The 57386-nt window shown below is 65.9% G+C and carries 51 protein-coding genes (1 of these 51 only partly in view); 15 read left to right on the top strand and 36 right to left on the bottom strand.

The window, feature by feature from the left end:
* Window positions 1-155: 155 nt before the first annotated feature.
* The 6 genes from NDK18_RS09700 to mnmG form a co-directional block, all read right to left on the bottom strand.
* Window positions 156-1973 carry an autotransporter outer membrane beta-barrel domain-containing protein gene (locus tag NDK18_RS09700; RefSeq protein ID WP_250624479.1) on the bottom strand — a complete coding sequence of 606 codons (1818 nt, stop codon included), beginning with the start codon at window positions 1971-1973 and terminating at the stop codon, window positions 156-158.
* 123 nt (window positions 1974-2096) lie between these two features.
* Complete coding sequence (locus tag NDK18_RS09695) at window positions 2097-2417, bottom strand: helix-turn-helix domain-containing protein (protein ID WP_250627624.1); 321 nt, start codon at window positions 2415-2417, stop codon at window positions 2097-2099.
* The gene (locus NDK18_RS09690; RefSeq protein WP_250627623.1) at window positions 2386-2781 is read right to left on the bottom strand and encodes a type II toxin-antitoxin system RelE/ParE family toxin; all 396 of its coding nucleotides are present in this window, start codon (window positions 2779-2781) and stop codon (window positions 2386-2388) included. Before NDK18_RS09690 ends, NDK18_RS09695 begins: the two co-directional genes overlap by 32 nt.
* Before the next feature lie 130 nt (window positions 2782-2911).
* Window positions 2912-5260, bottom strand: coding sequence for a Tex family protein (locus tag NDK18_RS09685; RefSeq protein ID WP_250627622.1), 2349 nt, complete (start codon window positions 5258-5260; stop codon window positions 2912-2914).
* A 49-nt stretch (window positions 5261-5309) separates the two neighbouring features.
* Window positions 5310-6077, bottom strand: a complete 768-nt coding sequence (locus tag NDK18_RS09680) for an RDD family protein (RefSeq protein ID WP_250627621.1) — start codon at window positions 6075-6077, stop codon at window positions 5310-5312.
* A gap of 66 nt (window positions 6078-6143) precedes the next feature.
* Window positions 6144-8027, bottom strand: a complete 1884-nt coding sequence (gene mnmG / locus NDK18_RS09675) for a tRNA uridine-5-carboxymethylaminomethyl(34) synthesis enzyme MnmG (protein ID WP_250627620.1) — start codon at window positions 8025-8027, stop codon at window positions 6144-6146.
* A gap of 556 nt (window positions 8028-8583) precedes the next feature.
* On the opposite strand from mnmG, the gene NDK18_RS09670 reads away from it, so the two are divergent.
* Window positions 8584-8766 carry a hypothetical protein gene (locus NDK18_RS09670; RefSeq protein WP_250624483.1) on the top strand — a complete coding sequence of 61 codons (183 nt, stop codon included), beginning with the start codon at window positions 8584-8586 and terminating at the stop codon, window positions 8764-8766.
* A gap of 51 nt (window positions 8767-8817) precedes the next feature.
* Here the strand turns inward: NDK18_RS09670 and pepN are convergent, their stop codons facing one another.
* Window positions 8818-11475 (bottom strand): aminopeptidase N, encoded by a 2658-nt coding sequence (gene pepN, locus NDK18_RS09665; RefSeq protein ID WP_250627619.1) that lies wholly within the window; start codon window positions 11473-11475, stop codon window positions 8818-8820.
* A 68-nt stretch (window positions 11476-11543) separates the two neighbouring features.
* Between pepN and NDK18_RS09660 the strand changes: the two genes are divergently transcribed.
* The gene (locus tag NDK18_RS09660; RefSeq protein WP_250627618.1) at window positions 11544-12545 is read left to right on the top strand and encodes an aldose 1-epimerase; all 1002 of its coding nucleotides are present in this window, start codon (window positions 11544-11546) and stop codon (window positions 12543-12545) included.
* Window positions 12539-13486 carry a pyridoxal-phosphate dependent enzyme gene (locus NDK18_RS09655; RefSeq protein ID WP_250627617.1) on the top strand — a complete coding sequence of 316 codons (948 nt, stop codon included), beginning with the start codon at window positions 12539-12541 and terminating at the stop codon, window positions 13484-13486. Before NDK18_RS09660 ends, NDK18_RS09655 begins: the two co-directional genes overlap by 7 nt.
* Here the strand turns inward: NDK18_RS09655 and NDK18_RS09650 are convergent.
* The 7 genes from NDK18_RS09650 to bioB form a co-directional block, all read right to left on the bottom strand.
* Entirely contained in the window at window positions 13472-14347 is an 876-nt protein-coding gene (locus NDK18_RS09650) for a DMT family transporter (protein ID WP_250627616.1), read from the bottom strand. The two genes, NDK18_RS09655 and NDK18_RS09650, sit on opposite strands and share 15 nt — an antisense overlap.
* Window positions 14348-14530: 183 nt before the next feature.
* A complete protein-coding gene (locus NDK18_RS09645) occupies window positions 14531-15307 on the bottom strand; it encodes an SEL1-like repeat protein (RefSeq protein ID WP_250624488.1) in 777 nt (258 codons plus the stop codon).
* Window positions 15308-15391: 84 nt separating this feature from the next.
* Window positions 15392-16276 (bottom strand): malonyl-ACP O-methyltransferase BioC, encoded by an 885-nt coding sequence (bioC, locus tag NDK18_RS09640; RefSeq protein ID WP_250624489.1) that lies wholly within the window; start codon window positions 16274-16276, stop codon window positions 15392-15394.
* A complete protein-coding gene (gene bioH, locus NDK18_RS09635; protein WP_250627673.1) occupies window positions 16273-16995 on the bottom strand; it encodes a pimeloyl-ACP methyl ester esterase BioH in 723 nt (240 codons plus the stop codon). The genes bioC and bioH overlap by 4 nt, the downstream gene beginning before the upstream one ends.
* 47 nt (window positions 16996-17042) lie before the next feature.
* Complete coding sequence (locus NDK18_RS09630) at window positions 17043-17780, bottom strand: sulfurtransferase (RefSeq protein WP_250627615.1); 738 nt, start codon at window positions 17778-17780, stop codon at window positions 17043-17045.
* A gap of 6 nt (window positions 17781-17786) precedes the next feature.
* The gene (locus tag NDK18_RS09625; protein ID WP_425502742.1) at window positions 17787-18977 is read right to left on the bottom strand and encodes an aminotransferase class I/II-fold pyridoxal phosphate-dependent enzyme; all 1191 of its coding nucleotides are present in this window, start codon (window positions 18975-18977) and stop codon (window positions 17787-17789) included.
* Window positions 18974-19978, bottom strand: coding sequence for a biotin synthase BioB (gene bioB / locus NDK18_RS09620; protein WP_250627613.1), 1005 nt, complete (start codon window positions 19976-19978; stop codon window positions 18974-18976). Before bioB ends, NDK18_RS09625 begins: the two co-directional genes overlap by 4 nt.
* A gap of 88 nt (window positions 19979-20066) precedes the next feature.
* On the opposite strand from bioB, the gene NDK18_RS09615 reads away from it, so the two are divergent.
* Window positions 20067-20720, top strand: a complete 654-nt coding sequence (locus NDK18_RS09615) for a ComF family protein (RefSeq protein WP_250627612.1) — start codon at window positions 20067-20069, stop codon at window positions 20718-20720.
* Between the two features lie 4 nt (window positions 20721-20724).
* On the opposite strand, the gene ubiA is transcribed toward NDK18_RS09615, so the two are convergent.
* From ubiA to NDK18_RS09550, 13 genes are all read right to left on the bottom strand, one after another.
* Entirely contained in the window at window positions 20725-21756 is a 1032-nt protein-coding gene (ubiA, locus tag NDK18_RS09610; RefSeq protein ID WP_425502741.1) for a 4-hydroxybenzoate octaprenyltransferase, read from the bottom strand.
* A 33-nt stretch (window positions 21757-21789) separates the two neighbouring features.
* Entirely contained in the window at window positions 21790-21942 is a 153-nt protein-coding gene (locus NDK18_RS09605; RefSeq protein ID WP_250624495.1) for a hypothetical protein, read from the bottom strand.
* Window positions 21924-23165 (bottom strand): hypothetical protein, encoded by a 1242-nt coding sequence (locus tag NDK18_RS09600; protein WP_250627610.1) that lies wholly within the window; start codon window positions 23163-23165, stop codon window positions 21924-21926. The genes NDK18_RS09605 and NDK18_RS09600 overlap by 19 nt, the downstream gene beginning before the upstream one ends.
* 108 nt (window positions 23166-23273) lie before the next feature.
* Complete coding sequence (gene ilvN / locus NDK18_RS09595) at window positions 23274-23726, bottom strand: acetolactate synthase small subunit (protein ID WP_250624497.1); 453 nt, start codon at window positions 23724-23726, stop codon at window positions 23274-23276.
* A 2-nt stretch (window positions 23727-23728) separates the two neighbouring features.
* Window positions 23729-25600: a biosynthetic-type acetolactate synthase large subunit gene (gene ilvB, locus NDK18_RS09590; RefSeq protein WP_250627609.1), complete on the bottom strand. Its 1872-nt coding sequence runs from the start codon at window positions 25598-25600 to the stop codon at window positions 23729-23731.
* Between the two features lie 94 nt (window positions 25601-25694).
* The gene (gene ilvC, locus NDK18_RS09585; RefSeq protein WP_250624499.1) at window positions 25695-26714 is read right to left on the bottom strand and encodes a ketol-acid reductoisomerase; all 1020 of its coding nucleotides are present in this window, start codon (window positions 26712-26714) and stop codon (window positions 25695-25697) included.
* 50 nt (window positions 26715-26764) lie between these two features.
* On the bottom strand, window positions 26765-28495 hold the full coding sequence (ilvD, locus tag NDK18_RS09580) for a dihydroxy-acid dehydratase (protein ID WP_250627672.1): 1731 nt from the start codon (window positions 28493-28495) through the stop codon (window positions 26765-26767).
* Window positions 28496-28518: 23 nt separating this feature from the next.
* Complete coding sequence (gene leuB, locus NDK18_RS09575; RefSeq protein ID WP_250624500.1) at window positions 28519-29583, bottom strand: 3-isopropylmalate dehydrogenase; 1065 nt, start codon at window positions 29581-29583, stop codon at window positions 28519-28521.
* Complete coding sequence (gene leuD / locus NDK18_RS09570; protein ID WP_250627608.1) at window positions 29580-30173, bottom strand: 3-isopropylmalate dehydratase small subunit; 594 nt, start codon at window positions 30171-30173, stop codon at window positions 29580-29582. Before leuD ends, leuB begins: the two co-directional genes overlap by 4 nt.
* Window positions 30170-31585, bottom strand: a complete 1416-nt coding sequence (leuC, locus tag NDK18_RS09565; protein ID WP_250624502.1) for a 3-isopropylmalate dehydratase large subunit — start codon at window positions 31583-31585, stop codon at window positions 30170-30172. Before leuC ends, leuD begins: the two co-directional genes overlap by 4 nt.
* Window positions 31582-32529, bottom strand: a complete 948-nt coding sequence (locus NDK18_RS09560) for a branched-chain amino acid transaminase (protein ID WP_250627607.1) — start codon at window positions 32527-32529, stop codon at window positions 31582-31584. The genes leuC and NDK18_RS09560 overlap by 4 nt, the downstream gene beginning before the upstream one ends.
* 16 nt (window positions 32530-32545) lie before the next feature.
* Complete coding sequence (locus tag NDK18_RS09555; RefSeq protein WP_250624504.1) at window positions 32546-34129, bottom strand: 2-isopropylmalate synthase; 1584 nt, start codon at window positions 34127-34129, stop codon at window positions 32546-32548.
* A 116-nt stretch (window positions 34130-34245) separates the two neighbouring features.
* Window positions 34246-34383, bottom strand: a complete 138-nt coding sequence (locus NDK18_RS09550; protein ID WP_250624505.1) for a hypothetical protein — start codon at window positions 34381-34383, stop codon at window positions 34246-34248.
* Between the two features lie 245 nt (window positions 34384-34628).
* Between NDK18_RS09550 and NDK18_RS09545 the strand changes: the two genes are divergently transcribed.
* Window positions 34629-37058 carry a glucan 1,4-alpha-glucosidase gene (locus NDK18_RS09545; protein WP_250627606.1) on the top strand — a complete coding sequence of 810 codons (2430 nt, stop codon included), beginning with the start codon at window positions 34629-34631 and terminating at the stop codon, window positions 37056-37058.
* Window positions 37055-37828 carry an ROK family protein gene (locus tag NDK18_RS09540; protein WP_250624507.1) on the top strand — a complete coding sequence of 258 codons (774 nt, stop codon included), beginning with the start codon at window positions 37055-37057 and terminating at the stop codon, window positions 37826-37828. Before NDK18_RS09545 ends, NDK18_RS09540 begins: the two co-directional genes overlap by 4 nt.
* Before the next feature lie 66 nt (window positions 37829-37894).
* Here the strand turns inward: NDK18_RS09540 and NDK18_RS09535 are convergent, their stop codons facing one another.
* The gene (locus tag NDK18_RS09535; protein ID WP_250624508.1) at window positions 37895-38506 is read right to left on the bottom strand and encodes a TetR/AcrR family transcriptional regulator; all 612 of its coding nucleotides are present in this window, start codon (window positions 38504-38506) and stop codon (window positions 37895-37897) included.
* Window positions 38507-38558: 52 nt separating this feature from the next.
* On the opposite strand from NDK18_RS09535, the gene NDK18_RS09530 reads away from it, so the two are divergent.
* Window positions 38559-39134, top strand: a complete 576-nt coding sequence (locus tag NDK18_RS09530; RefSeq protein ID WP_250627605.1) for a hydrolase — start codon at window positions 38559-38561, stop codon at window positions 39132-39134.
* Here the strand turns inward: NDK18_RS09530 and thrC are convergent.
* The 6 genes from thrC to NDK18_RS09505 form a co-directional block, all read right to left on the bottom strand.
* Window positions 39056-40414 carry a threonine synthase gene (thrC, locus tag NDK18_RS09525; protein ID WP_250627671.1) on the bottom strand — a complete coding sequence of 453 codons (1359 nt, stop codon included), beginning with the start codon at window positions 40412-40414 and terminating at the stop codon, window positions 39056-39058. The two genes, NDK18_RS09530 and thrC, sit on opposite strands and share 79 nt — an antisense overlap.
* Before the next feature lie 5 nt (window positions 40415-40419).
* On the bottom strand, window positions 40420-41370 hold the full coding sequence (locus NDK18_RS09520; protein WP_250624510.1) for a homoserine kinase: 951 nt from the start codon (window positions 41368-41370) through the stop codon (window positions 40420-40422).
* Window positions 41367-42494 (bottom strand): homoserine dehydrogenase family protein, encoded by a 1128-nt coding sequence (locus NDK18_RS09515; protein ID WP_250624511.1) that lies wholly within the window; start codon window positions 42492-42494, stop codon window positions 41367-41369. The genes NDK18_RS09520 and NDK18_RS09515 overlap by 4 nt, the downstream gene beginning before the upstream one ends.
* 106 nt (window positions 42495-42600) lie before the next feature.
* Window positions 42601-42732, bottom strand: coding sequence for a hypothetical protein (locus NDK18_RS19325; RefSeq protein ID WP_284691483.1), 132 nt, complete (start codon window positions 42730-42732; stop codon window positions 42601-42603).
* A gap of 72 nt (window positions 42733-42804) precedes the next feature.
* Window positions 42805-43797 carry an inositol 2-dehydrogenase gene (gene iolG / locus NDK18_RS09510; RefSeq protein WP_250627604.1) on the bottom strand — a complete coding sequence of 331 codons (993 nt, stop codon included), beginning with the start codon at window positions 43795-43797 and terminating at the stop codon, window positions 42805-42807.
* Window positions 43790-44653 carry a MurR/RpiR family transcriptional regulator gene (locus NDK18_RS09505; RefSeq protein WP_250624513.1) on the bottom strand — a complete coding sequence of 288 codons (864 nt, stop codon included), beginning with the start codon at window positions 44651-44653 and terminating at the stop codon, window positions 43790-43792. The genes iolG and NDK18_RS09505 overlap by 8 nt, the downstream gene beginning before the upstream one ends.
* Window positions 44654-44827: 174 nt before the next feature.
* Here NDK18_RS09505 and NDK18_RS09500 point away from each other — a divergent pair, with 174 nt between their 5' ends.
* From NDK18_RS09500 to NDK18_RS09465, 8 genes are read left to right on the top strand one after another with little or no spacing between them, the layout of a single operon-like run.
* On the top strand, window positions 44828-45862 hold the full coding sequence (locus NDK18_RS09500; RefSeq protein WP_250624514.1) for a substrate-binding domain-containing protein: 1035 nt from the start codon (window positions 44828-44830) through the stop codon (window positions 45860-45862).
* Between the two features lie 10 nt (window positions 45863-45872).
* Window positions 45873-47009 (top strand): ABC transporter permease, encoded by a 1137-nt coding sequence (locus tag NDK18_RS09495; protein WP_250624515.1) that lies wholly within the window; start codon window positions 45873-45875, stop codon window positions 47007-47009.
* 9 nt (window positions 47010-47018) lie between these two features.
* The gene (locus tag NDK18_RS09490; RefSeq protein ID WP_250624516.1) at window positions 47019-47807 is read left to right on the top strand and encodes an ATP-binding cassette domain-containing protein; all 789 of its coding nucleotides are present in this window, start codon (window positions 47019-47021) and stop codon (window positions 47805-47807) included.
* A 31-nt stretch (window positions 47808-47838) separates the two neighbouring features.
* Window positions 47839-49773, top strand: coding sequence for a bifunctional 5-dehydro-2-deoxygluconokinase/5-dehydro-2-deoxyphosphogluconate aldolase (locus NDK18_RS09485; RefSeq protein ID WP_250627603.1), 1935 nt, complete (start codon window positions 47839-47841; stop codon window positions 49771-49773).
* Window positions 49770-51647 carry a 3D-(3,5/4)-trihydroxycyclohexane-1,2-dione acylhydrolase (decyclizing) gene (iolD, locus tag NDK18_RS09480; protein WP_250627602.1) on the top strand — a complete coding sequence of 626 codons (1878 nt, stop codon included), beginning with the start codon at window positions 49770-49772 and terminating at the stop codon, window positions 51645-51647. The genes NDK18_RS09485 and iolD overlap by 4 nt, the downstream gene beginning before the upstream one ends.
* Window positions 51644-52546, top strand: a complete 903-nt coding sequence (gene iolE, locus NDK18_RS09475; protein WP_250627601.1) for a myo-inosose-2 dehydratase — start codon at window positions 51644-51646, stop codon at window positions 52544-52546. Before iolD ends, iolE begins: the two co-directional genes overlap by 4 nt.
* A 22-nt stretch (window positions 52547-52568) precedes the next feature.
* Window positions 52569-53366 carry a 5-deoxy-glucuronate isomerase gene (iolB, locus tag NDK18_RS09470; RefSeq protein WP_250624520.1) on the top strand — a complete coding sequence of 266 codons (798 nt, stop codon included), beginning with the start codon at window positions 52569-52571 and terminating at the stop codon, window positions 53364-53366.
* A gap of 28 nt (window positions 53367-53394) precedes the next feature.
* A complete protein-coding gene (locus tag NDK18_RS09465; protein WP_250624521.1) occupies window positions 53395-54924 on the top strand; it encodes a CoA-acylating methylmalonate-semialdehyde dehydrogenase in 1530 nt (509 codons plus the stop codon).
* Between the two features lie 13 nt (window positions 54925-54937).
* Here NDK18_RS09465 and NDK18_RS09460 read toward each other — a convergent pair whose 3' ends face one another.
* The gene (locus NDK18_RS09460) at window positions 54938-56926 is read right to left on the bottom strand and encodes a bifunctional 2',3'-cyclic-nucleotide 2'-phosphodiesterase/3'-nucleotidase (RefSeq protein ID WP_250627600.1); all 1989 of its coding nucleotides are present in this window, start codon (window positions 56924-56926) and stop codon (window positions 54938-54940) included.
* Window positions 56927-56967: 41 nt separating this feature from the next.
* Window positions 56968-57386: the end of an alkaline phosphatase family protein gene (locus NDK18_RS09455; RefSeq protein WP_250627599.1), read on the bottom strand. It continues 1516 nt past the right edge of the window; 419 of the gene's 1935 nt are visible here — the last part of the coding sequence; the start codon falls outside the window, past its right edge; its stop codon occupies window positions 56968-56970.

Genomic DNA, 57386 nt, shown 5'->3' with positions numbered 1-57386 from the left:
ACGGGCCATTCGGCAATAGCCGTTTGAAAAGTTCGAACAGACTGGCCTGAGTCCGGAGGAATTTCGGACTCAGGCCATGATCGTTTAGCTTTCAGCGATACAGCGTTGGAGAAGCAGTTCAATTCATCGAGTTCTTATTTCCCGCTTATGGGATGTCAGAACCCGATCTTCATCCCAAGGTTCACGCTGTTGTACTTCTGCGAGTCGTCGCTGAAGCGGCCGCTGTAACCGATCCAGCTGACCACGCTGTCGGAGAGCTGCGCCATCAGGCCGAGGTCGGCCGTGCCCCAGGTCTTGTCGGGATTGAAGCCCGGCAGTACGAAGCTGCCGTTCATCGACACCAGGCCCGCTTCGATGTCGCGCGGGTCGGCCTTGCTGTCGCGGTTGAAGGACACCTCGGCGTACGGGTGCAGCGCCAGTTCGTGCGCCGTCCAGTTGCCCTGCAGGCGCCAGCCCACGGTGGAGATCAGCGCCTTGCGCTCCTGGCGGCCGAAGGTCATCGCCGACGAATCGTCGCCATCTTCGTTGTACGGGTCGACCTTGTTGTTCTGCCATTCGAAGTTCACGAACGGGCCGGTCTTGATCGACTCCGAGCCGAACCACCAGCCGCCGGTCAACGCGGCGTCCAGGTGCGAACCGCTGGTGTTGCCTGATTCAGTGCGGATGGTGGGCCCGAGGGCGAACTTGCGGTCGATGTCGTTGTAGCTGAGCTGGCCGAAGCTGCCGATGGCGCCGAAGTAGCCGCCGCCCTGGTGATAGAAGGCATACAGGGAGCCTGCCAGGTCCTGCATCTTGTAGCCGCCCTCGCCGCCACGGAAGTCGGCGTCGGTCTGGCTCAAGCCCAAGGCCACGCCGGCGGACCAGTGTTCGGCGAGTTTTGCATCGGCGCCGACGGTAAGGTTCACGTTGTCGGCGTCGGTCTTCACCGAGTTGCCGTTGCCTTCGTACTTCTGCTTGCCGTAATCGACCACCGCGAACAGGCGGCTGTCACTGCCGAAGTTGTCGGCGAGCATCTGGTTGGTCAGTGCATGCACGTGCGCGGCATGCGTGGCCATCGGGGCCTCGCCCAGTAGGGAGATCTTCTCCGGCGCGCTCAGGATCGACAGCGCGTACTGGCCCAGCAGCGCGTGGGCGGCGCCGGTGGGATGGATGCCGTCGGCGAACAGGTAGTTCTGCCCGGCGGTCGGCGACACCAGGGTGCCCGGCGTGCACTGGATGGAACTGGCCGTGGTGCAGGCAGGCGTGGTGACGTTGGTGAAGCCGTACTTGCCCGGCTGGGCGATGATTTCGTTCAGCAGGGAATAGGTGTTGATCGGCACGATGCCCTTGCCCAACTGGGCAAGGCCCCCGTTGAGCACGCCGTTATAGGCCAGGGCCAGGGTGCTGGCGCCGGACGCAGCGGCTGCGCCCTGGGACATGGCGGCCGGCGTTTTCCCGATGTCGGGAATATTGAAGACGATGATGGTCTTGGCGCCGGCCGTCTGCAGGGCCTTGATCGCACCCACTTCCTGCGTGGCGGCCACGGCGGCGGTCTGCAGCGCGGCGGCCTGGGAGGGGGCGGCCGCAGCACCGAGCAGGTCGTTCGCGCCGATCCAGACGCTGTACAGGGCGTGCGGGTCGGCATGGCCGCCGTTGGCGGCGAGGTAGCCACCCACCTGGTTCAGCACCGAGGGCGCTGGTGGCAGGGCAACGTCGGCCGCCACCTTGGCACCGCCATAGGCGTAGTCCGTACCGCCGCTCAGCGAGGGGGTGAGGCTGTAGCCGTAGGCGCTGGCGATATTCTCGATCGCCGTGGTGCTGGGATTGGTGGTGAAACGCAGGGGCACGGGCGAACCCAGTTCCTTGGCGATATTGCCCGCATCACTCAGGCTGTCGCCGAAAGCGACCACCTTGGTGAAGTCGGTGGCCTGGGCCGCAGCGGAGAACAGCAGCGCCGTGGTGACGGCCGCTGCGAGGTGGCGAAGACGTGGCATTGGAGGAACCCCTGGTCGAGCTGTGTTAGAGAATCGTTACGTTAATGCAACACATACGGAAGCGCATGTTGCGGCGCGCCATAATAAATCGCTCATTTTCAAAGCTAAAGTGTGCGTCGCCATTCAGGTAGAGACGCTAATCCCCGGACCCAGGGAGCGCCTGGCAGGGCGGACGCTAATCTCGACATGCTGATCCAGCGACACCAGCGCAATCATTAGCCTCTCCAACGAGATGTTGAGGAGCTTGTAATTCCGTATATGGGAAACCTTCGGCTGGGACATGCCAATGAGGTCGGCAACCTGGGATTGCTTGAGGTGCCGACGGTCAACAAGCTCGTTGATCTTGAACGCCAGAAGGGCCTTTGCCGACAATTCCTCGGCATCCTCGAACCCAAGATCAAAGAGAACGTTTTCAGTTCCCGGAGGCGTTGCGTTTCTTGCCATGAAAGATCGCTCCTTGCACGTCATTGGCCAGTACCTGCTTCAAACGACTCCCAACGACTTCGATGTCGAGCCTTGGCGTGCTGATACCTGACTTCGATTTCTTCTGGAACGCATGCAGTACGTGCATCGCGTTGCCGAGGCACACAACGAAAACCGCACGAAACGCATTGCCTTGATAATCGGCCAGAAGTTCGAAGACACCCGGTCCGAGACCCTTCCATGGCTTCGCCGACGGCGGCATCCCGCCCAACTGGGCAACGTAAAGCGCAACGCCCATGTTCTTCTGGACACGCACGGGAAATGCGGAGAAATCGTCCTTTGACGAGCCCGCCCAGTAGAGCGCTCGACGAACCTCAGGTTTCATTATACCTGTTCGGATATGAACCGCAATTGGCCTCCATCATTCTGAAATGACAAGAGCCGGCTTTCGCCGGCTCTTGTGCTTCCATCCACGTACGTTTCTCGCTTGCTCTTTGTAAGCGATCGCCTCGGAGCTACCGCTTTAACGCCTTCGAAAACGCATCCGCGAACGCATTGTTGGCAGGCGCAGGCGTCGCCTTCGGTGGCGCGGGCCCACGACGGTCGCCGCCACCACGCGGTCCACGGCCATCGTTGCCACCACGGTTGCCGCCAGCGCCGTCACGCGACGCCGGCTTCCCACCACGCGCCTCACCCGGCACATCATCCAGCCTCATCGACAGCCCGATGCGTTTGCGCGGCAGATCCACCTCCATCACCTTGACCTTGACGATGTCGCCGGCTTTTACCGCATCACGCGGATCCTTGACGAAGGTGTGCGACAACGCCGACACGTGGACCAGGCCATCCTGATGCACACCGATGTCGACGAAGGCGCCGAACGCGGCCACGTTGGTGACGCGGCCTTCAAGCACCATGCCCACGGCGAGGTCTTTGAGGTCTTCCACGCCTTCGGCGAATGTCGGTGCCACGAATTCCGGGCGCGGGTCGCGGCCTGGCTTTTCCAATTCCTTCAGGATGTCGCGCACGGTCGGCACGCCGAAGGTGTCGTCGGTGAACTGTTCGGGCTTGAGTCCGCGCAGGAACGACGTATCGCCGATGATGTTGCGCACTTCGCGGCCGCACTGCTTCAGGATGCGCTCGACCACCGGATAGGCTTCCGGATGCACGGAGCTCGCATCCAGCGGATTGCTGCCGCCGGCGATGCGCAGGAAGCCGGCGCATTGTTCGAAGGCCTTGTCGCCCAGGCGGGGCACCTTCAACAATTCCTTGCGGCTGCCGAATGCGCCGTGTGCGTCGCGGTGCTTCACCACGTTCTCCGCCACGCTCGACGACAACCCCGCAACACGCGCGAGCAACGGCGCGGAAGCGGTGTTGACGTCCACGCCCACGGCATTCACGCAGTCTTCCACGCGGGCATCGAGCGCACGCGCCAGCTTCACCTGGTTCACGTCGTGCTGGTACTGGCCCACGCCGATCGCCTTGGGTTCGATCTTCACCAGCTCCGCCAGGGGATCCTGCAGGCGGCGCGCAATGGACACTGCGCCGCGGATGGAAACATCCAGTTCCGGGAATTCCTTCGAGGCAAGCTCCGATGCCGAGTACACCGAGGCGCCGGCTTCGCTCACCACGAGCTTGGAAAGGCCAAGATCCGCATGCTTCTTCATCACTTCGCCGGCGAGCTTGTCGGTCTCGCGCGAGGCGGTGCCGTTGCCGATGGCGATCAGGTTCACGCCGTGCTGTTTCGACAACGCCGCGATGCGGGCAAGGGACTGGTCCCACTGGTTGCGCGGTTCGTGCGGGTAGATGGTGTCGAAGGCCAGCAGCTTGCCGGTGGCATCGACGATGGCGAGCTTGCAACCGGTGCGGATGCCCGGGTCCAGGCCCATCACCACCTTGTTGCCGGCAGGTGCGGCCAGCAGGAGGTCTTTCAGGTTGTCGCCGAACACGCGGATGGCTTCGTCCTCGGCGCCTTCGCGTACGCGGCCGAAGAGGTCGAGCGTGAGGTGCAGATGCAGCTTCACGCGCCAGGTCAGGCGCACGGTTTCGCGCAAGAAGGCATCGGCCGCGCGTTTGCGGTCGATGATGCCGGCGCGCACGGCGACCCGGCCTTCACCTTCGGCGTGGCCCTGCTCGGCGTCGCTGCCGGGGATGAGGTCTAGCTCGATGATGCCCTCGTTGCGCGCGCGCATCAGCGCCAGCAGACGGTGCGAGGGAATTTTCGCCACGCTTTCCATGTGGTCGAAGTAGTCGCGGAACTTCGCGCCTTCGTTTTCCTTGCCTTCCACCACGCGGGCCTTGATCTGGCCGACGTCCCACATCCAGTCGCGCAACTCGCCCACCAGCTGGGCGTCTTCGGCGATCGTTTCCATCAGGATGGCGCGGGCGCCGTCGAGAGCGGCGCGGACATCGGCGACGCCTTTTTCTGCGTCAACGAAGGTAGCTGCCAGCGCATCGGGATCTTGCGTGGGATCTTCGCGCAGCGTCGTGGCCAGCGGTTCCAGGCCCGCTTCGCGTGCGATCTGCGCCTTGGTGCGGCGCTTGGGCTTGTAGGGCAGGTAGAGGTCTTCCAGGCGTGCCTTGGTGTCGGCCTCGTTGATATCGGCCTTCAGCGCGTCGGTGAGCTTGCCCTGCTCGGTGATGGAGTCGAGGATGGCCTTGCGGCGGTCTTCCAGCTCGCGCAGGTAGCGCAGGCGCTCTTCGAGCAGGCGCAGCTGGATGTCGTCCAGCCCGCCGGTGACTTCCTTGCGGTAGCGGGCGATGAACGGCACGGTAGCGCCGCCGTCGAGCAGTTCCACCGCCGCGCGCACCTGTTCGGGCTTGGCGGCGACGTCCTGGGCAATGCGTTGTTCGATCGAGAGCATGCTTGATGCGGGTTCCGTTGATACGAACCCCGCATCATAGCAAGCACGGTCAGGCGCTGAACGAACCGTCGTCGTTGCGTGGGGCGGGCTGCTGCGGTTGGTTCCGCGTGGCGCTGGCGCGACCGTTCAGCACCAGGGTGCTGGCCATCATGTCGTGCAGGGCCTGCTTGCGCTCGGTCCAGCCAGCCATCATGAAGCCGATGCACAGGGTGAATGAGCTGATGATCTTGCCGAAATGACGACCGGTGGCGCGCAGGAAGCTGATGCGCCGCCCTTCGTCGTCGGTTACGCGGATCCCCATGGCGAGCTTGCCCGGCGTGCCCTGCATGGCGGAGCTTTCACACAGGGCGAAGTAGGCCCAGGTCACCAGCGTCTGCACGCCGAGCGCCGGCAGCATCGCGCTCCAGAAGACACTGTAGGCGGCCATCATTACCGCGGGGTCGTTGTTGGCGCTTTCGATGGTGTGCAGCATCGCCGTCTGGGCGGCGGCAGCGCCGAGCAGGTTGCCGATAATGAGGTGTGGAATCCACAGGATGATCACATCCACGATATAGGCCGCCACGCGCTTCCAGAAGCCGGCGTAGGGTTGTGGGTCGGCTATCCATCGCTCCCGGGGCGGTGGCGGCGGCATGGGCGTGGCGCTGCCTGCGGCGGGCGCCTCACCGGGGAACAGGTCACCCGCCGGCTGCCAGTCGGTGAGGCCCGCATGCCAGGCCAATTCCCCGGGCTTGAGCGAGCCCTCGCGCAGCCACTGGCGGATATCGGCCTCGCTGTAGGGGCCGAACCGTTCGCCATTCCGGCCAATCCACACTTCCATGATGAACTCCGCTTAGGACTGGACCGATGATCGCACGGGGCGTCGGCCGTCCGTAACCGTCGGAAGTCAGGCGGCCGCGCGTCGCTTGATATGCACCAGCAACAGCGAGATCGCCGCCGGGGTGACGCCGCTGATGCGCGATGCCTGGCCGATGGTGGCCGGCTGCCCACGCTTGAGCTTGACGAGGACCTCCGCCGAGAGTCCACGCACGCGGTCGTAGTCGAAGCCCGCCGGGATGGCCAGGGCCTCGTGCTTGCGATGGCGGGCGATTTCCTCGTGCTGGCGCTCCAGGTAGCCAGCGTACTTGGCCTGCACCTGTACCTGGGCCGCCACGTGCTCGTCCTCCACGGCCGGGCCCATGCCAGGCACGGCCATCAGCGCGGCGTAGTCGATCTCCGGACGGCGCAGAAGATCCAGGGCGTTCGTCTCGCGGCTGAGGGGCAGGCCCAGGGTGGCCGTGACGGCAGCGCCCAGGGCGTTGCCTGGGGCCGCCCAGGTGGCGCGCAGGCGGGCGGACTCAAGCTCCGTCGCCTCGCGCTTGGCGACCAGGCGGGAAAGGCGCTCGTCGTGCACCAGGCCCAGGGCGTGACCGGTTTCGGTAAGGCGCAGGTCCGCGTTGTCCTCGCGCAGGTGCAGGCGGTATTCCGCCCGCGAGGTAAACATGCGGTAGGGCTCGATGGTGCCGTTGGTGGTGAGGTCGTCGATCAGTACGCCGATATAGGCCTCGTCGCGCCGCGGGAACCATGGACCCTCGCCGCGCGCCTGGCGGGCGGCGTTCAGCCCTGCCACCAGGCCCTGCGCGCCGGCTTCCTCGTATCCGGTGGTGCCGTTGATCTGGCCGGCGAAGAACAGGCCGCCGATCGCGCGGGTTTCCAGCCACGGGTTCAGGTTTCGCGGGTCGAAGTAGTCGTATTCGATGGCGTAGCCCGGCCGCGTGATATGCGCGTTCTCGAAACCGCGGATCGAACGCACCAGTTCAAGCTGCACGTCGAAGGGCAGCGACGTGGAGATGCCGTTGGGATAGACCTCGAAGGTGTCCAGCCCCTCCGGCTCGACGAATACCTGGTGCGAGGACTTCTCCGCGAAGCGGACCACCTTGTCTTCGATGGAAGGGCAATAGCGTGGTCCGATGCCCTCGATCTGGCCGCTAAACAGCGGCGAGCGATCCAGCGCGCCGCGGATGACTTCATGCGTGCGTTCACTGGTATGGGTGATCCAGCAGCTCACCTGGCGCGGATGTTCGCTGCGCGTTCCCATGAAGGAAAACACCGGCGCCGGATGGTCGCCGGGCTGTTCTTCCATCACCGAGGTATCGATGCTGCGCAGGTCGATGCGCGGGGGGGTGCCGGTCTTCAGGCGATCGACGCCCAGGGACATCTCGCGCAGGCGGCTTGCCAGGGTGGCCGCCGGAGGATCACCGGCACGGCCACCGGCATACTGTGCCGGTCCGATGTGGATCTTGCCGGCCAGGAACGTGCCTGCCGTAAGGACGACGGTCGCCGCGTGGAAGGCCAGGCCCATCTGCGTGCGCACCCCGGCAACGCGGTCGCCTTCGAGCAGGAGGTCGTCCACGGCCTGCTGGAAGAGCTCCAGGTTCGGCTGCGTTTCCACCATCCGGCGAATGGCGGCTTTGTAGAGCGAGCGGTCGGCCTGGCAGCGCGTGGCGCGTACGGCGGGGCCCTTGGAGGCATTGAGCGTGCGCCACTGGATGCCGGCGCGGTCGGCCGCATGCGCCATCGCCCCGCCCAGGGCATCGATCTCGCGCACCAGATGGCCCTTGCCGATGCCGCCGATGGCCGGATTGCAGCTCATCTGGCCGATGGTCTCGATGTTGTGGGAAAGCAGCAATGTGCGCGCACCGCAACGCGCGGCCGCCAGGGCTGCCTCGGTACCGGCGTGGCCGCCGCCGACGACGATCACGTCGTAGCGGGTGGGATGGGTGAGCGACATGGTGAAAAGTGACGCGTAAGGGCAGGAGATGCCTATTTTAACCCGTGCAGCGCCCGTGAACGGCAACCGGGGCCAGGACCGCTGAATCGTGCGTCAGGCGCTGGCGATGCGCTTAACAACTACCTTTCTGGCATGGCTGATGCATAAATGCTGGGGCACTTCCCCCGGGCAGATGCTGCGCATGATGCGCGCTGAGGTCAGGCGACAGGGGCCGGACCGCGTGCCGGGGAAGGTAGCAAGCTGGAAAAGGAGGATCTGGCGCCCGGCGGTCTCAGGAACAGGGGGAATCCAGGATGACCGTGTGCCGGGCGCCAGAAACCGTTAAAGGCTGGCATCAAAAGAACCGCACTTGCTGCGGTTTTTTGTTACCCCGAATATTTACGCTGATCGAATGAACGGCGTGTGACTTTTTCGTTGTCGACATGCCGGTAAGCGGCATCTCGTGACGCAGTACGTCAGGTTTTTGTCTATGTCGTAAATAGTGTGATGAAGATCACACTTGTGGCACGACCCATGCATCGCCCTGTGTACCAAGCACCTCGGGAGGAGAACTGCCATGGGATCTCATGAACTGGAACCTGTCTACAGGCACCACGATCTGCTGATCGAACTAGGTCGTCTGGAAATGGCGATGGAGCATCTGGAAGGCCGCGACGAGGAAAAACGAGCCGCCGTGGCGCCTCGCCTGGAGCAGCGTATTGTCCGCGTGCGTCAGGAAATCTCGCTGCTGGCTGCCTGATTCGCCTGTACGACAGCGAAGAACGCCCCGCCACGCGGGGCGTTTTGTTTTTCAGCCCCCGACGACACGATCCAGGATGTCGGCAAGGTCTCGTGAAAGTCCCTCGTGGGCCTGCATCCGGTTCACCGCTGCGCGGGCCAGTTCACGCTGAGGCTCCACCAGGCGCGCCCAGCCGTTGAAGGCGGTGCCCAGCCTCGCGCTCACCTGCGGATTGAGTGCATCGATCTGCAACAGCCGATCGGCGAACCAGCCATAGGCAGCGCCATCGGCACGATGGAAGCCGGTGGGATTGGTGCGCGCGAAGGCGCCCATCAGCGACTGCACCCGATTGGGGTTCTTGAGGTTGAACGCTGGATCGGCTTCCAGGCGCTGTATGCGGGCAAGCGCCCCGTCGCCCGGCAGGGATGCTTGCAACATGAACCACTTGTCCAGGGCCAGGGGATTGTCGTCGTAGCGCGCACGGTAGTGTGCAAGGCGGCTGGCGGCGGCGGCTTCATCCGTACGCGCCAGCGTGGCCAGGGCCGCGAGCCGGTCGGTCATGCCTGGGGCGGTCTCGTACTGTCTGGCGGCGAGCGTGGCGGCCCTGGCCGGCTCCATGGCAGCCAGGAGATCGAGCACGCGGCGTTGCAGGCGCCGCCGGGCTTGCGCGGCCGCGTCCAGATCGGCGCTGGCGCGGGCAAACAGGGTGGCATAGCGCGCTGCCAGCGTACCTGCACCCACACGCATGGCAAGCCGCGACAGCAACTGCTGGCGTGCCGCGTGCACGGCCGCCGGATCGTGCCGTGGCTGGCGGTCGGCAAGCTCGATCTCGCCAGGGGGCGTGAGCAATTCGGCCAGCAGCGCATCGTCCATCGACGGATCGGCGAAGATCGAAGCTATCGATGCAGTCCAGGCGTCGGCGGCACCGTGGGCGTCCTCGCCCGAAAGGCAGGCGTCGAACGCCAGCGCAGCCAGCTGCTGCCCGGCTTCCCAGCGATTGAATCCATCCACGTCGTAGCGAAGGAGCAGCGCAAGTTCGGTGGGTGCGTAGTCGTACTCCAGCATCACCGGCGCTGAGAAACCACGCAGCAGGGAGGGCACGACGTCCTCGCCGATGTCCTCGAAGACAAAGTCGCGCTCGGCATGGCTGAGCACGATCACGCGCTCGTCCGCCGCGGCCTGGCGAGACTCGCCCTGCATGCGCAATGGCAGCATGCGACCGTCGCTGGCGAACAGGGCCAGTTTCACCGGGATCGGCAGCGCCTGCTTGGCGCCGTGGCCCGGCGTGGGCGGCGTTTCCTGCGACAGGTGCAGCGTATAGCGCCGCTGGCCGGGATCGAACGAGCCGCGACCGCGCAAGCGCGGTGTCCCGGCTTGCGCATACCAGGCCAGGTAAGGGGTGAGATCCACGCCGTTGGCATCGCCCAGCGCGGCGAGGAAATCCTCGATGGTCGCGGCCTCGCCGTCGTGGCGTTCGAAATAGGCGTCCATGCCGCGGCGGAACCCCGTCCGTCCCAGCGAGCCTGCGATCATGCGCACCAGCTCGGAACCTTTCTCGTACACCGTGGCCGTATAGAAATTATTGATCTCGCGGTATTCGGCCGGGCGCACCGGGTGCGAGAGGGGACCTGCGTCTTCGGGAAACTGAGCCCGCCGCAGCAGGGCGACATCTTCGATGCGCTTGAGCGCCGCGGAATTCATGTCGGCGGAAAAGCTCTGCTCGCGGTACACGGTAAGCCCTTCCTTGAGGCTCAACTGGAACCAGTCGCGGCAGGTCACGCGGTTGCCGCTCCAGTTGTGGAAGTATTCGTGCGCCACCACGGCTTCCACGTGCAGGTATTCATCGTCCGTGCTGCTGTCCGGGTCCGCCAACAGGTATTTGGCGTTGAAGATGTTCAGGCCCTTGTTTTCCATCGCACCCATGTTGAAGTCGTGGGTGGCGACCACGTGGAAGACATCCAGGTCGTAGTTGCGGCCGTAGGCTTTCTCATCCCACCGCATCGAACGCACCAGGGCATCCATGGCGTAGTGGCAGCGATCGATCACATCGGCCTCGGCCCAGATGTGCAGCTCTACGGCGCGGCCGTTGGCGGTGACGTAGTCGTGGCTGATTCGTTCCAGGTGTCCGGCCACCAGCGCGAAAAGATAGCTGGGCTTGGGGTGCGGATCGACAAAGCGTGCCCAGTGGCGGCCATCGGCCAGCTCGCCGCTGCCGTCGGGGTTGCCGCCGGCCAGCAATATCGGGAAGCGCCTGGCATCGGCGCGGAGGGTCACGGTGTAGCGCGCCAGCACGTCGGGCCGGTCGGGGAAATAGGTGATGTGGCGGAAACCCTGGGCTTCGCACTGCGTAAGCAGGAAGCCGGCCTCGCGACTGCCGGAGAGGTACAGGCCCTCCAGCGCGGTGTTGGTCGAAGGTTTGATGCGGACGCGGGTGGTCAGCACGAACTGGTCGGGTACCTCGTGCATGACCAGGCCTCGTTCGCCTGCCGTATAGCGCGTGGGTGCCACCGGATCGCCGTCGATCAGTACCTCAAGCAGTTCCAGGTCTTCGCCGTCGAGCTCCAGCGGAGCGCCGGGATCGCCATCGCGGCTCAGGTCGAGCCTGGCGATGACCTCGGTTTCGTCGATCCCGAGGGAAAAATCGAGTTCCACGTGGGCCACCCGCCAGGTCGGCCGCGTGTATTGGGCCAGCCGCACGGCGGGGGCGGCACTGTCGTTGCGTGCTTTCATGTCGGGGATCGCGCCAAGGCTGAACCGGCAGGCTAACATGCGGCTTTTCGGCTTGGCAGGACCATTCGATGAACCGATTCAGCATCACCCGGGCCTTCATGGGGGGATTTCCCCTGGTCGTGCTTACCGACAATGAGCGGGGGCTGGTGCTGCGCGTGGCCGAACGTGGGGCCACCGTCGTTGGCATCGAGGTGCCCCTGGCCCAAGGGACCTTCCAGGTGGCGGACGGTTTCCGCGATGAAGCAGAGCTGGCCGCCGGCAAGAGCGCGCGTTTCGCCATCATGGCCCCGTTCGCCAACCGCATTGCGGACGGCCGGTACCGATTCGACGGCGCCGGGTACGACATGCAGCCCGGGGTTACCGTCGACCGGGGTGTGCGCCACGGGTTCCTGCGCACGGCCGATTTCGACGTGGTCGATGAATTCGTTGGCGAGGACAGCGTGTCGGTGGCCTTTTACAACGGCAGCATCCGGCCCGGTGTGCACGAGGGCTATCCCTTTGCCATCGACACCACCATCCGTTTCACCCTCGATGCCGGCGGCATCACCTTGCAAGCGACGCTTCGCAATGTCGGCGATAGCGATGCGCCTTGCTTCTTCGGCTGGCATCCGTATTTCCGCATGCCCAATGGCCTGGTGGACGATTGGCTGCTGCAGGTCGACGCGGCATCGCTCGTGCTTACGGATGCGGGCACCATTCCGCTGCCTGGTGCTGACGCCTTAGCGCCGCTGGACAAGGCCGATCCGTCGCTGGATTTCCGCAGCATGCGCGCCATCGGCGCTGCCCAGATCGACAAAGCCTATACGGGTCTTCAGCGGGAAGGTGACGGCCGCGCCCGTATGCGCCTGCGAGATCCACAGGGCGCGCTGGAAGTTCGCGTCTGGCAAACCGATGGCGTGGGGCTGGTATTCACCGGCGACACGGTACCGCGCGAGCCGCGCACGTCGGTCGCCATGGAACCGATGGAAGCGTTGACCAATTCCTTTAATCGCGACGACAGTGCAGATCGTGTGCGGTTGGCGGCCGGTGCCGAGCGCAGCTTTACCTGCGGCATCGAACTGGCATGGTAACCGCCCCCACGTTCGACCAGGTCCGCGATGCAGCCGCGCGCATCGCCGGCCATGCGTTTGTGACGCCGGTGATGCGTCACGACGCCCTTGATGCCCTGGCGGGTGCGGAGTTGTTCTTCAAATGCGAAAACCTGCAGCGCGGCGGCGCGTTCAAGTTCCGCGGCGCGTGCAACGCGGTATGGGCGCTGGATGAAACCACCGCAGCGCGAGGGGTGGTAACCCATTCGTCCGGCAACCATGGCACGGCACTGGCGATGGCCGCCGCCACGCGAGGCATCGCTGCGCATGTCATCGTGCCTGAAGGTGGCGTGCGTGCGAAGTTGGCCTTGATCGAAAAGGCGGGTGCGGTGGTGCATCGCTGCGCGGCGACCCAAGCCGCGCGTGAGACCATGGCGGCGCGCGTACAGGAAGAAACCGGTGCCGTACTGGTGCACCCTTATGCCGATACGCAGGTGATGGCCGGGCAGGGCACGGCGACCCTCGAACTGATGGCGCAGGCGCCCGGGCTGCACACGATCCTGATACCGGTAGGCGGTGGCGGCCTTGCCGCCGGTACCGTGATCGCCGCACGTGGCATTGATGCTTCGGTGGTGGTGCACGCGGCGGAGCCCGCCGGCGCTGCCGATACCAGCCGGTCGCTGGCGTCGGGCAGGCGCGACGTCGACTTCGTGCCCGACACGGTCTGTGACGGTCTTCGCGCGGCGGTCGGCGAGACGAACTTCGCTGTACTGGCAGCTCACGGCGTGAACGTGACCACCGTCACCGATGCCGAATGCATCGCGGCCATGCGTTTGGCCTGGACGCACCTGAAGATGATCGTGGAAGTCTCAAGCGCCACGGTGCTTGCGGCCGTGCTGAAGCAGCCAGGCTTGTTCGCCGGCAAGCGCATCGGGCTGGTGCTTACCGGTGGAAACGTGGATTTCGACTCACTTCCCTGGTGAGCGGCCCACGCCTGTCACGGCCGCCAATCCCGCGACGATGAAGGCCATGCCCAGGCCCGAAGTCGGCGAAACCGTTTCGTCGAGCAGCAGCCAGGCCAGGCCCACGCTTGCTACCGGTACGGCGAGCGTGGATACCGCCGCAACCGTGGTCGGCAACCGCTTGACCACGAGCGCCCAGAGGGCCCAGGCGATGCTCGAAGCCATCACCACGCTGTAGGCGAGTCCGGCGATGAACGCCGGCGCCCAGTCGATGGGACGCTGCGGAACGCAAAGGGCCACCACCGATAGCGCGGCGGCACCGAAGGCCATCTGCCAGGCAGTCAGCGAAAGCGGTTGCACCGGGTGCTTCTGGAACAGCCGTTTGGAGATCACCGTGGCACCCGCCCAGCAAAGACCGCCTGCCAGCGCCAGCAGGGTGCTGGTGGCATTGCCAAGTCCGCGCCAGGGCTCGATCACGCAAACAAGGCCGTTGGCTGCCAATGCCACGCCTGTCCACTGTCGTCGCGTGGGCACCTCACCCAGGGTGATCCAGGCGATCAGCACGGCCCAGAACGGCATGGCATAGACCAGCAATGCCACGTGCCCGGCGCCACCCGTCATCAGCGCCAATTGCCCCAGACCCTGGAACGCGGCCGTTTGCAACAGGCCAATGGCGATGGTGGGGCCCAACGGCGGAGGCCGCATCGCCTGGCGCGTCACCGCCATGCCGGCGAACAGCAGCACCGCCCCGCCGGCATAGCGCAGCGCGGCAAAGTCGAACGGCCCGGCGTGGCGCAGCACCTGCTTCATCACGATCCAGCTGTAAGACCAGATCAGCACGGTGACGCCCATCGCGACCAGGGCGCCGCGTCGGCTGGACATGTCGTTCATGGGGGAGTGCGGGCTCTGCGAAAACCACGAGCTTACCCGAGGGTGAAACGTTCACGGGCCCGTCATCGCGCTCTTCGACGACGACATAAGCGCCAGGCGCCGCGTGATGCGGCGCGGTTATCGGAGAAGCTCGGATAAGCCGGCAGGCGCAGGAGCGCCTGCCGGCCTTGAGGCTTAGCGTCCCTTGCTGGCGGCGGGCGCCGCGGCAGCCGGACGTGCAGGTGCGCTTGCTGGGCTGTACGAGCGATAGCCACTATAAGACGGCGCGTTGTATCGGTTGTTGAAAGCGTTGCCGCGCAGGTCGATCGGGAATGGCAACGCGTGCCCGAAGTCCTGTGGGCCAAGTTCTGCGACGAGGTCGGAGTTGTCGTAGTCGGCGTAGATATTCCACACGTTGGCGTAATACGTGTAGGTGTTGCCGGGGGACCCGGCGGACATGTGGCGCAGCTCGCGGTGCAGGCGCGTCTTCGCCCGCTCAAGGGCGACGGAGTCGGCGTACTTCACCTTCAACTTCTGCATTTCCTGCCAGCCTTGCTGGCGCTCGGCCTCGGTGGATTGCTCGATCGCCGAGTGTTGCGTGGCGGCGTAGACGGCTGTCTTGCGTTCGGCGGCAAGCGTTAGCCACGCCAGTCCCAGCGGGCGGTTCTTCGGCAGCTGGTCACCGTTGAAGTAGGCCACGCCCAGCGCATACTGCGCGCGCTTGCTGCCCCAGGAAGCCGCTTCCTGAAGGTTGTAGAGCGCCGCGTTCCGGTTACCGTCCCAGAACGAGCGAACGCCCTCGCAGAAGTAGTAGTTGCCCGGAAGCATGCGTTCGAGCCCATCGGGGCAGGGCTGCTGATTCATCGCGGCGGCCTTTTCCTGGCCGGGAAGCGGCGTGGGCTCCTCGCCTGCCGTGGCGGCCATGCCCACACTGGAAAGCGCAAGTGCAATGACAAGACTGATTCGTTTCATGACTTCCTCCATCGCTCCCCCGAGCAAGCTGGATGCTACTCCTGCCTTGGGGCGGTGGAGATGAAGCTGTTTTCATCCAGGACCTTATCCGCGCGGCCGCCGCGAACCACGGAGCTTGTCGATCGGGAAACTGGCCACTTCGCCGCCGGCGCTGGCCCGGGCCTGGCCGTCGGGAGCTCCCCAGGCGTGCGCCGTGACCACTTCCCAGGTGGCCGGCACGCGGCCATCCACGCGCAAGGCCTCGTAACGCTCGAGCATGCGGCGATAGTGCCCCTTGCCGGTGAGGCCGCGCTGGCGTGACGCGTCGGCGTTGGTGGCTCCCAGGCCCTTGAGGTCCTTCATCAGCCCGGTAGGGTCGGCATAGGTCAGGGTGTAGCGCTCGACGCTGAGCACCGGATCCTTGAACCCGGCCGAAAGCATCGCATCGCCGATGTCGTGCATGTCCAGGAAGCGGGCCACGTGAGGTTGCCCGTCGCTTTCGGCCCAGGCCTGGCGCAACTCTTTCAGGGTGTCGGGGCCGAAGGTGGTAAAGGCGAAGAAGCCGCCGGGACGCACCACGCGCACGCATTCGGTGAAAAGGCGCGGAAGATCCTCGCACCACTGGAAGCACAGGTTCGAATGCAGCAGGTCGACGCTGCGATCATGCACCGGCAGGGCGTAGGCATCGGCGCAGACGCGACCGAAGGGCTTGAGCCATCCGGAGTGCGATTTCGCCTGCCGCAGCATCGGCAACGACAGGTCGATCGCCACCACCTGGGCCTTGCCATAGGCCTTCTTCAGCAGCGCCGTGCCACGACCGGTGCCCGCGCCGACATCGACGATGCGCTCAGGTGTTTCGGTGAAGAATTCCAGCCGCTCGAGCAGGCCCTGCTGTACCTCGCGCTGCAATACATCGTGCTCTTCATAGGTTGCCGCCGCACGCGAGAAGCTGCGCTGCACCTGGCGGTGGTCGAAGTGGAAGTCGCTCATGGCAAGGTGTCGATGAAGGTCGTGATGGCCGAGGCAACGACATCGGCATGGCCGATGAAGGGAGCATGCCCCGCGTGGGGAATATCGATGAAGCTGCCGTTGCACAGTGCCGCGGACGCCTGCATGGCGGCAGGATGGACCACGCGGTCGCGGTGGCCGGCAAGCCAGAGACTGGGGGTCTTGAGCGTTGGCAGCCGCCCGCGCAGGTCCGTGTTTTCGAGCAGGGCGATGCCTTCCATCAGCACGCGGGCATCAGGTTCGCCGCGCGAGAAAACAAGTTCTCGCATGTGCCGGGCCTCGCCACGCGGATCGCCGCTACCCATGGCCTCCAGGGCGATGAACCGCTCAAGCGTGGCGTGGTAGTCGCCCGCCAGGTCGCTGGCCAGCTGGCTCACGAGTTTCCGGTCGCTGCCGTCCGGCCAGTCGTCGGCGCGCACGAAGCGCGGCGTAGCGTCCACCATGACCAACGCGCTCACGCGCCCAGGCAGGTCAAGCGCGGCAGTCAGCGCCACCAGGCCGCCCAGCGACCAGCCCAGCCACGCTGCCGGTGGCGTGGCCGATGCCACGGTGCGTGCAATCGCCAGCGGTTCAAGCGGCAACGCGGACATACGGGAGCGGCCGTGGCCGGGGAGATCCACCAGGTACATCGTGAAGCGGTCGCGCAAACGCTCGACAAGGGGATCGAACACACCGCCGTGCATCGCCCATCCGTGCAACATCACCAGCGGCGTCGGTCCTCGGCCCTGGACATCGATGGAAAGCTTGTTCACGCCTTGGCTGCCGGACGGAGCGATGGATCCAGCGCGATGCGGTCGTCGAAGACGAAACACTCGCCGTGGAAATGCGCGCCGCCCACTTCCTCGAAATACTTCAGGATGCCGCCTTCGAGCTGGTAGACATGGTCGATGCCGATATCCTGCATGTGGATGGCAGCTTTCTCACAGCGGATGCCGCCGGTGCAGAACGATACGACCGTCTTGCCGGCGAAACGCTCGCGATCGGCGGCCACGGCTTCGGGGAAATCGCCGAAGCTTGCCAGTCGATAGTCGACCACATGGGTGAACGTGCCCTGGTCCACTTCGAAATCGTTGCGGGTATCGAGCATCACCACTTCGCGCCCTTCGTCGTCGCACCCGGTATCGAGCCAGCGGGCGAGCGTTGCGGGGGGCACCGAGGGCGCACGAGAAAGCTCAGGCCGCACCAGCGGGTGGCGCATGGTGATGATTTCTTTCTTCAGGCGCACGCGCATCCGCCGGAAGGGTGGCAGCTCCGAATGGCTTTCCTTGGGCGTGATGTCAGCGAAGCGCGGATCGGCGCGCAGGAAGTCCATGAACGCATCGATAGCACCGCGGGGGGCGGCCAGGAACAGGTTGATGCCTTCCGGGGCGACCAGGATCGTGCCCATGAGTGCCAGCGCCGTGCATTGTTCGAGCAGGCGCTCGCGCAGGGCCGGCGCATCGTCGATGCCGACGAACTTGTAAGCGGAGATATTGAGCGTGGACATGACCGCCTATTGTACCGCGCGGTCCCGCACCGTCTCCGGTACCGCCCGGTCCAGGGCCTCAAGCAGGCGATCGATGTCCGAAGGCTCATGAAGGGCCGAAAAAGTCAGGCGCAGCCGGGCCTTGCCCACGGGCACAGTGGGTGGCCGAATGGCCGTGGCCAGGATGCCCTCCGCCGCGAGCGCCGCGGCCACGGCGCAGGCTATGCCCGCTTCGCCCAGGATCAGCGGCTGGATCGGCGTGGATGATGGCAGCAGCGCCAGGCCCAACTGGCCGGCGCCGGCGCGAAATCGCGCAACGAGGCTCGCAAGCCTGGCACGGCGATCGTCGGCGGCCTGGGCCAGGCCGACCGCGACCCGGCTGGCGGCGGCCAGCGCCGGGGGCATGGCCGTGGTGTAGATATAGCTGCGCGCGAACTGCACGAGCCCTTCGACCAGGCTGGAGCTGCCGGCCACGAACGCGCCTGAGGTGCCCAGCGCCTTGCCCAGCGTGCCCATCAGCACCGGAACATCGGCCATGCCGAGGTTCGCCGCGACCACGCTGCCGGCGCCTTGTTGCCCGATCACGCCCAGGCCATGTGCGTCGTCGACATGCAGCAACGCGCCTTCGCGGCGGCAAATGCCGGCAAGTGTCGCCAGCGGTGCGATGTCGCCGTCCATGCTGAACACACCGTCGGTGGACACCAGTGCCGCATGGCCGGGACGCAGGGCCAGTTGTCGTGCCGCGCCGTCGGCATCGCCATGGGGATAACGCCGAAGCTCGGCGCCTGCGGCGCGCGCACCGTCGATCAAACTGGCGTGGTTCAGGCGGTCCTGGATTGATATCGATCCGGCCACCGACCCCAGCAATACCTGCATCAAGCCGGCGTTGGCCATCATTCCAGTGGAAAACAGCAAGGATTTCTCGCGTCCCGTCCAGGCAGCCAGGGCTTCCTCCAGCGCTGAGTGTTCACGCGTGTGCCCGTTGACCAGGTGCGCGGCGCCGGACCCTGCCTGGACCGCGCGACCGAGCGCGGCGACCACATCCGGGTGATGGGCCAGCCCCAGGTAGTCGTTGCTACCGAATACCAGGTAACGACGGCCGTCGACCGTGGCGTGCCGCCCGTCGCCGGCATCGACCGTGCGCAGGCGCCGGTACAGGCCATCAGCTTCCCGCTTGCTGGCCGCCGCCGCCAATGCGGCCAGCAGCGAGGGCCTCACGCGGCGCAAGGCTCGATGATGTCGGCGTGCACGGTGCCGGTATCGGCGGCGATTTCCATCGCGTGGATACCCAGCCGCCTGAATAGCTGGCGGTCGTGTTCGACATCCGGGTTGCCGGTGGTCAGCAGTTTCTCGCCATAGAAGATCGAATTCGCCCCGGCGTGGAAACAAAGCGCCTGCACGGCGTCATCCATTTGCTGGCGCCCGGCCGACAGACGCACCATCGAGACCGGCATCAGGATCCGCGCCACCGCGATGGTGCGCACGAAGTCGAACGGATCCAGCGGCGCGGCATCGGCCAGCGGCGTCCCCGGGACCCGCACCAGCTGGTTGATCGGCACCGACTCAGGGTGCTGGGGCAGATTGGCCAGCGCCTGCAGCAAGCCGGACCGGCCGTCGGGCGATTCGCCCATGCCGACGATGCCGCCGCAACAGGTGCGCAGGCCCGCATCGCGCACATGGGTGAGCGTATCCAGGCGGTCCTGGTAGTCGCGCGTGTGGATGATCTGGCCGTAGAACTCCGGCGCGGTGTCCAGGTTGTGGTTGTAGTAATCCAGCCCTGCATCCTTCAGTGCGGACGCTTGCGGGCCGGTGAGCATGCCCAGCGTGGCGCAGGTCTCAAGTCCCAGCGCCTTCACCGCGGTGACGATCTGCGCCACCTTCTCCACGTCGCGATCCTTCGGCGCACGCCAGGCGGCGCCCATGCAGAAGCGGCTGGCGCCGGCATCGCGGGCGGCTTTCGCCCGCGCCACCACGGCATCCACGCTCATCAGCTTTTCGGACTTCACCCCCGTGTCGTAACGCTGGGCCTGCGGACAATAGGCGCAGTCCTCCGGGCACCCACCGGTCTTGATCGACAGCAGCGTGGATACCTGCACTGCCTGCGGGTCGTGATGCTCGCGGTGAACGCTATGGGCGCGGTGCAGCAGCTCGCCGAAGGGGAGATCGAACAACGCCTGGATTTCCTCGCGGGACCAGTCGTGGCGGAGGGTGGCAGGCATCGGCGGCTCCGGAATGGGGAAAGGCGAAGTGTGGAAAGGACATTCCATTGTGTCAACCAAACTAATCAGAAGAAGGTTTACAGCGGCCTTGGATCGCCTGATTCCTGCCCGCTGCCTGCTTTGCCATGCACCGGGTGACGGCATGGACCTTTGCATGGCGTGCCTGGCCGACATGGGTAACAACCACCACGCCTGCCAACATTGCGGCCTGCCGCTCCCGCCCGGCCTGTCGCTATGCAGCGACTGTGTCCGCCAGCCGCCCCCCTGGTCCGGCGCCTGGGTACCGTTCCGCTATGCATGGCCGCTGGATCTACTGGAGGCGCGGTTCAAGTTCCATGGCGACCAAGCCTGTGGAAAGGTACTGGCCTGGATGTGGTGCGCCGCCGAGCCGCCGCGGCAGTTGCCCGACGCGATCATGCCGGTACCCCTGCATCGTTCCCGGCTTCGGACGCGTGGCTATAACCAGGCACTGGAACTGGCGCGGCCGCTGGCACGGCACCTTGGACTGCCCCTGCTTAGTTGCTTGCGGCGCTCGCGGCGAACCACGGCCCAGACCGAACTCGATGCCCAGGCGCGGCGCGGCAACCTGCGCGACGCGTTCTCCGTCACAGGCTTGGTGCCACCACACGTGGCCATCCTCGATGACGTCATGACCACCGGCGCCACCATGGAAGCCTGTACACGGGCCTTGCTTGCCGGCGGTGCAACGACCGTCGATGCCTGGGCGCTGGCGCGTGCCTGATGGGTTACTTCAGGGCCAGTGCCAGCACGATGCCCACCCACAACGCCAGGCCCACCCAGTTGTTGTGTCGGAAGGCCGCCAGGCACGCCATGCGTTCGCGCCCGCGGGTGAGCCACTGCTGCCACCCGAACAGGCCGCACGTGACAACGATCGACAGCCAGTACGGCCAGCCTAGCGAGGCGCGCGTGCCCACCATCACCATGGCCAGCACGAAGGTGCCCATCAGGACCCACAGGATGGCCAGGTCCGCATCGCCGAACAGGATGGCGGTGGATTTCGCGCCCATCTTCATGTCGTCCTCGCGGTCGACCATGGCGTATTGGGTGTCGTACATCGTCGACCACACGATGTTGGCCAGGAACAACAGCCACGCAACCGGCGGCACCGTATTGGACACCGCGGCGAAGGCCATCGGGATCGACCAGCCGAAGGCAGCGCCCAGCACCACCTGAGGCAGGTTGGTGTAGCGCTTGGTGAAGGGGTAAATCGCCGCCAATGCGGCGCCGGCAAACGACAGGTAGATGGTAAGCCGGTTGGTGAACAGCACCAGCACGAACGAGGCCAGCAGCAGTACGCCGAACACGGCCAGCGCTTCGCGCGGCGTTATCCGTCCCGATGCCAGCGGCCGGCCGGCAGTGCGCGCCACATGCGGATCGAGCTTGCGATCGGCGAAGTCGTTGATGGCGCAGCCCGCCGCGCGCATGAAGAACACGCCCAGGGTAAAGATCACCCAGGGGCCGAACGGCGGGAAGTCTCCGGCGGCGATCCAGAGCGCCCACCAAGTGGGCCAAAGCAATAGCAGCGCGCCGATCGGCCGGTCCATCCGGGTCAGTACCAGATAGTCCCGGGCCTTGCCACGCCACGCAGGCGGCAGGCGCGCAAGCAGCCAGTCGACTACCTTCGACGCCCCCGCGGTCGCGTCCGCGGGGCGTGCAGGAATTGGAGCCGCGACGGCTCGCGGCTTGCGGACCGAGGTTTTCCTGGTGGCGGCGGTCGCTAAGCGACGGCGCGGTTTGCGCGGCGGACTCATCGGCATGAGTCTAGCGCCGCGCGATGTCACGGTTAAGCGTTAGATCTCATCTTCATCAACTTCTTGATCGCCGACGTCCGGGTCAGCGTCGTGCTCGGGCTTGTAGTGGCCGGGCTCCCGAATGTCGCCGTCGGGACGTTCCTTGCCGGGTTCAGCGATGGGTGGCTGGGGGTTCATGGGATTGTTGGGCATGGGGAATTCCTCAGGTGGGGAAGTCCGAACCATCCCGGATTCGGTGTGAAGTGATTGGAAGCCGTTCGTGATGCTGCAGTCAGGCAGGCGCTTCCCACACGATTCAGGGCGGCGCCAACCTTGCCAAAGGCCGGCGCGGCATAGCGGGTGCCCCCCGCAAGCAGGAGATAGGCGGAAAACAACACGCCCACGCGCGCCAGTTGCGCGCCAGCCTCCGGGATTCCGGGGGTGTCGTCATGAATGGCGTCCTGGGTGGCGGCCATGGCGGACACTGCCGCGGGCACGAATGCGGCGAGCGTTGCCACCGTGACGACCCCAACCGGCGTAGCGAGCTTGCGCAGGCCTGCCGGTAAATCCACCACGGCGCATAGCGCCGCCCATCCAGCCTGCCGTGCAAGGCGGCCTGTGTGGGCTGCGCGTCCCTCGCGAAGTTGCCCGATGACGGAAACCATGTCATCACGCATCAATATCCCGCACTGGCGTTCGAGCTCCCCGGGAAGGGAAAGCCGCTCCATGGCATGGCCCGTGGTTATGGTGGCAAGCATGCCGCCTGCGATTTCGATGCCATTGTCGACATTGGCCACGAGGTCCGGCCTGCCGGCCAGCACCAGGGACACATGGGTGAGTGCGCGCACGAAGTTGCGGAACGTCAAGGGAAGGGTCGTGGCAGTGAGGTACGGGACCATGGGCACTGGCGAGGCCAGCTCTGCCGGCGTGTATGTCATGCCTTCGAACATGTGCCGGAACACTTCATCGAGCACGACGATCGCCGAACCGAGGCTGGCGCCATACAGGGCGGCCGCTGCGGCGGTACTGCCAGTAAGCTGGGCGAAACCCTCGAAGCCCCAGAGATTAAGCGCGAGCGTCACCAGGCCTGAAGGAAAACCATCGCGTAGCGCATAGCGTGCAACGTTGGTCCAGGCATCGCGGCTCGTGGCACGGCAAAGCAGGGTGTCCAGCTCCTGGGGGGACACGTGCGCCCCGGCAAGTTCGCCGGCTATGCGATCGGCTATGTCATCGGGCTTGTCCCCCACGATCGCGGCCACCGCTTTCCGGAGCAACGGGCTGGGTACATTGGTGACGGCTTCCATCGACACCGTATGCGGCTGGGAACGATCGCTGCCCTGGATGCTTGGGATTTCGTCGGCTAACCCTGACAAGGTGCCCATCTGAGTCAGGATGCAGGGCGAAGTGTCGACGCCGGGAACAGTTGATGAAAGCATGCATTGGGACCCATAGGCTGATTCGGGAAACCCAACCCTACGCATACGTGCAAACCGCCGCGACCAGGAATCGTCCGGCCGCGGCAGCCTAACTGTCGGAAAAAAATCCTAGGAAGCGAGCGCGGCCAACCCGCTGCGTGCCACATCGTGCACCGTGGCCCGGATAGCCAACTGGGTAAGGAACTCGTCCACATCGTCGGCATGCCCGCTGAATTCGGCCACGCACTGATCGCTGCCGCTGGAAAGCACGCGGGCATGGCTGTTGGCCCAGGCCAAGCCCGAGGCTGCGAAGCGCACGACGACCAGCTCGCGCTCCACGTGCTGGCGGGTGGTGAGCTCCTCGATGCTGATCACATCCACCAGCTTGCGCGACTGCTTGACGATCTGCTCCACCACGGCGTCGTCGCCATACACCACCAGTGAAAGCCGCGAGGCTTCCTCATCGCCGGTGGCCGCCACGGTGAGCGATTCGATGTTGTAGCCGCGCGCGGCGAAGAGGCCCGCCACGCGCGCCAGTGCGCCGGCTTCATTTTGCAGCAGGATCGAAATCAGGTGCCTCATGCTCAAAACATTCCCGTGGGACTGGCGACAGTGGGGAGCGGTGCGGCAGGCACTTCATCGCGGCTGGCGATGAAGTCGCCAGTAACCATCTGGGCATAGCAGGCGCCTGGGCCGACCATCGGGTACACCCCGGCATCGGGATCGATCATCACTTCAAGGAAGGCGGGGCCTTCGAAGGCGAGGAATTGCGCGATGGTGGATTCGATGGCCGCCGGATCGTCCAGGCGCTGCGCCCAGCCGAAGCCATCGGCCTCGGCGGCCTTGACGAAATCCTTCTTGTGCAGGCTTTTGTCCGAAGCTGAGAACCTTCCCTTGAAGAAGAGTTTCTGCCACTGCCGCACCATGCCGTCACCGACATTGTTCAGCACCACCACCTTCACCGGCAGGTTGTAGGTGGTGACGGTTTCCAGCTCCCCCAGGTTCATGCGGATCGATGCATCGCCGTCGACGTCGATCACCACCAGGTCCGGCCGCGCGAATTGCGCGCCGATGGCGGCGGGCAAGCCGAAGCCCATCGTTCCCATCGATCCGGAGGTCAGCCAGCGGCGGGGTTCGCAGAAATCGAAGTACTGCGCCGACCACATCTGGTGCTGGCCCACGCCTGTGCTGATGATGGCGTGCCCCCGGGTGATGCGGTTGATCGCCTCGATCACCGCGTAGGGCTGGATCAGCGCGCTTTGCCGGTCGTAGTCGAGGCGGTGCCGTGACTTAAGTTGCCCGATGTGTTCGTGCCAGGCGGAATAGTTCGCCTGGAAGCCATGGGCAATACCCCATGCGCGCAGGCGTTCGAGCGACGTACGCAAGGTGCCGGTGTGGAACCAGTCGGCCTGTTTGACCTTGCCGATCTCCGCTGGGTCGATGTCGATCTGGGCAATGGTCCTGGCAAGCGGCGCGAACTTGTCGGGTACCCCAACAACGCGATCATCGAAACGGGCGCCGAGCGCAAAGATGAAATCGCAATCGTCCACCGCATAGTTGGCATAGGCCGTGCCGTGCATGCCCAGCATGTGCAGGGCGAGCGGATCGGTGGTGTCGTAGCCACCGATGCCCATCAGCGTGGTGGTCACGGGAAGGCCGAAGCTGTGCGCGAAATCACGCAACGCATCGCGGGCCCCATCGGTGATGATGCCGCCGCCGGCGTAGATCAGCGGCCGGCTCGATGCCTTGAGCGCGGCGAAGAATTCCGCGCAGCGGGCATCGCTAAGCGGCGTCTGCTCGATGGCGCGCAGGCGCGCGCGGTAACCGGGCACCGGCAACTCCCCGGCGCCTTCGAAGGTAACCACGGTGTTTTGCACGTCCTTGGGAATATCCACCACTACCGGGCCGGGGCGGCCGCTGCGGGCGATGTAGAACGCCGTGCGCAAGGTGGCCTCAAGCGCACTGGCGTCGGTCACCAGGAACACGTGCTTGGCACAGGCTCCCATGATGGTGCTGATCGGCGCCTCCTGGAAAGCATCGGTGCCGATGGACGCGGTGGGCACCTGGCCGCTGATCACCACCAGCGGAATGGAGTCGGCGGTGCAGTCGCGCACCGGGGTGACTGCATTGGTGGCGCCAGGGCCCGATGTGACGAGCGCCGCACCCACCTTGCCCGAGGCGCGCGCATAACCTGCGGCCATGAAGCACGCGCCCTGCTCGTTGGCAGGGACGATGAGTGGCAGCGGCTCGCTGCCATCCGCACGGAGGTTCTCGAGGTTGTGACGGAAGATCGCGTCGTACACCGGCAGGATGGCGCCGCCGGAATAACCAAACAGTACATCCAGGCCTTCGTCGGCCAGTACCTGCACCACGACATCGGCGCCGGTCAGTGCCTGCCCTGCGCGGGGATGGATCTTGGAGCTAATGTCGCCGGGGGTATCCAGTTGCGCGTTCACATGAGTCCTTTGGGGAAAGCTTTCGTCAAGGAGATCCAGTGCTTCCTGGCGAACGCCCTAAGCGCCGGCGTGCAAGCACGCCGGCGTGGGTGCGTCATGGTGCCGGGGCGGGTGCCGCCGGGGTCGGATCTTTCGAACCCTGCAGCCACGGCATGCGGGCACGGAGCGCCGCGCCGACCTTCTCGATCGGATGATCAAGGTCGGCCTGCTTGAACCTCTTGTAGTTGGGAAGGCCAGCCTGGTATTCGGCCGTCCATTCCCTGGCGAAGGTGCCGTCCTGGATGTCCTTCAATACCTCCTTCATGCGCTCCTTGGTGCTGGCGTCGATCACCCGAGGGCCGCGCGTGTAGTCGCCGTACTGGGCGGTTTCGGAGACGAATTCCAGCATCCGCTTGATGCCGCCTTCGTAGAACAGGTCGACGATCAGCTTCAGCTCGTGCATCACCTCGTAGTAGGCGATTTCCGGGCGGTAGCCGGCTTCGGTGAGGGTTTCAAAGCCCTTGATCACCAGCTCCGTGGCGCCGCCGCAAAGCACGGCCTGTTCGCCGAAGAGGTCGGTCTCGGTTTCTTCCTTGAAGTCGGTTTCGATCAGCATGGCGCGCGCGCCGCCGATACCCGCGGCATACGACTGGGCCTTCTCCGCTGCCTTGCCGGTGGCATCCTGGTGCACGGCGAAGAGGCACGGCACGCCGCGGCCGATCTCGTATTCACGGCGCACCAGCGCGCCCGGGCCCTTGGGCGCCACCAGGATCACGTCGATATCCGCGCGGGGTTTGATCTGGCCGAAATGGATGTTGAAGCCGTGGGCGAACAGCAAGGCCGCGCCCGGCTTGATGTTGGCCTCGATGGCGTGGCGGTAGAGGTCCGGCTGCACCATGTCCGGTGTGAGCACGGCCACCAGGTCCGCGCCGCGCACCGCTTCGCCAGGCTCGGCCACGGCGAAGCCGTCGACATAGGCGCGGTTCCACGAAGGGCCGCCGGGGCGCAGACCCACCACGACGTCCAGGCCGGAGTCCTTGAGGTTCAGCGCGTGCGCGCGGCCCTGGCTGCCGTAGCCGAGCACGGCGATGCGTGCGCGGGCGAGAGGGGCGGTGGTGGCTTGCGTGTCGGTCATTACATTCTCCGGAAGATGCATGCAGGGGCGGCTTAGGGTGCCGCGAGACTTCAATTGCCGATCAAGGCCTGGGTAAAGCGTTCTTCGTCGCGAGCGGGACGGCTGGCGGGTACGGGCGCTTCGGTGTCTTCGAAGGCGGTGGTTACGGCGCCTTCGGCGGCCGAACCCACCAGCCGGGCGAACTTGGCCAGCGCGCCGCGGGTGACCTTCGGTGCCGGCGGACGCCAGCTGCCGCGGCGTGCGGCGAGGTCGGCGTCGGTGCGAAGTTCGCGGGTACCGGCGTCGATGAAGATCGCATCGCCCTCGCGCAGCAGTGCGATGGGTCCGCCACGCGCTGCTTCCGGAGCGATGTGGCCCACCATGAAGCCGTGCGTGGCGCCGCTGAAGCGGCCATCGGTGATCAGCGCCACGTCGTTGCCCAGGCCGCGGCCGACCAGTGCCGCGGTGACGGCCAGCATTTCGCGCATGCCGGGGCCGCCGGCGGGGCCTTCGTTGCGAATCACCATCACGTCACCGGCGCGGATCCTGCCCGCCTGCACGGCGGCGAACGCCTCCTCCTCGCTTTCGAACACGCGGGCGGGGCCCGCATGGCTGGTGCGGCCGTGGCCGGCGAGTTTCAGGATGCAGCCTTCAGGCGACAGGTTGCCGTAGAGGATGCTGTAGCCACCGCGCGGCTTGAGCGGGTTGGCAACCGTGCGCACCACGTCCTGGCCGGTGGTGGCCGTGGGCGCGGCGTCGAGGTCGGCGAACAGGGTGTGGCCGGTGACGGTCGGGGTGTCCTTGAGCATGCCGGCCTTGCGCAGTTCCTGCGCCACGATGGCGGTGCCACCGGCGGCGGTCAGTTCCACGGCGCTGTACTTGCCGCCGGGTTTCAGGTCGGCGATCACCGGCGTATGCACCGAGGCCGGTTCGAAGTCTTCGATGGACAGCGCCACGCGCGCCTCGTGGGCAATGGCCAGCAGGTGCAGCACCGCATTGGTGGATCCGGCGGTGGCGGCGACCATGCGCGCGGCATTGTCGAAGGCGGGGCGGGTGAGGATGTCGCGTGGCTTGCGGCCGGCAATCAGGTTTTCCATGGCAAGTTCGCCGCAGCGGCGCGCCGCATCACGCTTGGCAGGATCCGTGGCGGCGATGTCGTTCAGGCCCACGGGTGTGAGGCCCAGCGTGGTCAACACCATGGCCATGGTGTTGGCGGTGAACTGGCCACCGCAGGCACCGGCGCCAGGGCAGGCGTGGCGCTCGACGTCGGCAAGCTCGGCATCGTCGATCTTGCCCGCACCATGCGCACCGACGGCTTCGAACACTTCCTGCACGGTGATCGACTTGCCGTTGAGGGTGCCGTGGTCGATGCTGCCGCCGTAGAGCGCCACACCAGGAATATTCAGCCGCGCCAGCGCCATCGCCGCAGCGGGTATGGTTTTGTCGCAACCGCACAGCACCACCATCGCATCCAGGCAGTGGCCGTCCACGGCAAGTTCGATCGAGTCGGTGATCAGCTCGCGGCTCACCAGCGAGGCACGCATTCCCGAGGTGCCCATGGCGATGCCGTCGGTCACCGCAATGGTGTTGAACTCCACCGGGGTGCCACCGGCTGCACGCACGCCTTCGGCCGCGGCTTCGGCAAGATCGCGCAGGTTGAGGTTGCAGGGGGAGACGTTGGACCAGCTATGCACGATGGCCACCATCGGACGGGCGATGGCATCGTCGTCCAGGCCCGTGGCGCGCAGCATGGCGCGTGCCGGTGCACGGTCGGGGCCGGTCTTGATCGCGTCGCTGCGCAGCGCGATGGGGATCTTCTTCGTATTCATGCAGCCTCCGCTTTCGCGTTGCAGGCATCGAGCACGGCATCGAGCACGTCTTGCGTGCTGGCCGTGCCGCCGACGTCGCGGGTGAGGTTGCCGTGCTCGAGCACAGCGTCGACGGCCGCTTCCACCAGCGCCGCCTCGGTGGGCAGGTTCAGCGAATGGCGCAGCAGCATCGCGGTGGACAGGATGGTGCCCAGTGGATTGGCCAGGCCTAAGCCTGCGATGTCCGGTGCCGAGCCATGGATCGGCTCGTACAGACCGCAGGGTTTTTCCCCCAGCGAAGCGGAGGGCAACAGCCCCAGGGAACCGGCAAGCACCGCGCCTTCGTCAGTGAGGATGTCGCCGAACATGTTCTCGGTGACGATCACGTCGTAGTCGGCAGGACGCGTCAGCAGCAGCATGGCCATCGAATCCACCAGCTGGTGCTCGAGTGAAACATCCGGGTATTCCTGGCCGATGCGTATGGCCACCGAGCGCCACAGGCGCGAAGTTTCCAGCACGTTGGCCTTGTCCACCGAGGTCACCTTCCTGCGCCGCGTGCGGGCCAGTTCGAAGGCGTGGCGCATCACCCGCTCGATTTCCACGACGGTATAGCGGCACTCGTCGGTGGCGTCGGTGTCCGAGCGCGTCTTGGCACCGAAATAGATGCCGCCGGTGAGTTCGCGGATAAACACCAGGTCCACGCCCTTGGTCTTCTCAGGCTTCAGTGGCGACAGCGCCGCACTGCGCGGATGCAGTTTCAGCGGCCGCACGTTGGCGAATACGCCCAGCGCCTTGCGGATCGCCAGCAGGCCCTGCTCGGGGCGCACCGGCGCGTTCGGGTCGGACCATTTGGGCCCGCCCACGGCACCCAGCAGCACCGCGTCGGCCTTCTCGCAAGCCGCACGGGTGGCGGCTGGAAGCGGATCGCCGACGGCGTCGATGGCGGCGCCGCCGATCAACTGCTGGTCGAAGGAGAATTCATGGCCGTAGCGCTCGGCCACGGCCTTGAGCACAGCCACGCCTGCAGCCGCCACTTCCGGGCCGATGCCGTCGCCGGGCAATACCACGATGGTCGCCTTCATGCGGCCTGCTCCAGGTTCTTTTCGAATGCGGTAATGGCGTTGTCCTGCCGCAGCAGGAAGCCGAGCTGGTCCACGCCGTTCAACAGGCAGTGGCGCGAGAATTCATCCAGTTCGAAGCGGATCTCGCCGCCGTCGGGCAGGCGGATGCTGCCGGCGGCAACGTCGATGCGCAGTTCCGTGCCCGGATGCTCCAGCAGCCAGCGGTGTTCGGCAGGGCTCACCACCACGGCCAGCAGGCCGTTCTTCAGTGAGTTGCCGCGGAAGATGTCGGCGATCTCGCTGGAGATCACCGCGGTGATGCCGTAGTCCAGCAAGGCCCAGGGCGCATGCTCGCGCGAGGAGCCGCAACCGAAGTTGTGGCCGGCCACGATGATCTGGCAGCCGCGGGCCGCGGGTTTGTTCAGCGCGAAATCCGGGTTGTCCGAGCCATCGGCCAGGTAGCGCCAGTCTTCGAAAGCATGTTTGCCCAGGCCCGTGCGCTCGGTGGTGGTCAGGAAGCGCGCCGGGATGATGCGGTCGGTGTCGATGTTCTCATTGGCCAGCACCGCCGTGCGGGAGTGCACGTAGGCCAGCGGTCGCGAGCTGCTCATGCGGCGGCCTCCTGGTCGAGATAGTCACGGGGATCGGCCACCACGCCGGCAATAGCCGACGCCGCGGCGACCAGCGGGCTGGCGAGCACGGTACGTGCGCCCTTGCCCTGTCGGCCTTCGAAGTTGCGGTTGGACGTGCTCACCACCAGCTGGCCCGGCTGGGCCAGGTCGCCGTTCATGGCGATGCACATCGAGCAACCCGGTTCGCGCCATTCGGCGCCTGCGGCGCGGAATACCTCGTGCAGGCCGGCAGCCTCGGCTTCGCGGCGCACTTTTTCCGAGCCTGGCACCACCAGCATGCGCACGTGGCCCGCTACCTTGCGTCCACGCAGGATGTCCGCGGCGGCGTGCAGGTCCGACAGCCGCGCATTGGTGCAGCTGCCGATGAAGACGACATCCACGTGCTCACCGGCCATCGGCTTGCCGGGGGTGACACGCATGTAGTCCAGCGCTTTCTGCTCCAGCGCGTCGGCGGCCTTGGGCACATTGGCGGCAATGGGCATCACCATGCCCGGATGGGTGCCATAGGTGACGCTGGGCGTGATGGCGCTGGCGTCGATATGGACGTCCTGGTCGTACTTGGCGCCCTCGTCGGAACCCAACGTGCGCCAGTGCGCCACGGCCTGGTCCCAGGCCGCGCCCTTCGGCGCGCGTTCACGGCCTTCCAGCCAGGCGAAGGTGGTGTCGTCGGGGGCGATGAGGCCTGCCCGGGCGCCGGCTTCGATCGACATGTTGCAGACCGTCATGCGCTCTTCCATCGACAGCGCGCGAATGGTCGAGCCGCGGTATTCGATGACGTGGCCGGTGCCGCCGCCAATGCCGATGCGGCCGATGATGTGCAGGATCAGATCCTTGGCGGTCACGCCGCGCTGCAGTGTTCCCTCCACGTGGATGGCCAGGGATTTCGGCTTGCGCTGCAGCAGGCACTGCGTGGCCAGCACGTGGCCGACCTCGGTGGTGCCGATGCCGAAGGCCAGCGAACCGAAAGCGCCGTGGGTGGCGGTATGGCTGTCACCGCAGACGATGGTCATGCCCGGATGGGTGGCACCCACCTCGGGACCCGCCACGTGGACGATGCCGCGGTCGGGACTGTCCCAACCCAACAGGTCAATGCCGAACTCCGCGACGTTCGCCTCGAGCTTGGCCACCTGGCTTTCCGCTTCCGGCGTGTAGTACGGACGGCGGCCGTCGGCGCCTGCGGGAAGCGTGGGCGTGGAGTGGTCGAGCGTGGCCAGCGTGCGGTCGCGGCGGCGCACGGTGAGCCCGCGCGAGCGCAGTTCGTCGAAGGCCTGGGGTGAGGTCACTTCGTGCACAAGGTGCAGGTCGACGTACAGCACGCCCGGGGTGGCGGCGGTTTCGGCCACCACCTGGTGGGCGTCCCAGAGTTTGTCCAGCAGGGTACGGGCGCTCATGCGGCCACCTTCGCTTCAGCGGTTTCGTGCACGGGCGTGAGCCAGCCCCATCGGTCTTCGGTGCGTCCGTCGAACAGGCCGAAGAAATCGTCCTGCAACTGGCGCGTGATCGGGCCAGGCACGCCGTCGCCGACGCGCTTGCGGTCCACTGAACGCACGGCGGTCACCTCGGCAGCCGTGCCGGTCATGAACACTTCATCGGCGAAGTACAGGAATTCGCGCGGCAGCGGCTGCTCGACGATGGTGTAGCCACGGGCGCGGGCCAGGGTGAGCACACTGTCACGGGTGATGCCGCACAGGATACTGGCGGCCACCGGCGGGGTGTGGATCACGCCGCCGCGCACGATGAAGAGATTCTCGCCGGCACCCTCGCTCAACAGGCCATCGGTGCCCAGGGCGATGCCCTCGGCGTAACCGCCACTGATGGCCTCGCGGGCGATCAGCTGGCTGTTGAGGTAATTGCCCGCGGCCTTGGCGCCGCTGGGGAAGGTATTGGGCGCGGCGCGGTTCCACGAGGAAACACACACGTCCACGCCTTTCTCCAGCGCGTCGCTGCCGTGGTAGGCGCCCCAGGGCAGGGCGATGATCGCCACGTCCACCGCCGTATCCAGCGGCGGCGCCAGGGCGAAGGTGAAGCCGCTGCGATAGACGATCGGCCGCACGTAGGCTGATTGCAGTCCGTTGGCGGCGATCACCTCGCGGCAGGCGCGGTCGATCGCCTGGGCGTCGTAGCCGTGGTCCAGGTCGTACACGCGGGCGGACTGGAACAGCCGCGTGGTGTGGTCACGCAGGCGGAAATACTGCGGGCCGTCCGGCGTGGCATACACGCGGATGCCTTCGAACACGGACGAGCCGTAGTGCAGCGCGTGGGCGCCGACGTGGACCGTGGCTTCGGCGAAGGGCTTGATGCTGCCGTTGTGCCAGATGAGGGACGGGGCTTGCATGGGTCGTGCTCCTGGTTCAGCGTTGCGCGGCCACGGCAGCCGTTTGCGGCGCCTGGCGTTCGATGCGGTTGACGATGGCCAGCACCGCGTGCGCGGTGGCCTCGACGATGTCGGTGCTTACGCCGTTGCCCCGGTACTCGTGTCCGAGGTGCGTGGCTGAAAGGCTGGCGTGGCCCTGGGCGTCGCCGCCCTGGCTGATGGCGCGTACCTGGAAGTCCACCAGCTCCAGTGGCTGGCCGGTGGCGCGCTGCACGGCGCGCAGCATGGCGTCGACCGGACCATCGCCGATGGCGGCTTCGCTGGCTTCGCGCCCGTCGTCGTGGCGCAGCTGCACCGTGACCGAGGCGCTGCCGCCCACGTGCGAGCTGGCATGCATGTTCTGGATGCGCCACGGGCCCTGCGTCTCAGGATCCGCACCGCCGGCCAGTGCCACCAGGTCCGCATCCACCACTTCGCGCTTGCGGTCGGCCAGTTTCTTGAAGTTGGCGAACACGTCATCCATGGCTGCTTCGTCCAGTTCGAAGCCCAACGCGGCCAGCCGCTGGCGCAGTGCATGGCGGCCGGAGTGCTTGCCGAGCACCAGCGAGGTGCTGGCGCCGACATCCTCCGGGCGCATGATTTCGTAGGTGCCGCGATGCTTGAGCATGCCGTGCTGATGGATGCCCGACTCATGGGCGAAAGCGTTGTCGCCGACGATCGCCTTGTTGCGTGGCACCGGCTGCTGCGTGAGGTTGGCCAACAGGCGCGAGGTGGGATACAGGCGCTCGCTGACGATACCGGTATCGACCTTGAAATACGGCGCGCGGGTGCGCAGCGCCATCACGATTTCCTCCATGGCGGCGTTGCCGGCACGCTCGCCGATGCCGTTGATGGTGCATTCCACCTGGCGGGCGCCGGCGCTGATGGCGGCCATCGAGTTGGCCACGGCCAGGCCCAGGTCGTCGTGGCAATGGGCGGAGAAGATCACGCCCTTCGGCCGGCGCACGTTCGCCTGCAGGTAGGTGAAGAGCTCGGCCATCTCGGCCGGGGTGGTGTAGCCCACGGTGTCCGGTGCGTTCAGCACGATCGCGCCGGCGTCGGCCGCGGCGTTGAACACTTCCACCAGGTAGTCATGCTCGGTGCGCAGGGCATCCTCGGCCGAGAACTCCACCTCGTGGCACTGGTCCTTCGCCCGCTTGATGGCGGCGATGGCGATATCGACCACCTCGGCCTTGGTCTTGCCCAGCTTGTGCTCGCGATGCAGGGGGCTGGTGGACAGGAACACATGGATACGCGAGCGGCGGGCCTGCGCCAGCGCCTTGCCGGCGGCATCGATGTCGCCTGGCTGGCAGCGCGCCAGGGCGCAGACCGTGGGTGCCTTCATCGCTTTGGCCACTTCCGCCACGGCGGCAAAGTCGTCAGGCGAGGCTGCGGGGAAGCCCGCTTCCATCACGTCCACGCCCAGTTCCTCCAGGGCGTGGGCCATGCGCATCTTGGCGCGCCGGTCCATCGAGAAGCCCGGGGCCTGTTCGCCGTCGCGCAAGGTGGTGTCGAAGATGCGCACGCGTCCTACGTCCGGCTCGCCGTCGTTTTCGTGCGTGGTGTGGTTCGGGTGGCTCATGGTCTGCTCCGCTTGGGGCGGTGAATGAGTGGCAACAAAAAACCCCGCTACCTTTGGAAGGTGCGGGGTTTTGAGGAGTCTTCAGGTTTGTTTCTTAGTTACCTGGACACATGCCCTCAGCCCGCACCTCCGTTGGTAATAAGGAGTACGAGTACAAGGGCAAGAAGAAGGGTGGTGCGAAGTCGCAGCGTGGCGCCGGCCGCCTGATGGCGGGCGTATTCGGCGATGCGGCTGATGTTGGTGCGCTGCGACATGGAACCGACCATAAGGGGGGTTTGCCACGCGTGTCAACAGTTGGCGATGAAACTATATTTCCTAGGAATGGATCATCCGCGCCTCGGACGTCTGGATGTCCAAATGCTCGCAAGCGATGGAACGGTCGTTCGACACCCGGCAGAAAAACGCGATCCTTACAACGGCTTGGGAGCCATCTGCGAGGGGTGGCGACGGTCATCGGGCGGGCGTAGAGTCGGCCATTCCAGCCTGCCCGGAATGCACCATGTCTGATAACGAAGATCGGCCGGCACCGGGCCATCCCGGGGTTGCGGCGAGGTGGTCTTCATCGGCCAAATCGGGTGTTGGTACGGCGCTGACGGCCGAAAGCCGGGTCTGGTTCACACTGGGCCGCGGCATCCTGAACGAGGTGTACTACCCGCGCATCGACATGGCCTGCATGCGCGATGCGGGCCTGCTGGTGACCGGCCCCGACGGGTTTTTCGCCGAGGAAAAGCGTGACGCCCATCATGCTGTGGAATCTTACGAAAGCGGGCTCCCGGCCTACCGGCTGGTCAATACCTGCACCCGTGGACGATTTCGCATCACCAAGCGGGTGATCACCGATCCCCGGCGCGACGTGCTGCTTCAGCAGATCCGCTTCGAGGCCCTCGAAGGCAAGCGCGAGGACTACCGCGTCTACATGCTGCTGGCCCCGCACCTGGTGAACGGGGGTGACCACAACACCGCCTGGACCGGGCAATACAAGGGCAAGGACCTGGTATTCGCCCGCGGTGGCGGCCGTTCGCTGGCCCTGGGCGCGGAGCCGCCCGTGCTCCGGCGCAGCGTCGGTTTCGTCGGCCGGTCCGATGGCTGGCGGGACCTGAAGGAAACCGGCGACCTGCCGAACCTTTACACCCGCGCCGACGATGGCAACGTGGCGATGATCGTCGAGCTGGACATGAGCGACGACGACGGCTGCACCGTGGCGATCGGCTTCGGCACCACCCCTGAGGAAGCCGCCTTCCGGGTGCGCGGTAGCCTGCAGGATGGTTTCCTGCACGCAAGAAATCTCTACGTGGCGTCCTGGCGCGAGAAGACGAAGGCCATCTTCGACCTGAAAGGTGGCAAGCGTCCCAGCGGCGACGATCTGTATCGGATCGACGTGGGCGTCCTGCTTACCCATGCGCCGGTGGGCTATCGCGGCGCGATGATTGCGAGCCTCTCCATTCCCTGGGGCCAGTCCAAGGGCGACGACGACATGGGTGGCTACCACCTGGTCTGGCCGCGTGACCTGGTGGAGAGCGCCGGTGGCCTGTTGGCCGCGGGCCTGGGCGATGCCGCCCTGGACGTGCTCAATTTCCTCCAGGCCACCCAAGAGGTCGATGGCCGCTGGCCGCAGAACATGTGGCTGGACGGCAAACCCTACTGGGGTGGGGTGCAGCTGGACGAATGCGCCTTCCCGATCCTGCTGGTCGAGGCGCTGCAGCGGGCCAACATCACCGCCGGGCCGGGCACCGCGCGTTACATCCCGATGATCCGGCGGGCGGCGTCGTTCATCGTGCGCAACGGGCCGCTGACCGCCCAGGATCGCTGGGAGGAAGATGCCGGTTTCTCGCCCTTCACCCTGGCCGTGACCATCGCCGGACTGCTGGCCGCCGCGGAACTGATCGAGCACCATGGCGATGCACCGTGCGCGCGCTACCTGCGCGAGACCGCCGACGCCTGGAACGATGGCATCGAGGACTGGTGCTTCGTGCTCGATACACCCTTGGCGCGGGAAGCCGGCGCTGCCGGCTACTACGTGCGCATGGGCTCGGTGGGTAGCGCAGGCGACCTGGCATCGAGCCAGATCGTGGTGAAGAACCGCGATGGTGCGCATACCTTCCATGCCACCGCCGAGATCGTCAGCCCCGATGCGCTGGCCCTGGTACGGTTCGGCCTGCGCAGCGCGAACGATCCGCGCATCGTCGATACGGTGAAAGTGATCGACCACAAGCTCAAGGTGGAGTTGCCGCAGGGCCCGGCGTGGTATCGCTACAACGAGGATGGCTACGGCGAGCACGCCGACGGATCGGGTTTCGACGGCGTCGGTATCGGCCGGCCATGGCCGCTGCTCACGGGCGAACGCGCGCACTTCGAACTGGCCGCGGGCCGGATGGACGAGGCGCGCCGGCTGCTCAAGTCCATGGAACTGTCGGCCAACCGCGGCGGCCTGTTGCCCGAGCAGGTATGGGATGCCGAGGATATTCCCGCCCTGTTGCTCAAGCGCGGCCGCCCTTCAGGTTCTGCCATGCCGCTGGTGTGGGCGCACTCTGAGCATCTGAAGCTGCTTCGATCCCTTGCCGATGGCGTGGTGTTCGACATGCCGCCCCTCACCGCCAAGCGGTATCTGGAGCAAGGCGTCACCTCGCGCTTCACCCTGTGGCGCTTCGACCTTCCCAGGGCGCCGCTGGCGCATGGACGCGACTTGCGCATCGAGACGCTCGAGGCTGCGCGCGTGCGTTGGTCGGACGACGATTGGGCCACCGTCCATGACACCGACTCCCGGCACAGTGGCTTCGGCACCCACGTCACCGACCTGCCCGTTGCCAAGTCGTCGACATCGGCGACACTACGCTTTACGTTCTGGTGGCCCGGAGCGGCACGCTGGGAAGGGCGCGACTTTTCCCTCACCTTCGGCGACAACGGCAAGCACGCAAGGACCAAGGCATGAAAAAGCAGCAGGCGGGGATCCTCTCCATCGATGTCGGTGGCAGCCATCTGAAAGCCGACGTACTGGATGAAAAGGGCAAGAGCGCGGCCGAGCGCGTCCGCGTGCCCACCCCCAAGCCATGTCCACCGGATGTGCTGGTGAAACTGGTCACCGAGATGGTGAGCGGCCTTCCGCCCTTCGACCGGATATCCATCGGCTTCCCGGGCGTGATCTGCCGCGGCAAGGTGATGACGGCGGCAAACTTGGGCAACGAAGTCTGGGTGGGGTATCCGCTCGAGCGCGCCTTAAGCCAGGCGCTGGGCGGCCATCCGGCGAAGCTCATCAACGATGCCGACATGCAGGGTTTCGGCCTGATCAAGGGCAAAGGCCTGGAGTTCGTGGTCACCCTGGGCACCGGCATGGGCACCGGCCTCTTCCTCGATGGCGAACTGATGCCGCACATGGAACTGGCCCACCATCCGCTTAAAAAAGGCAAGACATACGAGCAACTTCTCGGCAACGTTGCCTACCAGGATGCGGGCAAGAAGAAATGGAACAAACGCCTGCACCTGGCGCTGCGTACGATAAACGTGCTGCTTAGCCCCGACCACATCTACCTGGGCGGCGGCAATGCCGACTATGTCGATCCCGACGGGCTGCCGGAGAACGTCAGCATCGGTGACAACAAGGCCGGCATCGTCGGCGGAGCGGCGCTGTGGCGCAACGAGCCGAAGGCCCGTGCCCCGGCGGCCACAAAGAAGGCGGCGAAGAAAACTTCACGCAAGCGTTGACGGCTGCATCGCCCCCATGGCATGCGGCCTGCGACCGCCGCACGGTCATTCACGTCGCCGGTAGCGTCAAGCGTCCAGATGCCCAAGCGCCAGCACGAAGGTGTCCTCCAGCGCCGCAAGCACATCCTTGCGGCCCTTGATGCCAGGCTCGGCACTCAAGGCGGCGAACGATTTCATCAACTGCAGCAGCACGAACGACTGCGGCCGCAGTTTCTCGCGCGCGATGTCCGGTGCGAAGGCCACCAGGATATCGGTGATGAGTTCACGCAGGGTATTGCGCAGGCCAAGCACGATGGAATCGGGAAGATTGGTGGCCTCGCCCAGGGTGACGAAACCGGGATTCTTGCGGCGGAATTCGTAGACGGTTCGCAGCAGTTTGGCGCCCAGGGTGCGGTCGTCCATCGAACGGGCCAGGCCCGCCATGCGCCGGAGATCCGCGTGCAGCGCCGAGACATAGCGCGCGACCAGCGCTTCGGCCACTAGCTCCTTGGTGGGGAAAAACTGGTACAGCGAGCCGATCGATGCACCCGCCCGTGCGGCGATTTCGGTCATCGTGGCGGCATCGTAGCCCCTCTCGGCGAAAACCTCGCCAGCCGCCTCCAGCAACGATTCCACGCGCGCCACGCCACGCTGGCGCTGCGGTTTGCGGATCGCCGGGCTTGAATTACTCGAGGCCATCCTCATAAACTCCCATGTGAGACTATCCTCATAAATCTATCGAGGTAACGACATGGCCGACGACAAGCTCGACCCGGGCACGACAGCGCTGGTCCTGATCGACCTGCAGGCGGGCATCGTCCCTTTTGCAAAGGGACCTTACACCGGCGAAGAAGTGCTGACCCGTGCCGCTCGTCTTGTATCGCGTTGCCGGGACATCGGTATCCTTGTGGTGCGCGTGAGCGTGGGTTTCGCACCGGACTTCGCCGATGCCCTCAAGCAACCGGTGGATCAGCCCAACCCCGCGCGTGCACTGCCGGAGAACTGGTGGGCGGATCCTGAGGGGCTGCCAACCGCGGCGAACGACATCCGTATCACCAAGCGGCAATGGGGTGCGTTCTACGGAACGGAGCTGGATTTGCAACTGCGCCGCCGCGGTATCAAGGACATCATCCTTGGCGGCATCTCCACCAATATCGGCGTGGAATCCACGGCACGCTCGGCCTTCGAGCACGGTTATGGCCTGGTACTGGTGGAAGACGCGATGAGTTCGCACGAGGCCACTCATCATCAGTTTGCAGTGGAATCCATCTTCCCAAGGATCGGCCGCGTCCGCAGCACCGAGGCGGTGCTGGCCATGCTTGGTTGAAGCAACCACTCGCGCAGGGCGGCGTCTTCCGCGGCCATGGGCTCAGCATGGCTGGGCCGTTCAAGCATCGCCGCCAGCGCGTGGGGCACCGGCACGACGCGCGCTGCCAGTGGTTCCACGACAGTGTCGAACTTGGCCGGATGCGCCGTGGCAACGATCGTCCAGCGGCGCCGGTCGCCCGCTTGGGCCATGCGTTCACGGATCTTCATGGCGGTGGCGGTGTGCGGGCAGAAAAGGTAACGCGCTGCATGGCGGCCGATGACATCGGCGATCTCGGTGTCATCCACGGCCTCGGCGAATCCGGCCAACCGGGCTTCTTCCACGCGGCCGTGAGAGAGAGACATCAATCGCTCGAAGTTGCTGGGCGCCCCCACATCCATCGCATTGGCGAGCGTGGCGACCGCTTCACGCGGGCGATAAGCACCGCCTGCGAAGAAGTCCGGCAACGTGCGATTGGCGTTGCAGGCCAGGCGCACATCGCCGATCGGCAAGCCCATGGCCCGCGCCCATAGCGCGGCCAGGGCGTTGCCGAGGTTGCCGGTGGGGATCACCAGGTTGATGCGCATGCCAGTGGCTCGCCAGTGCGTCAGGGAAGCCTGGGCGTAGTACGTCATCTGCGGCAGCAGCCGCCCCAGGCTGATGCTGTTGGCGGAGGTGAGCGGCACCTGGCTGTTGAGCCAGGCGTCGCCGAGCGCCGCCTTGGCCATCCGCTGGCAGTCGTCGAATCGTCCGGCCACGCGCAGTGCATGCACGTTGCCGCCGAAGCAGCCGAGCTGGTGTGCCTGCCGTGCCGAGACGCGCCCGTCGGGATAAAGGATCACCACGCGCAGGCCCGGGCGGCCGTGGAACGCCGCCGCCACTGCCGCCCCGGTATCGCCGGAGGTGGCCACCAGCACGGTAAGTTCCCGTCCATCCGCGCGCGGCAGACGCGACATGCATGCAGCCAGGAACCGTGCGCCGACGTCCTTGAAGGCGGCCGTGGGGCCGTGGAACAGCTCCAGCACGTCGGTGCTGTCGTCGAACGGGACCACCGGCACCGGGAAGTCGAAGGCTTCGCTGCAGATCGCTCCCAGTGCAGGTGCCAGCGTGCTGCCATCGAAGAACGGCGCCAGCAGGCGCGTGGCGACGTCCGGGAGTGTCTGCACGCCATCGAAGCGGACGATGTCCAGGACAGGAAGCTCCTGCGGCACATACAGGCCGCCATCGGGTGCCAGCCCTGCGGCGATGGCTTCCTCGACGGTGGCCGCGGGCGAGGTTTGGCGCGTGCTCTCGAACAGCATCCGGCTCACGCGTGCACCACGTGCGCGGCCGGTCCAGCGATCGGTGCCACGAAGCGGTCGCTGTCCAGGCCCTCGGCGGCGAAGGCGGCCACCATTTCCGCCGCGGCTGCATGGGCGAGCGCCGCCGATTCAAACCACCCGAAGACGCTTGGGCCGGCGCCGGAGATGCTGGCGCCGAGTGCGTCGTGGTCGAGCGCGGCGGCCTTGACCCGCGCGAAGCCCGGGATCAACCGCGCGCGCCGCGGCTCCACCAGCACATCGGACAAGCCGGCGCGCACCAGGGCGGCATCGCCGCGATAGCAGCCGGCCAGCACCTGGGCCAGGTTCGCGCTTTGCGCGATGAACTCCCCCAGGCGGTAGTCGCCGCTCAGCGCGGCTCGCGCGACGCGGGTCTCCAGCACGAAGTGCGGATGCACCAGCGCGCAATGCCAGTGCGCAGGAACCGGGATCGGCACTAGACGCTCGGCTGTGGCCAGCACCAGGCCGCCCATCAGCATCGGGCCGACGTTGTCCCCGTGCAGGCCGCCGCTGGCCACCGCTTCGCCGTGCATGGCCAGCGGATACAGAGCATGGATGTCCAACGGTTCGTCCAGCAGCGCATTGCCAGCCACCAGTGCCGCCACGCAGCTGGAAGCGGAGCCGCCCATGCCCGAGCCCAGGGCGATGCCCTTGTAGAGCTCCAGCTCGAAGCCGAAGGTGAGTTGCAGCTTGTCGCGCAGCGCGATCAGTGCAGCGCCGGCGGTGTTCAGTGGTGCGTCGAGGGGCAGGTCGCGGAACACGCCGTCGATCAGCTTGATGCGCACCACCGGCTCGTCGATGCGGCGCACGCGGGCGCGATCGCCGGCGCCGGCCAGGGTATGGCCGAGGATGTCGAAACCCACGCCGACATTGCCGACGCTGGCAGGCGCGACGGCTTCGGCCTGGAGCAGGGAGGAGGGCAGCGATTCATGGTTCATGCGCATACGTTAGCGCCCAGCGAGCCTGCGATGCGCAGGATGTCGGTGAAGACGCCGGCCGCCGTCACTTCCGGACCGGCCCCGGGACCCTGCACGATCAACGGGTTGTCGCGGTAGCGGCGCGTGCAGAACTGCACGATGTTGTCGGTGAGCCGGGTGTGGGCAAAGGGATGATCGCGAGGCAGCACGACCAGCCGGACGCTGGCACCGCCTGCGCGGTCCAGGTGGGCCACGTGCCGCAGCACGCCATCGACCGCGCGGGCTTCGGCCAGCCGCGCTTCGAGCGGTGCGTCCAGTTCATCCATGCGCGCCATGAATTCGCCCGGCGCCACCGACTGCAGGCTGGCCGGGACCAGGCTTTCCACCTCCACGTCGTCAAGGGCCAGGGGCACTCCTGACTCACGCGCCATGATCACCAGCTTCCGGGCCACGTCCCGGCCGGAAAGATCATCGCGCGGGTCGGGCTCGGTGTAGCCCAGGGCATGCGCTTCGCGGACGCAGGCGGAAAACGGCGCGCTGCCGTCGAAGCGGTTGCATAGCCACGCCAGCGTGCCCGAAAGCATGCCGTCCACGGCCACCAGCTCATCGCCGGTGTCCAGCAGGTCGCGCAGGGTCTGCATCACCGGCAGGCCCGCGCATACCGTGGCTTCGAAGCGGAAGCGGGCATGGCCATCGTGCGCGGCCTCGCGGATGGCGCCATAACGGGCCAGGTCGCCGCTGCCGGCATGCTTGTTGGGGGTGACCACGTGGATGCCCTGGCGAAGCCAGCCGGCGTAGTGCGAGGCCACCTCGTCGCTGGCGCTGCAGTCGATGATGAGCGTCGGGAAGCCCTCGGTGCCCACGTAGCCGGCGAAAGCTTCAAGGTCCGTCGGGCGCCAGGTCTGCGCGCCGTCGTGGCGCTCGTGCATGGCCTCGTCGTCGACATCCAGCCACATGCGGCGGCTGGCGGCCACCGCGCGCAGGCGCAGGTCCAGGCGCATCGGCAGCAGGCGCGAGCGCGCGGCATGCAGTTGGGCGACCAGAGCGGTGCCGACCTTCCCCGGGCCGATCAGGCCGATATCCAGGCGTCTGACAGGTGCCAGTGACGGGGCGTGGCTTTGGAGGTGGATGGCCTGGCTGTACACGGGAATACCCTTCCTTTGAATGAAAGGCCCGTGTTCTTCGAAGGGGGGAGCGATCGCGCTTGCGGCCGTTCCCTTGTCGAGGGACGGGCCGTTGGCGATGAGGTTGCTAGTCGCGCGCGGGCTGCCGTCCGGTGACGGTAGTGGTCGTACCCGAGCCGGTCATCGCGCGCAACACGCGCGCCGCGGAACCGGTGGGCTCCGGGCGGCGAATGCTTGCGATGGCGGAAATGTTCGACATGGCTCGACGTTAGGTGCCGAGGCGGGCCTGTGTCAAGGCCCGGCGACTAGGCCGTTCGAGGTAAGGCTGGGGTCAAACGCTGCAGTCCAGTGCGCGTCCTTCGCGCCACGACTGCGTGGCAAGTTCGGCCAGTTCCAGCGCCTTCAGGCCATCGGCCACCGTGGTGCGCACCGGCGTGCCGGCCGTCAGGGCGTCGAAGAAGTGGGCGATTTCCGCGGCGTAGGCATCCCGGTAGCGTTCGAGGAAGAAGTGCTCGGGCAGGTCGCTGGAGATGTGCTTGCCGCCCCACGACACCACCTGCGTGGGTCGCACGTTGCCGGCCTGCAGCATGCCCTTGTCGCCAAGTACCTCGAAGCGCTGGTCGTAACCGTAGGCCGCGCGCCGCGAGGTGTTGATCTGGCAAATCCGCCCCTTGCGGGTACGGATGGTCACCGCCGTGGTGTCGATGTCGCCGGCCGCGGCAATGGCGGGATCGGACAGGCAGCTGCCGGTGGCATGGATCGACACCGCTTCATCGCCCAGGATCCAGCGGAAGATGTCGAAGTCGTGGATCAGCATGTCCTTGAAGATGCCACCGGAACCCTTCAGGTACGCCACCGGCGGGGCGCCGGGGTCGCGGCTGGTCACCACCAGTACTTCCGGCGTGCCGATCTCCCCGTCGTCCAGCCGGCGCTTCAGCGCCGAGAACGTAGGATCGAAGCGGCGCTGGAAACCGATCATGCAGGTCACGCCGGCCGCTTCCACGGCCGCTGCGCATTCGCGAGCACGCGCGATGTCCAGGTCCACAGGTTTTTCGCAGAAGATCGCCTTGCCTGCGGCCGCCGATCGCATCAGGAGGTCGGCATGGGTGTCCGTGGACGAGCCAATCACCACCGCGCCGATCGCAGGGTCCGCCAGCGCCTCTTCGACACTTGCCACACGGGCGCCGTGCGCATCGGCCAATGCCTGGGCCGAGGGGGCGTGCACATCAACCACATGGCGCAGCGTCGCGCCTGGGTGCGAGGCGACATTGGCCGCATGGATCTTGCCGATGCGACCTGCACCGAATACCGCTACCTCAATCATCGAACTCTCCTGGTTCACTGGTTTCTTCCACGTTCAATTGCAGCCGGTAGGCCAGGGCCACGAACAATGCCTGGCAAAGGCACATGGTGCTGGTGAGGCCGCGAAAGGCAAAGGCGCTGCCCTCGGCCACCTTCAACAGCACCGAGGCGCGCTGTGCCAGGGGGCCCAAGTCGCTCTCGGTGATCGCCAGCACCTTTGCCTGCCGCTCCACGGCCATCCGCACGCAGGTGAGTGTTTCCTTCCCATAGGGAGGAAAACTGATCGCGATCAACGCATCGCCCTTGCCGATGCTGCGGATCTGCTGTTGCTCCATGCCGCCCAGGCCGCTGATCAGGTGCACGCGCTTGGGCGTGTGCTGCAGCGCATAGGCGATGTAGCTGGCGATGGCGAACGAACGCCGCACGCCCACCACGTAGATATTCTCAGCCTCCGCAAGCAGGTCCACGGCTTTGTCGAAGCGCTTTTCGTCCAGGCCGTGGGAAAGCTCATCCAGGCCCGCGCGGCTGGCTTCGATGAAACGCGCGGCAATGGACGCCGCGGGCATCGGCTGGCTTTTGGCGATCACGCTACGGATACGTTCCTCGTAGCTGCGCGAGGGCGCGGTGCGCTCGGTGTAAGCGGCGCGGAACACCGCCTGCATCTGGGTGAAGCCGGAGTAGCCAAAGCGCTGGGCGAAGCGGACCACGGCCGACGGATGCACGCCGCAGCCCCCGGCGATCTCGTTCACACGGCGGACCATGATGCTGCCGCGGTGTTGCTCAAGATACCGGGCCACGCCCTGCAACTGGCGCGGCAAGGATTCGAAGTCCTCCTTGATGCGCTGCATGAGCTGGTCTACTTCATTGCGTTTGGCCACGGGGCCCTCCGTACTGACCGGCAAGATGAAAGCACGGAATGGAATGAAAATTCCATTTATTTCCATGTTGCAATGCAAGTTGCAATTGCGGTTGGAGCGAGCCTATGCTCGGCGGACCCCGGAGATGGCCGGCAAGAAGGCTAGTCGTCCCGGCAACCGCAAGCGGAGACAAGCATGCGCGTCACGAAACTTTCCACCATCGCGGCGGCATGGATGCTCAGCCTCGCGATGATTTCCCCGGTACGCGCCGATCCGGGCGAACGCTATGTGCTGGTAAGCCACGCGGCGGATTCCGATTCCTGGTGGAACACCGTCAAGAACGCCATTCGCCAGGCCGGCCAGGACTACGGCGTGGACGTGGACTACCGCAACCCGCCCAATGGCGACCTTTCCGACATGGCACGGTTGCTCGAGCAGGCCGCGGCGCGCAATTACTCGGGCGTCGCCTACGACGTGGCCGATATCGACGTGCTCACCAAGCCCGTGGCGCGTATCCGTGCCAAGGGCATTAATACCGTCACCATGAATTCCGGCACGCTGGAGCAAAGCCGCGGACTTGGCGCCATCATGCATGTGGGCCAGCCCGATTATGAAGCAGGCAAGGCGGCGGGCCTGAAGGCGAAGGCGGCCGGCGTTTCAAGCTTTCTTTGTGTCAACCACAACGCCACCAACCAGGCGCAGTACCAGCGCTGCAAAGGCTTCGGCGATGCCCTGGGGTTGAAGGACATCCGTTCTTCGATCCTGGATACCGGCGTTGATCCGACCGTGGTGGCCGCCAAGGTCGGCGCGTACCTGCGCAACAACCCCAAGACCCAGGCCATCCTGGCCCTGGGGCCAGATTCGGCCGAGCCGAGCGCGCAGGTGGTCCAACGCATGGGGCTGTCGGGCAAGATCTTCTTCGCCACCTTTGACCTTTCGCCGGGCATTACCGATGCGATCAAGAAGGGCAGCATCAACTTCGCGATCGACCAGCAGCCCTACCTGCAGGGCTACATCAGCATCGCGGCGCTGGTGATCGCCCACCGCGACCACACCACCGATCCGGTTCGCATCATCGCCACCTTGAAAGCCGACCCGAAATTCCAGGCGCGCCTGGCCGCGTACGGCTTGAAGCCCATCTACGGCGAGCGTGATATCGCCTCCGGCCCGGCATTCGTAACGAAGGAAAACGTCTCCCTCGTCGAAAAGTACGCCGGTCAGTATCGATAGGGACATCACCATGACTGTCATCGAAGAGACCCTGGGCATGAGCAAAGCAGGAGACGCCAGTCCCGACGAACGTGTTCGGCGCCTCACCGCATGGCATCTGCTGATGGGCCGGCCGGAGCTTGGCGCCATCGCTGGCGCCATCCTGGTATTCGGCCTGTTCGGCGTATTCGCCGGCGACTCGGGCATGTTCGCCATCGACGGCGTGATGAACTGGGCGCAGGTGGCCGCCTACCTGGGCATCCTGGCCGTGGGTGCTTGCCTGTTGATGGTGGGCGGGGAATTCGATTTGTCGATGGGCTCGATGATCGGCTTTGCCGGCGTCATGGTGGCTGCACCGGTGATGTACCTGGGTTGGCCCGCCTGGGTGGCGGTGATCTTCGCTTTCGCCGGTGCCATGGCGCTGGGTTTGCTCAATGGCTATCTGGTGGTACGCACGAAGTTGCCTTCGTTCATCGTCACCCTGGCCTTCATGTTCATCCTGCGCGGGCTCACCCTGGTGCTGTCCACGTATTTCGCCAATGGCACCATCATCTCAGGCGTGGGCGACCGCCTGGCCGACGATCCGATCGTGCGTACCCTGTTCGTCGGCAGTACCGGCGCGTGGATCTTCCACGGCCTGGCGTCGCTGGGGTGGATCGAGGTACTGGCAGGCGGCGAGCCGGTGGTGAATGGCATTCCCAAGGTGATCCTGTGGTGGGTGGTGCTGGGCGCCGTCGCGGCTTTCGTGCTGGCCCGCACCCGCGCGGGCAACTGGATCCGCACCGTGGGCGGTGATGCCAATGCCGCGAAGAACGTGGGCGTACCAGTAAAGCGGGTGAAGATTTCCCTGTTCGTGTTCACCGCCTTCTGCGCCTGCCTGTTCGGCGTGCTGCAGGTGGCGGACGTGGGTTCGGCCGCGGCCGACCGCGGCCTGCAGAAGGAATTCGAAGCGATCATCGCCGTGGTGATCGGCGGCACCCTGCTTACCGGCGGCTTCGGTTCGGTGGTCGGCGCCTGCTTCGGCGCGCTGATCTTCGGCGTGGTGCAGATCGGCATCTCGTTCACCAACATCAATTCCGATTGGTACCGCGTGTTCCTCGGCGCGATGCTGCTGCTGGCGGTGCTGTTCAACCATTACATCCGCGGCCGCGCCGCGGCTGGCAAATAGGGGCGCGCCATGGCCGACGACTTCATCCTCGAGCTGGATAACGTCAGCAAATACTTCGGCACGGTGATCGCGCTGAAGGATGTCACCCTGCGTTTGCGCCGCGGAGAGGTGCACTGCCTCCTCGGCGACAACGGCGCGGGCAAGTCCACGCTGATCAAGACCCTTGCCGGCGTACACCCGCCGAGCACGGGCCAGTACCGGGTGGACGGCAAGGCCTTGGCCTTCCGTTCGCCGCGCGAAGCGCTGGACATGGGCATCGCCACCGTCTACCAGGACCTGGCCCTGGTGCCCTTGATGAGCGTGGCGAGGAATTTCTTCGCCGGGCGGGAGCCGGTGAAGAAGCTGTTCGGCCTGCTACCGGTGATGGACATGGCCCACGCCAACGCCACGGCAGTCCAGAAGCTCGCCGACATGGGTATTGCCGTACGCGATGCCAGCCAGCTGGTGGGATCGATGTCCGGTGGCGAACGACAGTGCCTGGCGATCGCGCGCGCCATTCATTTCGGTGCGCGTGTACTGATCCTTGACGAACCCACCGCCGCGTTGGGCGTGAAGCAGAGTTGCAACGTGCTGAAGCTGATCCACACCGCCCGCGCCCGTGGCATCTCGGTGATCTTCATCACGCACAACGTGCACCACGCTTATCCGATCGCCGACAGCTTCACCGTGCTCAACCGCGGGCAGTCGCTGGGGACCTTCGCCAAGGCGGACATCAGCAAGGAAGCGGTACTTGAAATGATGGCTGGCGGATCGGAGATCCAGGGCCTGTTCGACGAACTGGAAGGCCGTGCGGCCTGATGCCACGCGCCCAATGATGGAAGAAACCTTCATGCTGCAAACCCCTACGGCTGCCCCCCGCGACTTCGACGTAGCCTGCCTCGGCCGCCTGGCTGTAGACCTCTACGCCCAGCAGATCGGTGCGCCGCTGGAAGATGCCACCAGCTTTGCCCGGTACCTGGGCGGGTCCTCGGCCAATATCGCCTTTGGCAGCGCGCGACTGGGCTTGCGTTCGGCGATGATTTCCCGTGTCGGCGACGATCACATGGGCCGCTTCCTTACCCGGGCCCTGCAGGCGGAGGGCTGCGACACCAGCCAGGTGTCGCGTGACCCGGAGCGCCTTACCGCGCTTGCCATGCTCGGCATCGAAGACCGCGAAACCTTTCCGCTGCTGTTTTATCGCGAGAACTGCGCCGACATGGCGCTGGACGAGCAGGACATCGACGAGGCCTTCATCGCCCGCTGCCGCGCGTTGGTGATTACCGGTACGCATTTCTCCACGCCGCGCGTGCATGCGGCCAGTACGCGTGCCATCGCCGCGGCGCGACGGAACGACGTCCGCACGGTGCTCGACATCGACTACCGACCGGTGCTGTGGGGCCTCACCGGCCGCGGCAACGGCCAGCAGCGGTTCATCGCCGCCGCGCACGTCACCGAGCATCTGCAATCGATTCTTCCGGGTTTCGACGTGCTCGTGGGCACCGAGGAAGAGTTCCATATCGCCGGCGGCAGCACGGACCTTATCCAGGCCCTGCGTGCCGTACGCGCGGTGACGCCCGCCTTGTTGGTGGTCAAGCGCGGCCCGATGGGCTGCAGCCTGGTGGAGGGCAATGTTCCTGGCGATATCGACGATGCACCCACCTGGCGCGGCGAACGCGTGGAAGTACTCAATGTGCTCGGTGCGGGCGATGCCTTCCTGTCCGGCTTCCTGGCTGGATGGCTGGGCGATGGCAACCTCGACCGCGCATGCACGCTTGCCAATGCCTGCGGTGCGCTGGTGGTGTCCCGCCACGGCTGCGCCCCGGCCATGCCCACGCGCGCGGAACTGGCGCACTTCCTGGATGCGGCCACGCGGCCGGAGCGCCCGGATCGTGACGACGTGCTGCAACACCTGCATCGCGTGAGCGTGTCGCGCAAGCCATGGCCGGATCTGCATGTGTTCGCCTTCGACCACCGCACGCAGTTCTTCGAGCTTGCCCGTGAGGTCGGCGTCGACGATTCCCGTGTGCCGCGGTTGAAGCAGCTGCTGGTACAGGCCGTGGCCACCGTTGAACGCCGGCAGGGCCTGGAAGGTCGCATCGGCGTACTGATCGACGACCGGTATGGCCAGGACGCCCTCAATGACGCCACGGGCCGCGGCTGGTGGGTCGGACGGCCGGTGGAACTGCCCGGCTCCATGCCGCTGGAATTTGAACATGGCCGTTCGGTGGGCACGGACCTGGTGTCGTGGCCCCGCGAGCAGGTGATCAAGTGCTTGGTGCAGTTCAACCCCGATGCTCCTGCCGAAGAACGCGTCGAACAGGAGACACAACTGCTTTCGCTGTGGCGTGCCGCCAGCGCCAGCGGTCACGAACTGCTGCTTGAAGTCATTCCGCCTGCGGGCGGCGTCGACCGCGTGCTGCGTTCGATGAAGCGCATCTATAACCTGGGCATCCGTCCGGAATGGTGGAAACTGTGTTCGGCGCAGCCGATGCCGTGGAAGCACATCGACGCACTGATCGCCGAACGCGACCCGTACTGCCGTGGTGTGCTTTTGCTGGGACTCAACGCCTCCTTCGACCAATTGCGTGAAAGCTTCCGCGAAGCGGCCACCGCCGACAGTTGCCGCGGCTTCGCCGTGGGCCGCACCCTGTTCATGGAGCCGGCGCGGGCATGGCTGGCTGGCGAGATCGGCGACGCCGCCTTGATCGAAGGCGCGGCGCTGGCCTTCGAACGCATGATTGGCATCTGGCGCGAGGCCCGCGAGCCGGCCAGGGTGAGCGCATGAAGGGCACCGTGCGACTGACCTGCGCGCAGGCGCTGGTGCGCTACCTCGCGGCGCTGCGCACACGCGACGACGACGGCGAACTGGTACCGCTGTTCGGCGGGGTGTTCGCCATCTTCGGCCACGGCAATGTGGCCGGGCTGGGCGAGGCGCTGCATGGCGTGCGCGATACGCTTCCCACTTACCGCGCGCACAACGAACAGGCGATGGCGCATACCGCGATCGCCTACGCCAAGGCGCACATGCGCCGGCGCATGATGGCCGTCACCAGTTCCATCGGCCCCGGGGCGACCAACCTCGTCACCGCTGCGGCCCTGGCTCATGTCAATCGGCTCCCGGTGTTGTTGCTGCCGGGCGATGTTTTCGTTTCCCGCGCGCCCGATCCCGTACTGCAGCAGTTGGAAGACTTCCAGGACGGCACCGTTTCGGTGAACGATTGCTTCCGGCCCGTGTCGCGCTACTTCGACCGCATTGTGCGGCCGGAACAGCTGCTGGTGGCCCTGCCACGAGCCATCGCCGTGCTCACCGATGCCGCGCTGTGCGGACCGGTAACCCTGGCCTTGCCGCAGGACGTGCAGACCGAGGCCTACGATTACCCGGCGGATTTCTTCGAGCCACGCGAGGTCGCCTTCCGCGCCGTACCGCCTGCGGTTGACGAACTCGATGCCGCGGTGGCGATGCTGCGCCGGGCCAGGCGTCCGGTGGTGGTGGCCGGCGGTGGCGTGCTCTATGCCCGCGCCAGCCACGCCTTGCAGCAATTCATCGAGCGGCATGGCGTGCCGGTTTGCGAAACGCAGGCAGGGAAGGGCGCCTTGCCCTGGAACCTGCCATTGCAACTGGGGCCTGCCGGTGTAAGCGGATCCACGGCGGCGAACGCGATGATTTCTCAGGCCGACCTCGTCATCGCGCTGGGCACGCGTCTGCAGGATTTCACCACCGGTTCGCAGGCACTGATCGGCGATACGCCGGTGCTGGGCATCAACGTCAATATGATCGATGCGATCAAGGCTAACGGGGCTCGCCTCGTGGCCGATGCCCGGCTGGGCCTGGAAGCCCTCGGCGATGCCCTGGACGCCTGGAGCGCCGACGAGGCATGGACAAGCCAGGCGCTGCGCGCTGCCGACGAATGGCGCGGCATCGTGCAGGACGTTACCGGTCGCCGCGTGCCGCCGGAAGGCCGGCTTCCCTATGACGGGGAAATCATCGGCGCCGTGCAATCCTCAGCGAAGGATTCGCCTGCGCAGGACATCGTGGTCTGCGCTGCCGGCACCCTTCCGGCGGAGTTGGAAAAGCTCTGGCGTACCAGCGTGCCCGGTGGCTACCACATGGAATATGGCTATTCGTGCATGGGCTATGAGATCGCTGGCGGCCTTGGGGTGAAGATGGCCCATCCCGACCGCGAGGTGGTCGTGATGGTCGGCGACGGCAGCTACCTGATGATGAATTCGGAAATCGCCACCTCCGTGATGCTCGGCGCGAAGCTCGTCATCGTGCTGCTGGACAACCGTGGCTACGGTTGCATCAACCGCCTGCAGCGCGCTTGCGGCGGCGCTGCGTTCAATAACCTCTTCGATGATTGCGTGCAGGGTCCGCAGGGTGCGCCGCGCATCGACTTCGCCGCGCATGCCCGCTCACTGGGCGCACTGGCCGAGCACGTGGACAACCTTGACGGCCTGCGCGATGCGCTCGCCCGTGCACGCGCCGCCGACCGCACCTATCTCGTCAGCGTCGACACCGATCCGGACCGCACCACCGACCAGGGCGGCGCATGGTGGGAAGTAGCGGTACCGGAAGTCTCCACCCGCGGCGAAGTGCGCGATGCCCGCGCCGCCTACGAACAGGCATTGACTCAGCGCCGCGAAGGAACGCGCCCATGAACGACATCCGCATCGGCATCAACCCGATCTCCTGGAGCAACGACGACCTGCCCTCCCTTGGCGGGGAAATCCCCCTGGCCACCGCACTGGAGGAAGGCCGCCGGATCGGCTACGAAGGCTTCGAACTGGGCAACAAGTTTCCCCGCGAGCCGCAGGCACTGAAGTCGCTCATGGCCGGCTACGGCCTGGCTGTGGTGTCCGGTTGGTATTCCGGGCGGCTGGCCGAGCGCTCGGCAGAGGAAGAAATCGCAAGCGTCGAAAGCCACCTGGAGCTCCTGGCGGCCAATGGCTGCAAGGTGATGGTGTACGGGGAAGTGGCACACGCCATCCAGGGCGAGCCCGTGGCGCTGTACCGCCGGCCTCAATTCCGCGGCCCCGACGCCTGGAAGCGCTATGGAGAGAAGCTCGACACTTTCGCGCGCTACACGCTTTCGCGTGGCGTGCGGCTGGCCTACCACCATCATATGGGCGCCTACGTCGAATCGCCGGGCGATGTCGATCGCCTGATGGCCAACACCGGTGCCGATGTCGGCCTGTTGTTCGATACCGGCCACGCCTTCTTCGGCGGCGCCGATCCACTGGATCTGCTCGAACGCCACATCGACCGCGTCTGCCACGTGCACTGCAAGGACGTGCGTCCGTCGATGGTGGCGATGTCGCGCAACCGCCAATGGAGCTTCCTGCAGTCGGTGTTGAATGGCGTATTCACGGTACCGGGCGACGGTGCGATCGACTTCGCCTCGATCATCGGCCGGCTGCGCCGCCACGGCTACCGCGGCTGGCTCATCGTCGAGGCCGAACAGGACCCGGCCGTGGCGCCGAGTTACGACTTCGCCGACAAGGGCTACCGCACGTTGCGTGGCCTGCTTGGCGACACCCCCACCCATGAGGCGGCCTGAGATGGCCGCGGGAGCCTAAGGCATGAGTTTGCTGGTGAAGGCGCGCGCAGACGGGCGCGACATCGTCGAAGTCACCCCGGCATCGGCAGGCTGGACCCACGTGGGTTTCCGAGCCGTGCGCCTGGGTCCTGGCGATACGTTCGAGACGGATGTTCCCGCCGGCCGCGAAGCGTGTTTCGTGGTGCTCGAGGGCATCGTCGACATCGTCGCGGGTGACCAGGGCTGGACAGGCCTGGGCACCCGCAGCAGCGTCTTCCAGGATCGCCCGACACATGCGGTATATGCCCCGCCGGGCACCCGGGTACGGATCGTTGCCGACGTGGTAAGCGAGATAGGCATCGCCTCGGCCCCGGCCAAGGGCGGCCTTCCGGTGCGGCTGATCCACCCCGACGGCATGCGCAGTTCGGTGCGTGGCGCGGGTAACAACACGCGTTACGTGTGCGACATCCTGCCAGAAACCGAAGCTGCCGAATCGCTGCTGGTGGTGGAAGTACGTACACCCGCGGGACATTCTTCCAGCTATCCGCCGCACAAGCACGACACCGATGCCGTGCCTGCGGAGAGCGTGCTGGAAGAAACCTACTACCACCGCCTGGATCCGCCGCAGGGCTTTGCCTTCCAGCGCGTCTACACCGATGCGCGCGACATCGACGAATCCATGGCAGTGGGCAACCACGATGTGGTGATGGTGCCTCGCGGCTACCACCCGGTGGTGATGCCACACGGCTACAGCGGCTACTACCTCAACGTCATGGCCGGCCCGCGCCGGGCCTGGCATTTCAAGAACGATCCCGACCACGAATGGATGCTTGCGCGCTAGCCCAAGCGCGTGTACTGGAGAACCGCCCATGTCTGCCCAACCCCACCACGAGCCCAACGTGATCCGCACACGCCACTTCATCGCAGGCGCCATCGTCGACGGCCACGCCGCCCGACATGCTCCGGTGTTCAATCCGGCTACCGGCGAAGTGGCCTCCACTGTAAGCCTTGCCGATGAGCAGGACGTCGATGATGCCGTGCGTGCCGCCGACGCTGCCTTTCCCGCCTGGGCCGCGGAGCCTCCGCTGAAGCGTGCGCGCGTGATGTTCCGCTTCAAGCAGCTGATCGAACGCGACATGGACATCCTTGCCGGCGCCATCGTGCACGAGCACGGCAAGGTGTTCGACGATGCGAAGGGCGAGGTGGTGCGCGGCCTGGAAGTGGTGGAATACGCCTGTGGCATTCCGGAGCTGCTGAAGGGCGAATACACCGAACAGATTGCTCGTGGCATCGATGCCTGGACCATGCGCCAGCCGCTGGGTGTGTGCGTGGGCATCACGCCGTTCAATTTCCCGGCGATGGTACCGATGTGGATGTTTCCCATGGCCATCGCCTGCGGCAACACCTTCGTGTTGAAGCCCTCCGAACGCGACCCGGGCACGGCGCTGCTGCTGGCCGGCCTGTTGAAGGAAGCTGGCCTTCCCGACGGCGTATTCAACGTGGTGCAGGGCGACAAGCTGGCGGTGGATGCGTTGCTTGATCATCCGAAGGTGCGTGCGGTGAGCTTCGTCGGCTCGACACCGATCGCCGAATATATCCATGCCCGCGCCGCGGCCAACGGCAAGCGCGTGCAGGCCTTGGGCGGTGCCAAGAACCACATGATCGTGATGCCTGACGCCGACCTTGACAAGACGGTCGACGCCTTGATGGGCGCCGGTTACGGTTCGGCGGGCGAACGCTGCATGGCGATCTCGGTGGCGGTGGCCGTGGGCGACGAAACCGCCGATGCCCTGGTGGCGAAGCTGGCACCGAAGGTGCGCGCGCTGCGCATCGGCAACGGCATGGACCAGGGCATGGACATGGGGCCGGTGATTACCGGCGTTCACCGCGATCGTATCGAGGGTTATATCGGCCAGGGCGTCGTCGAAGGCGCCACCCTGGTTGTCGATGGCCGTGGCCATCGCGTCGACGGCCACGAAGGCGGATTCTTCGTCGGCGGTACGTTGTTCGACCACGTCAGCCCATCGATGTCGATCTACCGCGACGAGATCTTCGGCCCGGTGCTATGCATCGTGCGCGCGGCCGACTTCGCCAGCGCCCTGGCCCTCGTCGACGCCCACGAGTACGGCAACGGCACGGCCATCTTCACCCGCGACGGCCACGTCGCTCGGGAATTCGCCCACCGCGTGCAGGTGGGCATGATCGGCATCAACGTGCCGATCCCGGTACCGATGGCCTTCCATAGCTTCGGTGGCTGGAAGAAAAGCCTGATGGGTGATCACCACGCGCATGGCCCGGAAGGCGTGCGCTTCTACACGCGGCAGAAGGCCATCACCCAGCGCTGGCTGGCGTCGGATGTGGCCTCAGGCGCGCAGTTCTCGATGCCAACCCACAACTGAGCGCTGGGTCGGATCAGCGACCCAGGTCGATGCGGTAGACGGCGGTGCCATCGCCGTTGTCCTTCAACTGCTTCACGCGCAGGCCGGCCGCCGTGGCAATGCTTTCCTTGCCACTGGCGGAAGTGAACACCAACGGGCCCTTCACCTTGACCGGCACGAAATGCCACGAGGCCTTAGGCACGTCGGTCGCGGTGAGGTTTTTGTGGGCCTGGATCCACTTCACCACTGCCTCGCGGTTGCCGTCCGGTGCCGCCAGGGCGATGTTTTTACCATCCAGGCCCGGGAAATTCCCGCCGCCGCTGGCACGGTAGTTATTGGTGACGACGAAGAACGGATCGCTGTCCTTGACCGGCTTGCCACGGTAGGTAAGGTGGCCGATACGCGAACCTTCAGGCTTGGTCACGTCGATGGTATAGGCCAGGTCGCCCTGCATCTGGTCGAAGTTGTAGCCGACGAAGCGCGTGTTGATAAGCGCCTGCTCGCCGTCCTTTGCCGGGTCGATGCGGTTGAAGCGCCCGGCTCCATGCTCCAGCCATGCGCGCACGCCGGCGCCGTCCGTCTTCACCGCGGCCAGTGTGTTGGGATAGAAGTAAAGGTCGGCTGCATTGCGGATGGTCAGCGAGCCGGCAGGTACGTCGGTGTAATCCTCCGGGCCGCCGAAGCCGGTGCGGAAGGATGCCGCCGCCGAGATCACGGGAATGTCCTTCCATTCCGGATGCTCGCGGTCAAGCTCGTGGCGGGCGTAGTCGCGCTGGGCTGCATTGACCACGGCCAGCGCGCTCATGTCCCCGACATCGGCAAAGTAGGTGGACATGCGATGGTCGCTATTGCCGATCGGCGTGTTCACGTAGGCCACGGCAGCCTGGTGCACGTCGTGCACGAGCGGTGCGATTTCCGGGTCGGGTGCCACGCACTCGTTCTTCTTCGGGCAGATCGGGCGGACCTGGCTCATCGTGGTGCTGCGATCGACCACCCAGTGGCCGCTGCTCCAGGTCAGGGCCAGTTTGATCACGCCCAGGTCCTTGCCGAAGAAACCACCCATCACCGCCGGAACGCCGCGGACGAAGCCACGCTTGGCGTCAACGTCCTTCATGCCCTCGTAGCGCGGCCCGGGGAATTCGGTGTGCGAGTGGCCCAGGAGCATGGCGTCGATGCCCGGCACGCCGGCCAGGTACCAGCCGCCGTTTTCCATGTCCGGCGTATATGGCGCCGTGTTCAGGCCGCCATGCAGGATGGCGATGACGATGTCCGGGTGCTGGGCGCGAAGCTCCGGCACGTAACGCTGCGCGGCTTCCACGACACCGGTGACGGTGACCTTGCCATCGAGGTTCTGCTTGTCCCATTCCATGATGGGCGGCGGTGCGAAGCCGATGATGCCGATCTTCAGCGGCACCGAAACCTTGCTTCCGTCGGCCGTGTAGGCGGTGACCATCTTGTCCACGACCGCCCAGGGGCGGAACAGCGGCTTGCCGTCACGGGCACTGAAGACGTTGGACAGCACGATGGGGAAGTGCGGACCGGCACAATGCTTCGGCGATGCGCCTTCGACGTTCATGCCGCCGCCGGTGACCTGCGAGAGAAACGGCAGGCCATAGTTGAACTCGTGATTGCCCGACGTCCCGCCGTCGTAGCCCATCGCGTCCATGGCCTTGTAGATGGCCAGTTCCTCGCCGCAGCCCACGGGCTTGACCATGGCCTGGTAGTCGGCAAGCACGGTGCCCTGGATGGTGTCGCCCGAATCGAACAGCACCGTATTGGGGAATTCCGCGCGGGCATTCTTGATCAGGGTGGCCACGCGCTCGTAGCCCAGCGTGGGGTCGTCCTTCTGCTTGTAGTAGTCGTAGCTGAGGATGTTCGAATGCACGTCGGTGGTTTCAAGGATCGCAAGATCCGCCCGGGCGCCATCCACCAGCGGTTGCACCGGGAGCTTCACGGCGGATTGGGGCGCGCAGGCGGCAAGCAGTGCGCAGGCGAGCAACGCCATCGGGAATTTGTTCGACATCTCTAGACACCGGGAATGCGGGAAGGGAAAGGATAACCAAACTAGTCGCGCGCGGCCTTGGCGCGGTCGAAGTAGGTCCAGGTATGGCCGTCGAGCGTAAGATCTTTCATGTACAGCACCGGGCGGTAACTGCTGCTCGCCGCCTGGCTGCCGTCGATGCGCCGGACGGTGAGGCCATGCAGGGGCTCGGCGGCTTCTTCGCGCGGCGACAGCCGGTAGGCGGAAGCATCGCGTGCCAGCTTGCCGGTGAGCGCCTCGGCGAGCACGCGGCCCTGGGCCTTGGGCAGGCTGATGCCCATGATGGCCGCTACTGTGGGAGCGAGGTCCACATTGCCGCTGGGCAACGCATCGCGGAATCCTTCGCGGAAACTCGGACCATGGGCCACGAAGGTGTTGTGGACGTCCACCGGGCTGAAGCTGCCGTGCATGCCGCGTTCGGTCGACATGCTCGAATACAGCG

The sequence above is a fragment of the Pinirhizobacter soli genome, assembly GCF_015905305.1.
Classification (GTDB): domain Bacteria; phylum Pseudomonadota; class Gammaproteobacteria; order Xanthomonadales; family Rhodanobacteraceae; genus Pinirhizobacter; species Pinirhizobacter soli.
The sequence above is the reverse complement of the archived record's forward strand: the minus strand, read 5'-3'. Positions and strand labels throughout refer to the sequence as shown.

Bases quoted from the DNA above. Each gene is read 5' to 3' on its own strand.
- NDK18_RS09520 (WP_250624510.1), bottom strand. From the start codon at position 41,370: ATGAACCATGAATCGCTGCCCTCCTCCCTGCTCCAGGCCGAAGCCGTC.
- NDK18_RS09545 (WP_250627606.1), top strand. From the start codon at position 34,629: ATGTCTGATAACGAAGATCGGCCGGCACCGGGCCATCCCGGGGTTGCG.
- bioC (WP_250624489.1), bottom strand. From the start codon at position 16,276: ATGAGCGACTTCCACTTCGACCACCGCCAGGTGCAGCGCAGCTTCTCG.
- NDK18_RS09650 (WP_250627616.1), bottom strand. From the start codon at position 14,347: ATGTCCAGCCGACGCGGCGCCCTGGTCGCGATGGGCGTCACCGTGCTG.
- NDK18_RS09695 (WP_250627624.1), bottom strand. From the start codon at position 2,417: ATGGCAAGAAACGCAACGCCTCCGGGAACTGAAAACGTTCTCTTTGAT.
- bioH (WP_250627673.1), bottom strand. From the start codon at position 16,995: ATGTTGCACGGATGGGCGATGCACGGCGGTGTGTTCGATCCCCTTGTC.
- NDK18_RS09655 (WP_250627617.1), top strand. From the start codon at position 12,539: ATGGTAACCGCCCCCACGTTCGACCAGGTCCGCGATGCAGCCGCGCGC.
- NDK18_RS09700 (WP_250624479.1), bottom strand. From the start codon at position 1,973: ATGCCACGTCTTCGCCACCTCGCAGCGGCCGTCACCACGGCGCTGCTG.
- ubiA (WP_425502741.1), bottom strand. From the start codon at position 21,756: ATGCCGATGAGTCCGCCGCGCAAACCGCGCCGTCGCTTAGCGACCGCC.
- NDK18_RS09670 (WP_250624483.1), top strand. From the start codon at position 8,584: ATGGGATCTCATGAACTGGAACCTGTCTACAGGCACCACGATCTGCTG.
- NDK18_RS09605 (WP_250624495.1), bottom strand. From the start codon at position 21,942: ATGCCCAACAATCCCATGAACCCCCAGCCACCCATCGCTGAACCCGGC.
- NDK18_RS09490 (WP_250624516.1), top strand. From the start codon at position 47,019: ATGGCCGACGACTTCATCCTCGAGCTGGATAACGTCAGCAAATACTTC.
- NDK18_RS09645 (WP_250624488.1), bottom strand. From the start codon at position 15,307: ATGAAACGAATCAGTCTTGTCATTGCACTTGCGCTTTCCAGTGTGGGC.
- iolG (WP_250627604.1), bottom strand. From the start codon at position 43,797: ATGATTGAGGTAGCGGTATTCGGTGCAGGTCGCATCGGCAAGATCCAT.
- NDK18_RS09685 (WP_250627622.1), bottom strand. From the start codon at position 5,260: ATGCTCTCGATCGAACAACGCATTGCCCAGGACGTCGCCGCCAAGCCC.
- iolD (WP_250627602.1), top strand. From the start codon at position 49,770: ATGAAGGGCACCGTGCGACTGACCTGCGCGCAGGCGCTGGTGCGCTAC.
- leuC (WP_250624502.1), bottom strand. From the start codon at position 31,585: ATGAGCGCCCGTACCCTGCTGGACAAACTCTGGGACGCCCACCAGGTG.
- NDK18_RS09495 (WP_250624515.1), top strand. From the start codon at position 45,873: ATGACTGTCATCGAAGAGACCCTGGGCATGAGCAAAGCAGGAGACGCC.
- NDK18_RS09540 (WP_250624507.1), top strand. From the start codon at position 37,055: ATGAAAAAGCAGCAGGCGGGGATCCTCTCCATCGATGTCGGTGGCAGC.
- pepN (WP_250627619.1), bottom strand. From the start codon at position 11,475: ATGAAAGCACGCAACGACAGTGCCGCCCCCGCCGTGCGGCTGGCCCAA.
- NDK18_RS09630 (WP_250627615.1), bottom strand. From the start codon at position 17,780: ATGTCCACGCTCAATATCTCCGCTTACAAGTTCGTCGGCATCGACGAT.
- NDK18_RS09680 (WP_250627621.1), bottom strand. From the start codon at position 6,077: ATGGAAGTGTGGATTGGCCGGAATGGCGAACGGTTCGGCCCCTACAGC.
- bioB (WP_250627613.1), bottom strand. From the start codon at position 19,978: ATGCCTGCCACCCTCCGCCACGACTGGTCCCGCGAGGAAATCCAGGCG.
- leuD (WP_250627608.1), bottom strand. From the start codon at position 30,173: ATGAGCAGCTCGCGACCGCTGGCCTACGTGCACTCCCGCACGGCGGTG.
- NDK18_RS09465 (WP_250624521.1), top strand. From the start codon at position 53,395: ATGTCTGCCCAACCCCACCACGAGCCCAACGTGATCCGCACACGCCAC.
- iolB (WP_250624520.1), top strand. From the start codon at position 52,569: ATGAGTTTGCTGGTGAAGGCGCGCGCAGACGGGCGCGACATCGTCGAA.
- NDK18_RS09600 (WP_250627610.1), bottom strand. From the start codon at position 23,165: ATGCTTTCATCAACTGTTCCCGGCGTCGACACTTCGCCCTGCATCCTG.
- NDK18_RS09535 (WP_250624508.1), bottom strand. From the start codon at position 38,506: ATGGCCTCGAGTAATTCAAGCCCGGCGATCCGCAAACCGCAGCGCCAG.
- NDK18_RS09550 (WP_250624505.1), bottom strand. From the start codon at position 34,383: ATGTCGCAGCGCACCAACATCAGCCGCATCGCCGAATACGCCCGCCAT.
- NDK18_RS09660 (WP_250627618.1), top strand. From the start codon at position 11,544: ATGAACCGATTCAGCATCACCCGGGCCTTCATGGGGGGATTTCCCCTG.
- NDK18_RS09690 (WP_250627623.1), bottom strand. From the start codon at position 2,781: ATGAAACCTGAGGTTCGTCGAGCGCTCTACTGGGCGGGCTCGTCAAAG.
- NDK18_RS19325 (WP_284691483.1), bottom strand. From the start codon at position 42,732: ATGTCGAACATTTCCGCCATCGCAAGCATTCGCCGCCCGGAGCCCACC.
- NDK18_RS09500 (WP_250624514.1), top strand. From the start codon at position 44,828: ATGCGCGTCACGAAACTTTCCACCATCGCGGCGGCATGGATGCTCAGC.
- NDK18_RS09530 (WP_250627605.1), top strand. From the start codon at position 38,559: ATGGCCGACGACAAGCTCGACCCGGGCACGACAGCGCTGGTCCTGATC.
- iolE (WP_250627601.1), top strand. From the start codon at position 51,644: ATGAACGACATCCGCATCGGCATCAACCCGATCTCCTGGAGCAACGAC.
- mnmG (WP_250627620.1), bottom strand. From the start codon at position 8,027: ATGTCGCTCACCCATCCCACCCGCTACGACGTGATCGTCGTCGGCGGC.
- NDK18_RS09460 (WP_250627600.1), bottom strand. From the start codon at position 56,926: ATGTCGAACAAATTCCCGATGGCGTTGCTCGCCTGCGCACTGCTTGCC.
- NDK18_RS09555 (WP_250624504.1), bottom strand. From the start codon at position 34,129: ATGAGCCACCCGAACCACACCACGCACGAAAACGACGGCGAGCCGGAC.
- NDK18_RS09560 (WP_250627607.1), bottom strand. From the start codon at position 32,529: ATGCAAGCCCCGTCCCTCATCTGGCACAACGGCAGCATCAAGCCCTTC.
- leuB (WP_250624500.1), bottom strand. From the start codon at position 29,583: ATGAAGGCGACCATCGTGGTATTGCCCGGCGACGGCATCGGCCCGGAA.
- thrC (WP_250627671.1), bottom strand. From the start codon at position 40,414: ATGCTGTTCGAGAGCACGCGCCAAACCTCGCCCGCGGCCACCGTCGAG.
- NDK18_RS09485 (WP_250627603.1), top strand. From the start codon at position 47,839: ATGCTGCAAACCCCTACGGCTGCCCCCCGCGACTTCGACGTAGCCTGC.
- ilvN (WP_250624497.1), bottom strand. From the start codon at position 23,726: ATGAGGCACCTGATTTCGATCCTGCTGCAAAATGAAGCCGGCGCACTG.
- ilvC (WP_250624499.1), bottom strand. From the start codon at position 26,714: ATGACCGACACGCAAGCCACCACCGCCCCTCTCGCCCGCGCACGCATC.